This is a genomic window from Hymenobacter mellowenesis (assembly GCF_030581005.1).
Taxonomy (GTDB): domain Bacteria; phylum Bacteroidota; class Bacteroidia; order Cytophagales; family Hymenobacteraceae; genus Hymenobacter; species Hymenobacter mellowenesis.
This window is the reverse complement of sequence record NZ_JAUQSX010000024.1, coordinates 1-43,125: the sequence shown is the minus strand read 5'-3', so window position 1 is coordinate 43,125 and position 43,125 is coordinate 1. Positions and strand designations below refer to the sequence as shown.

The following is a 43,125-nucleotide window of genomic DNA, read 5'->3' as shown; positions in this document are numbered from 1 at the left end:
GTTCATCCTGAGCCAAGATCAAACTCTCCATTGTAAAATGTTCTACACCATTCCGAAGAATGGCTGATGTCGAGTGCTGACCTTGCTCACATATTGACATTATGGTCAAATTCGTTTCGCTTGGTTTGTTTCACTTTGTTTCTTCCGAAGAAGAAGCAGCAAGTGGAACACTTACTATTTTGTCTATTTCCATCATTCAAAGAACGTGTGATGCTTCCATTTGAAGCATCAGTGTGGGTTGGTGATTTAACCCGGGGTTGTCGTTGTCAGCCTTTGTTCGTTTTGGGAGTGCAAAGGTAGAAACTAATTTTGATTTGACAACTTATTTTCGAAAATCTTTCTGGTTTTCGATTCGTTTTCAAATCTGCTGCTTTCGTTTAAAGCGGCTTTTTTATTTGTGAGTCAGTGTTTTAGCACTGGCTTTCGGTTGCCTTTGTTCGTTTTGGGAGTGCAAAGGTAGTTGATTTTTTTGACTTTCAAATTTTTTAGCGAAAAAATTTTAGAATCTTTTCGCTTCGATTTTCAAGCCTAGCTGCTTCCGATTGAAGCGGGTTGCAAAGGTACGGTGGCTTTTTTCGCCGGTGCAAGCTATTCAAGAAATAAATCTTGGCGCTTGCGGCTGGCCGCGGTGGGTAAGACAAGATGCTTTCCGCTGGAGTTCCCAACCTTTCAATTTGGTGCCGGAGCGGGTGCTTTTGGCGTTTCCGTTAGTCCGTTTGACGTTTCGGGACTGCAAAGGTAGGGGGACTTTTTGGGGCGGCAAGGGGGCTTTTACGAAATAGCTAGATTGGGGTTGTAAGTAACTGATTGATGCGGTTAAAAAATTTGTGGGGGTTTGTGGTTTGATGTGGTGGAGCGGTTGGTTTAGGTTGATTTTGGACTTCTGTGAGTGGGTGGCGTGGCTGTGGGAATGCTTGCTAGTTGGTGTTGGAACGGTCTGAAATAGGTGCAGTAGCTTCTCTTGTAGCTTCTGGATAAAGTGACTTGGTCCCTACCCTGCTGTTGAGTTGATGCCGTTTTCAAGTCGGATTATACTCTTCTGGGTTCAATTGAGGTGTGTTCTTTTACGCAAAAGCCCCGCACCTATCTCCAGATTCGGGCTGGAAAGGGGTGCGGGGCTGGATGAAGCGAGTAGAATAGCCGGGTTGGCGGGGTTAGTTGTGCGGTAGAGATGCTTCGAGTTCGCTCAGCATGACGTTGTTCTTATCCCGTGGCGTTCTACTTATTCCGTTCTCTTACCGATGGAGGGTGCTTACTCTGTCGGGGCCGACGCTGACGATGCGGATGGGCACTTGCAGTTCCTTTTCGAGGAAATCGAGGTAGGCGACGAGGTTGGGGGGGAATTGGGCGGCGTCGGTGATGGTGGTGAGGTCGGAGTGCCAGCCGGGGAGGGTGATGTACTCGGGGGTGATGGTGGTGAGTTCGCCGGGGTCGGGGAGCTGGGGGGTGCTGGCGCCGGTGGCGGTGCGGTAATGGGTGCAGGCCTGGATTTCGGTGAAGCCGTCGAGGACGTCGGCTTTCATGAGGTGGAGCTCGGTGACGCCGTTGAGCATGATGGCGTAGCGGAGGGCGGGCAGGTCTATCCAGCCGGTGCGGCGGGGGCGGCCGGTAGTGGAACCAAACTCGCGGCCGGCTTGGCGGATTTGCTCGCCGACTTCGTCGTGGAGTTCGGTGGGGAAGGGGCCGCTGCCGACGCGGGTGCTGTAGGCTTTGATGATGCCGTAGACTTTGTCGATGTGGCGCGGGGCGATGCCGAGGCCGGTGCAGGCGCCGGCGGCGATGGTGCTGGAGGAGGTGACGTAAGGGTAGGAACCGAAGTCGATGTCGAGGAGGGAGCCTTGGGCGCCTTCGGCGAGGATGCGCTTGCCTTGAGTGAGGAGGTCGTTGAGGAGGTATTCGGTGTCGATGAGCTGGAGGGTGCGCAGGAATTCGACGGCGGAGAAGAAGTCGGCTTCGAGGGCTTCGATTTCGAGCTGCTTATTATGGTGGGCGGCAATGGCGGCGTGCTGGGCGACGGCTTCCTGGTAGCGCTGCTGGAAATCGGGCAGGAGGATGTGGCCGACGCGGAGGCCGACGCGGCCGATTTTGTCGGAATAGGTGGGGCCGATGCCTTTGAGGGTGCTGCCGATTTTAGTGTTGCCGCGGGCTTCTTCGCTGATGCGGTCGAGGGCGCGGTGCGAGGGGAGGATGAGCTGGGCTTTTTTGGAGATGTAGAGGTTTTTGGACCAGTCGATTCCTCTGTCGGTGAGCTTTTGGAGCTCCTGGCGGAAGACGATGGGGTCGAGGACGACGCCGTTGCCGACGATGTTGAGGATGTGGGGGTGGAAAATGCCGCTGGGGACCTGGTGCAGGACGTGCTTGACGCCGTCGAAGAAGAGGGTGTGGCCGGCGTTGGGGCCGCCCTGGAAGCGGGCTACGGCGTCGTAGGTGGGTGCGAGAACGTCTACGATTTTGCCTTTGCCTTCATCGCCCCACTGGAGGCCTACTAATACATCTACTGGCATGAGTGTTGGGTTTCGCCCTCCGGGGGCACCTCACCCCCCGGCCCCCTCTCCTTGGGGAGAGGGGGAGCCTGACGGGTTTTGGTGGTTTTGGAAGGGCTGTTATTAAGGTGGTTGGTGTTGAGGATTTAGAGTAGTGCTGTGGCTTTTGCCTGATGCTGTTTCTGCTTGACAAGGTCCTTCGCTACGCTCAGGATGACAGATGAGTACGAGCCAAAAAGGCAAAAAAAAGGCCGCCTAGAGGGCGGCCGGGGTTAGCTGTTGGCGGGCGGTGGCTTCGTCGGCGGCAACGGTGAAGATGTTGTTTAGCTTCGTGATGGCCAGCATTTTCTTGGGGTGGTCAGCGGGGTTGATGAGGACTAGCTCGCCGCCGCGGCTGCGGAATTTGGTGAGGAGCGAGACGAGGACGCCAATGCCGGTGCTATTGATGTAGCGGATTTCGGAGAGGTCGATGGCGCAGTGGGTGAGGTCTTCGCCGAGGTGGTTGTTAACCGTTTGCAGGAGTTGGTCGGTGTCGGGGCTGCCGATGAGGTCGCCGGAAAGACGGATGAGGAGGATGCCGTTTTGGACGGTGCTGGTGGTGGTCATGCGGGAGTGTTCTGGCGGGCGGCGGCTTCGGCTTTGGCGCGGCAGTCGCCGCAGATGCCGTAAAGATTTAAAGAATGGTGCAAGATATGGAAGTTCAGCAGGTCGCCGACCATGGTTTGGATGCCGTGGATGCGGGGGTCGCAGAATTCCACTACTTTATGGCATTCGGTGCAAATGACGTGGTCGTGCTGGCGGTAGCCGTAGCTCTTCTCGTACTGGGCGAGGTTGCGGCCGAACTGGTGCTTGCTGACGAGGCCCTGCTCTACTAACAGGTCAAGCGTATTGTAGACGGTGGCGCGGCTTACCTGCAGGCCGCGTTCCTTCATGCCGGCGTAAAGCTCTTCGACGTCGAAATGGCCGGAGCGGGCGTAAATTTCTTCGAGAATGGCGTAGCGCTCGCCGGTTTTGCGAAGGCCTTTGTTTTCGAGGTGGGCGGTGAAGAGCTTTTTGACTTCTTCGAGCTTATCGGTATTCAGGGGGGCTTCGGAGGCGGGGCTGGGCGTGTGCTTGGCGGCGTAGCCGGTTTCGGAGGAGCCGCCTACCCCCTGCCCTGCTTCAACAGCGAGGTTGGCGGGGACGGTTTGGGATTTACTCACGGTATATATAAGGTGTAAGTCGGCGGGACAAAGGTAAGGGCGGGCAGGTCACCTCACCCCCGGCCCCTCTCCTCTGGGAGAGGGGAGCCACGGAGGCATCAGCTTACTGCTCGAAATAGAAGTGGTAATGGTTGGCGCAGCCGGGGTTGAAGGCGGCCTGGCAGTGGGGGCAGGTACTGTTGCAGCTTAAGTAGCTGGCGATGCTTAAGGTTTGGTGGCAGTTGCCACAGTAGACGGCTTGGGTTTGGAATTCGGTTTTGGGCCAGACCTGGGCGGGGTGGTCAGCGGCTTCGTTGTGGCACTGGATGCAGGCGTAGAACTCGCCGCAGCACTTGTGCTGAATGGCAATGATGTCGCGCTTAGAATGCCAATGGGCGCATTGGGTGCGCTCGTTTACCTCGGTACCGTGAATGGTGATGGGCTCGGTGGAATTCACTTTTACGAATCGAACCGCTCGACCTGGAGCACGCCATCGACTTTTTTGAGGCGCTGGATGAGCTTGGTGAGATGGTCGGTGTCATTCACGAACACCATAATCTGGCCTTCGAAGAAACCGTCATCGGCGGTGATGGTGATGGAACGCATGTTCACCTTGAGGCTGCTGCTGATGACGCGCGTGACGTCGTTGACGAGGCCCACGCGGTCGGAGCCCTTGAGGCGCACGCCGGCGAGGAAGGCCAGTTCGAGCTGGTCGGTCCACTTGGCGCGCACAATGCGGTTGCCGTAGTTCGACATGAGGTCGACGGCACGGGGGCAGCTGGTGCGGTGGATGATGAGGCCCTGGTCGGTTTCGAAGCCAAACACGTCGTCGCCGGGAATGGGGTTGCAGCAGCGGGCGATGCTGTAGTTGAACTTGTCGGTGTGCTCGCCCACGACGAGCATATCCGGTTTCACGCCGCGGATTTTCTGGACTTCGTTGTCGAAGGTTTTGGGTTCGAGCACGGCCGGCAGCGGCTTTTCGGAGGTGAAAAGCGACTCGCGGATGGCGCGGCCGTCAATTTGCCCCACGGCCAAGCGGTAGTAGAACTCCTGGGCGCTGGGTGCGTTGAAGTAGGCCAGCAGGCGGTTGAAGTTGTCCTGCGTGAAAGGCACACCGATAAGCTCCAAGCGCTTTTCGAGGATGTAGCGGCCGTCTTCGGCCTTGGCGCGCTTGTCGTCGCGCAGGAAATCCTTGATTTTCGAGCGGGCCTTGGTCGTGATGACGTAGTTGAGCCACTCGGCGGTGGGGCGCTGCTTGTGGGAGGTCAGGATTTCGACCTGGTCGCCGTTGTGCAGCTGGTAGCTGAGGGGCTCCAGCTTCTGGTTCACCTTGGCGCCGAGGCAGTGGATGCCGATTTGGGAGTGAATGTCGAAGGCGAAATCCAATGCAGTGGCCTTGTCGGGCAGAATCACCAGCTTGCCCTTGGGCGTGAAGGCGTAAACTTCCTTCACGAACAGGTTCTGGCGGAATTCGTCCATGAATTCCAGGGCGCTAGAATTGTTGGATTCTAGCATCTCGCGCACCTTGTTCACCCAGCCTTCGAGCGAGCTTTCGGGCTGGATGCTGCCGGTGTCCTTGTACTTCCAGTGCGCGGCGTAGCCTTTCTCGGCGATGTCATCCATGCGGCGCGAGCGAATCTGCACCTCCACCCACTGGCCGGCCCGCGACATCACGGTGGTGTGCAGGCTCTCGTAGCCGTTGGCTTTGGGCGTGCTCACCCAGTCGCGCAGGCGGTCGGGGTTCGGCTGGTAAAAGTCAGTTACGATGCTATACACCTGCCAGCAGGCGGCTTTTTCCTGCTCCGGCGGCACGTCCAGAATCACCCGAATGGCAAACAGGTCATACACCTCGTCGAAGGTGATGTTTTGCTTCTTAATCTTCTTGAGAATCGAATAGATGCTTTTCGGCCGGCCCTTGATTTCGTACTCAAAGCCTTGCGACTTCAATTCGTCATCAATCGGCTGCACAAACTCCTTAATGAAACGGTTGCGCGCCGCCTGGCTCTGCCGCACTTTGGCCTTAAGCTCAGTATACGTTTCCGTATCGGTGAATTTGAGGTACAAATCCTCCAGCTCACTCTTTATAGTATAGAGCCCGAGCCGGTGGGCCAGCGGCGCGTACAGGTACAGCGTTTCCGACGCAATTTTCAGCTGCTTGTGACGCGGCATCGAATCCAGCGTCCGCATGTTGTGCAGGCGGTCGGCGATTTTAATGAGAATCACCCGCACGTCCTCGCTCAGCGTGAGCAGCATTTTGCGGAAGTTCTCAGCCTGCTCGCTGGTGCCGTACTCGAACACTCCCGAAATCTTGGTCAGCCCATCAATAATGCGGGCCACTTTGGTGCCGAACTCGCGCTCGATGTCGGAAATTTCGGTGGGGGTGTCCTCTACCACGTCGTGCAGCAGCGCGGCCACGATGCTGGTGGTGCCCAGCCCGATTTCCTCCACAGCTATTTGCGCCACCGCCAACGGGTGCAGAATATAGGGTTCGCCCGACTTACGGCGCATTTCCTTATGCGCCTCCAGGCTCTGATTAAAAGCCTTTTTGATGAGCTTGGGGTCGCCATCCTTTAAGTAAGGCTTAGCGGTGCGCAACAGGCGGCGGTAATGGCGCAGGATTTCCTGACGCTCGGCTTCGGGGGAGATAACGGGAGGCATAATGGGTAAAGTAACAACGCCGGGACGGAAAAGGTGACGCGACTTGACTGAGTACGATGGGACATCATGCAGCGCACCGCGAAGCATCTTTACCGTAATAGTATCTAATTGCGTTGCGCAGTAAAGATGCTTCGCGGCGCGCTGCATGATGTTCTATTTTTCTCTTTGCGCCTGCCCTAGTCCAACCTAAAACGCCCGTTGCACACAAACACTTTCCCGAGTACCTTTGCGGGCCCGTAGCAATCGGCGTGCGGCACCATATGCGGATATGGCGAAATTGGTAGACGTGCCAGACTTAGGATCTGGTGCCGCAAGGCGTGTGGGTTCGAGTCCCTCTATCCGCACTTTTATTTGATGCAGGCCTTCAGTCGTATAGGCTGGAGGCTTTTTTTTCAACCTTTCAACCTGGCCAGCAGCAGCTGGTTCCCTGTTTTGAACATCACCCTCGACAAGAACGACGAGCAGCTGACCGGGCTGCTGACCGTACACCTGACCGAAGCCGACTACGCGCCCACCGTCGACAAGCAAATCAAAGAGTACACCAAGCGCGCCCAGGTGAAGGGCTTCCGCCCGGGCATGGTGCCCGTGGGCATGGTGCGCAAGATGTATGGCAAAGGCATTCTGGCCGAGGAAATCAACAAGATGCTGGGCAAGGCCGTGGACTCCTACATTAAGGAGAACAAAATCAACTTGTTGGGCGAGCCCCTGCCCGTGGCCAGCAATGTGGATTTCGACACCGACAAGGATTTTGATTTCTCGTTCGAGCTGGGTTTGCTGCCGGCTTTCGAGCTGCCTGCCGAGCTGAAGGCTGACCTGCACAAGGTGACCATTGACGAAGACACGCTGGCCCAGACCAACGAGCAGATTGCCCGTCAGTACGGCGAGACGACCAACCCCGACGAGTCGGAAGCGGGCGACTACCTGTTTGGCAAGTTCAAGAAGGCCGGCGAGGAAGGCGAAGGCCGCACGGTGCTGCTGCCCATCAGCAAGGTGACCGGCGACCAGGCCCAGTTCATCGGCAAAAAAGGCGGCGACGTAGTGACGTTTGACCTGCAAAAGGCTTTCGGCAACGACGCGGCTTCGATTTCGAACTTCACCGGCCTGAGCAAAAAAGAAGCTGAGGAAGCCACCGGCGACTACGAGTTCAGCGTGGAGAAGGTGAACCGCACGGCGGCGCCTGAGATGAACCAGGAGTTGTTCGACAAGGTGTTCGGCCCCGAGGCAGTTTCTTCACAAGAGGAGTTTGACGCTAAGGTGCGTGAGACGATTCAGTCGAACTACGACCGCGAGAGCGAAGGCGCGCTGAATAACGCCATCGTGAAGCAGCTGGTGGAAAACACCGACATCAAGGTGCCCACGGAGTTCTTCAAGAAGTGGCTGGTGCGCGCCAACGAGGGCAAATTGACGCCCGAGATGGTGGAAGAGCACTACGACGACTACGTGAAGGAGTTGAAGTGGAGCATGATTCGCAATAAGGTGGTGGAAGAAGCCGGCCTGAAGGTGAGCAACGACGAAATCGTGGACCGCACGCTCGACAAAATCATGGGTCAGTTCAACATGCCGAACATGCCCGACGAGATGCGCGAATCGATGCGCAGCTATGCTGACAGCTACCTCAAGCAGGAGAACGGCAAGAACTACGTGAACGAGTACGAGGCCATTCTGGCAGAGAAAGTGCTGGAAAACCTGCGCGGCAAAGTTGTTGTTACGGACAAGCCCGTAACGGCCGAAGAATTCCGGACCCTGCACAGCTAAACCTGCGCAGCCCAGTTTTTGGAAAAGCCCTTACGGAAACGTAGGGGCTTTTTTGTTGGGGTTCCGACAACATTTGCTTTCTTCGCCCGTCTTTCTAACCTCACCTGCGCAAGCGGAAGCGTGCGCGCCATTTTTCCCTCATGAATCCATTACTGAATAGACAAGAGTTTCGCAAGTTCGCGGTGAAAGGACAGGGCCTGAGCGGCCTGGGCGTGGACCAGTACCTGAACCACATGGAAGGCCAGGTGCGCAACGGCATGATGCTGCCCACCAACATGACCCGCTCGGTTATCGAGGAGCGTCCGCAGAACTTCCGCGAAATTGACGTGTTTTCGCGCCTCATCATGGACCGCATCGTGTTCCTGGGCACGGCCGTGGACGACTACATTGCCAACATTCTGACGGCGCAGATGCTGTTCCTGGAGTCGGCCGACGCCAAGAAGGACATCCTGCTCTACATCAACTCGCCCGGCGGCTCGGTGTATGCTGGCCTCGGCATTTATGACACGATGCAGTACGTGAACCCCGATGTGGCCACCATCTGCACCGGCCTGGCGGCTTCGATGGGCGCGGTGCTGCTGGCTGGCGGCGCCCCGAATAAGCGTTCGGCCCTCCCCCACGCCCGGGTGATGATTCACCAGCCCAGCGGCGGCGCGCAGGGCCAGTCTTCGGACATTGAAATCACGGCCCGTGAAATCCTGAAATTGAAGAAGGAGCTGTATGACATTCTGGCGCAGCACACCGGCAAAACCTACCAGGAAATCCACGACAACTCGGACCGTGACTACTGGATGCGGGCCGATGAGGCCAAGGAGTACGGCCTGATTGACGAGGTGCTAGAGAAGAAGAAAGCCTAACCGCAGATTTTCGCGGATTTCGCAGATTTAATACTGATAAAAAAGCCCCTGCTGATACAGCAGGGGCTTTTTTTATTGCTGAGCACGAAGGGTCAGCTTCAAAACTTGTTTTCATTCGCGGCCTATAAAGTTCATACTGCGGCCCCTTGTGAGCCAAAGCAGCTTGTAGAAGGCTGCTCAGGGTTGGTAGACCACGAAGGAGAAGGCGCGATTGGGCTGGCTGAGGTTGCCATTGTTGGCTACCAGCCAGGTATTTACCTGTACAATGCCGCTTGTGGTACCGCTGGCGGTCGTCATCACGACGCCTTGCCCGTTCAGGGCATCGGCGGTGGTGCCCGACGACACGCACACGGTATTGGTGAGGTTGGTGCCGGACGGGGCCGACAGGGTGATTTCGTAGTAACCGGTGCCGGCGAACGGGATGCTGACGCTGAAGTTGCCCGAGCCGCTGAGGATGGTGCCGTTGGCCGCGATGCGCCCGTAGGCCAGCGGCAGCATGTTGGCGGTACCGGTGTTGGTCGAGTTCACCTCCGGGGTGCGGATGGCGCCGCCCGTTACGTCGAGGGCCAGGCCGGTACCGCTCTGGCTGATGACGACGGCGGGGCTGCTGCTGCCGGCGTTGCTCTGGTTAAAATAGGCAGCCCGGCCCGTACCGCTGGCTTGCCCGATGACGCCCGTGGCCGCCCCCGTGGCCGAGCCAATGACGCCGATGCCGTTGGCACTGCCGGCCACGCCAATCACGCCGTAGCCGTTGCTGGCGGTGGCTTCGCCGCGCACGCCGTAGCCGCTGGCGGTGGTGCCCAGCACGCCCACGCCCGAGCTGTTGGCGCTGCTGCCAATCACGCCGGCCACGCCGCCCACGTTGCCGGCTCCGGTGCGCCCGTACACGCCGCTGCCCGTGCCGGAAACCCCGGAAACGCCATACGAGTCCGGCGACTGGCCCGACACACCCATGCCCGTGGTGAGGGCCACGCCCCGCACCCCCCAGCCGTCCTGCGCCAGGCCCAGCACGCCGGCGGCCGTGGTGCCCCCGGTGCTGTTGTTGATGCCCACGATGGCCCCGCTCGTCCCGGGGCTGGCCGTGCCGTACACGGCTGCCACGTTGCCGGCAGATGCCTGAACGCCGTAGCTGCTGGTGCTGCTGCCGTACACGCCGCTGCCGCTGGTGCTGGTGCCCTGCACGCCGTAGCTGCTAGTGCTGCTGCCGTAGGTGCCCACGCCACTGGCACTGGCGCCAATGACGCCGAAACTGTTGGTGGCCGAGCCGCTGACGCCGTAACCGCCGCTGGCCGAGGCAATGCCGCGCACGCCGTAGCCGTTGGTGGTGAGGCCGATGACCCCGCTGCTACCCCCGCTGCCGCTGTGGTCGTTGCCCAGCACGCCGGCTGCGTTGCCGGTGGCGCCGCTCGTTATCACGCCCTCCACCCCGATGCCATCGGTGCTGGCGCTCTGCTTCACGCCCCGGATGGCGGCCTGGGCCGAGGTGGCGGTGTTCACCGCGCGCAGGGCGGGCCGGTCGCCGGCCGTGCTCACGTAGAGGGCCGTCGAGTCGTTGGTGGCGTCGGCACTGGTGAATTGCGCCACCCGGCCTTTGTCGCCGGTAATTTTGGCGCCCTGCACGGCTACGCCCGTGGTGGAATTACCGTACAGGCCCTGGCCGCTGGTGGAGAAGCCGCTCACGCCCCGGCTGTCGGTGGCCCGGCCTTCGATGCCGTAGCCGCCGCTGGCGCTGGCCGTGCCCCGCACGCCGTAGCCGCCGGCGGTGGTGCCCAGCACGCCCGTGGCATTGGTGGCTGAGTTATTGTTGATGCCCTGTACCGCAGCATTGCTGGTCCCGCTGCCCGTGCCGCTGATGGCCACGCCGGTGCCGGTGTTGCTCACGGCGAAGGCGGGGCTGCTGGTGCTGGCCGTGCCGCTGTAAGGCAACGCGAGGCCGCTGGCGGCGGGCTCGATGAACACCCAGCCGCCGGTGCCGGCGTAGTACCAGAAGCCGGTTTGGGTACCGCCCGAGGCCGTGCCGTCGGTCTGGTACACCATCAGGCCCTGCGGCGGGTTGGTGATGCTCGTGCGCTGGGTGGCCGTCAGGCGCGGGATGAGCAAGCCCTTGTCGGTGGCCCGGATGTCGAGGGCTGACTTGGCGTCGGGCGTGGTGGTGCCTACCCCAATCTGAGCGTGGGCGGCGGCCACGGGCAACAAGACTAACAAACCGCAGATATATAGTACTCGCATGGCGTTGGGAATAGTTAGCGGCGGGCGGTTGGAGCAGGCTCGGCCGGCTCGTAGCCGATGCCGCGCGCGGCGGGCTGACCGAAGGAATCGGGACTCAGGTACTTGCCGCGGTTTTCGGGTTCTTTGGGCACGGCGTTGGGAATGCGGTGGGTTTCGGCCCATTTGTCTTGGCGAATGCCCGTTACCTGCCAGCTCACTTTGCCCCCGGCCTGGCCGGCGATGCGGAATTTATTGCCGGTCACTTCAGCCAGCACGTAGGGCGTGAAGGGTGCGCCGATGGGCGTGAGTTGGTAGCGGAAGTCGCGGTTGAGGGCTTCGAAGTAGTCGGGCAGCGTCACGGTGGCCTCGCCGCGGGCGTCGAGCGTGACGTTGCCGTTGTAGACATTCATCATGTCGGGGCTCTCCACGAAGCTGTGGTAGAGGTACTGATTCTCGGGGTCGAGCGGGTGGTCGATTTTGAACGAGCCGCCCGACTTGGAGAGACTGCCGTTGACAGATGTATTGCCGTTGACGTAGAGGTCCCCGGTGACCTGCCACCGGTCATTGAGGATGCCGGATATCTCGGGTTGGCCATTTCGAATAGCCGCGCCGAAAGAGATAGCGCGGTGAAGCAAACCGTCCGTGCACAATCCGAGCAAAGCCAGGCTACCATAGGACTTGCCCGTAAGCGTGCCATTGGTGACCTTGATAAGGGCCGACGGGTTGCTGGCCCCCACGTCCTGAAAGCCGATGGTACCGCCCCCACTAACATCGACAAGCTGGAGCGTGTAGTCGGCGGTGGTGCTGCCGCCGTTGCGCACTAGTTGCAGCACGCTGGCGTCGCTGCTGGTGTTGGTTTGGGCAATGGTGGCCGTGATGCCCAGGCCGGCGTTTTGCACCTTGAGCGCCTCGGTGGTGGCGTTGGTGTTGGTCTTGTTGAGCAGCAGCGTGTTGCCCGTGCCGCTGCTTTGCACTTCCACGGCGTTGGCCGAGCTGCTGCTGTTGCTCTGGGTGAAATACCCGGCGCGGCCGGTGCCGAAGGCTTCGCCGGTGACGCCGTTGGCGGTGCTGCTGGCCTGGCCATACACCCCGCTGAAGGCACTGCCCGAGGCCACGCCCATCACGGCGGTGCCGTTGCCGCTGCTGGCTTCGCCGCGCACGCCGTAGCCGCTGCTGGTGGTACCCAGCACGCCGGTGCCGTTGCCCGAGCCCACGCCCCGCACGCCGGCCACGCCGGTGGCGCCGCCGGCGCTGGTCAGGCCGTACACGCCGCTGCCGCTGGTGCTGCTGCCGCCCACCCCAAAGCCGCTGGTGCTGCTGCCCGCCACGCCGCTGCCACTGGTGCTGATGCCGCGCACGCCGGAGTCGCTGTCGCTGCTGCCGTACACGCCGTTGCCGCTGGCGCTGGTGCCAATGACGCCGTAGCTGTCGGTGGCCGTGCCCTGCACGCCGTAGCCGCCGCTGGCCGTGGCCACGCCCCGCACGCCGTAGCCGCTGGCGGTACTGCCCAGCACACCCACGGAATTGCCGCCCGCGGTGCCCACGCCCACCACGCCGGCGATGGCGTTGCTGTTGGCCCCGGTGCTGCCGTACACGCCGCTGCTGCTGGCGCTGCTGCCTTGCACGCCGTAGCTGCTAGTGCTCTGCCCCTGCACGCCGTAGCCGCTGGTGCTGCTGCCGAAGGTGCCCACGCCGCTGGTACTGGTCCCATTGACGCCGTAGCTGTCGGTACCCAACCCGTACACGCCCCAGCCATTGCTGCCCGTGGCCCTGCCCTGCACACCGAAGCCGGTGGTGGTAAGGCCCACCACGCCGCTGCCAGCGCTGGTGCCGCTCAGGTCGCGGCCCAGCACGCCGGTGGCGTTGCCGCCCCCGCTGGTTACCACGCCCTCCACCCCAATGCCGTTGGTACCAGCGGTTTTCACACCCCGCAGAGCGGCCTGGGCACTGACGTTGCTGTTCACGGCCCGCAGGGCGGGGCGGGGCGCTACGCTGCTCACATATAAAGCCGTGGAGTCGTTGCCGGTGCCGGCCAGGGTCAGTTCGGCGGCGCGGCCGGTCTGGCCGCTGGCTTTGGCGGCTTGCAGTGCCGGGCCGGTGCTGCTGACGCCGCTCAGGCCGGGCCCGGTATTGCCCTGGCCCTGCACCCCGGTCTGGCCATCGCCGATAACGCCGTAGGTGTTGGCGCCAGTGGCTGTGCCATACAGGCCGGCGCTGTTGGCGGCCGTGGCGGCCCCGCGCACGCCGTAGCCGCCGCTGCCGCTGGCCGTGCCATACACGCCCGAGCCGGTGCTGCTGGCGCCGTACACGCCAATGCCCGAGTTGGGCGCCGACCCGCGCAGGGCCACGCCGCCGTTGGTGTGGCTCACATCGAGGGCATTGATGGTGGAGCCGCCGTAGCTACCGCTATAAGGCAGGGTGAGGCCGCTGCTGCCGCTATTAGCCGCGTCGAGGTAGACCCAGCCGCCTGTGCCGGCGTAGTACCAGAAGCCGGTTTGGGTGCCGCCCGAGGCCGTGCCGTCGGTTTGGTACACCATCAGGCCCTGCGGCGGGTTGGTGATGCCCGTGCGCTGGCTGGCCGTTAGGCGCGGGATGAGCAGGCCCTTGTCGGTGGCCCGGATGTCGAGCGCCGACTTGGCGTCGGGCGAGGTGGTACCCACGCCTACCTGGGCCCGGGCGGCGAAACTGGCAGCGGTGCCGGCCAGGCTGAGCAAAAGAGTAGTGAAGCGCATAAAAAGGCCGTGAAATGATGAATAAGGGGCTACCGGGCCGCGGTGGTGGCGGCAGCAGGCACGCTTGCGGGGGTGGTGGAGTGGAGAATGCCTTGCTCGGCGGGCTGGCCGAAGGCTTCGGGGGCCAGGTAGCGGCCCTGGTTTTGCGGTTCCTTCGCTACTTCGACCGGGCTGCGGTGGGCATTGGCAAAGGCATCGTGCCGCACGGCCGTGACCTGCCAGCTCACGGTGCTGCCCGGCGCGCCGCCCGCAATGCCAAACGCGTTGTGCTGCAACGGGCTGGCGATGTAAAGCCCCGGCGCGGCCTGGCCAATGCTGGTGAGCTGGTAGCGGAAGTCGCGGTTGAGCGCCTCAAACCAATCGGGCAGCACCACCTGGCCCCGCCCCTTGGCATCGAGCACAACGTTGCCGCTGTAGAGGTCCAGCATGTCGGGGCTTTCCACGCTGGTGTGGTAGAGGTATTTGTTGGCGGGGTCGAGGGGGTGGTCAATCTTGAAATTCTTGACCTGGGCCGTGGCAAAGCTGGCTGAAATACCCCCCGACACGCCCAGGCTGCCCGTAATGGCGGCGTAGCAGTTGCTGGTGGACGTGCCGCTGTAGGACGGTTCGATGCTCAGGAAATTTCGAATGCTGTTGTTCTGGTCGGAAAAGGCAACGCCGAACTGGGTGCCGCTTCCCGGTCCTGTCCCCGGGTAGCTGCTGCGGCCCGTCAGGTACCACGCCGCGTTGGGAGCATCGGAGGCGGCTCCCACGAATTTCAGGGCCGTGGTGAGCTTGCTGGAATTGGCAATGTTGGGGCCGCTGAGTACTGCCGTGGCAGTGTTCACCAGTTGCAGGGCAGCGGCATCGGTCCCGTTGGCATTGCCCACGAGCAAGCCTACCCCACTACCGTTTTGGTTGATTTCCACAGCGTTGGCGGGGCTGCTGGCGCTGCTCTGGTTGAAGTAGCCGGCGCGGCCCGTGCCGCTGGCCTGCCCAAAGACGCCCGTAGCCGCCCCCGTGGCCGAGCCCAGCACGCCGATGCCGTTGGCGGCCGAGGCCACGCCCGTCACGCCATAGCCGCTGCTGCCGGTGGCCTCGCCGCGCACGCCGTAGCCGCTGCTGGTGGTGCCCAGCACCCCCACGCCCGAGCTGTTAGAGCTATTGCCTTCCACGCCGGCCACGCCGCCGGTGTTGCCGACCGCCGTGGTGCCGTACACGCCCGAGCCGCTGCTGCTGCCCCCATACACCCCGTAGCTGCTGTTGCTGTTGCCGCGCACGCCGGTGTTGCTGGTGCTGGTGCCCTGCGCGCCCACGCCGCTGCTGCTCGTGCCAATGAGGGCGTAGCTGTCGGTGGCCACGCCTTGCACGCCGTAGCCGCCGCTGGCCGAGGCCACGCCGCGCACGCCGTAGCCGTTGGTGGTGAGGCCCAGCACGCCCACGGCGTTGCTGCCGCCGCTGTTGCGGCCCACCACGCCGCCGGTGGTGTTGGCGTTGGCGCTGCTGGTGCCATCCACGCCGGCGCCGGTGGTGCCCGTGCCCAGCACGCCCGTGCCGGGCGCCGAGCCCGATACGCCCACGCCGTTGGTGGCAGAGCTGCTGCCGGCCACGCCGGCCAGGCTGGCGGCCGTGCCGTCGCTGACGCCCACCACGCCCGAGCTTTGGCTGCTGCGGGCGTACACGCCGTAGTCGGCATCGCTCAAGCCCACCACGCCGGCGTCCTCAATGTTGGGGACAGTGGTGCCCTTCACGCCCACCACGCCCTGGCCGGCGCCGGTGCCATTTACGCGGCCTACCACGCCCTGGCCGCTGGCCGAAGCGCCGCGCAGGCCGCTGCCCGCGCCGGAATTGGTGATTTGGAACACGCTGCCCGTGGTACTGGCCGTGCCGGAATAGGGCAACGTCAGCGCGCCGCCGCCGGTGGCCGGGTCCAGATACACCCAGCCGCCGGTGCCGGCGTAGTACCAGAAGCCGGTCTGGGCGCCGCCGCTGGCCGTGCCGTCGGTTTGGTACACGATGAGGCCTTGCGGTGGGGAGGTGATGCCCATGCGCTGGCTGGCCGTGAGGCGCGGAATCAGCAGGCCTTTGTCCGTGGCCCGGATGTCGAGGGCCGATTTGGCGTCGGGCGTCGGCGTGCCCACGCCCACCTGGGCCTGAGCGCCCAAAGCCGCAGCAGCCAGCGAAAAAGTAAAAAATAACGAAGGTACAGTTTTCATAATCAGTCAACTACTGGTTGAATGGCGGCAATGAATCAGCTGAAAAAAGCTGTACTAAGGCGCTACCTGTATTTTGAGGGTGCCGCTGCCGCCCTCCGTGGCGTGGTAGCGCAGCCAGTACACGCCCTCGGCCAGCCCGGCCACGGGCAGCGGGGCGGTGGCCTGCGCCTTGGCCCAGGTGGTAGCCCACACCAGCCGGCCATCGGCGCTGTAGAGCTGAAGCTGCAGGCCCGCCGGTACCGGGCCGCTGGCCTCGATGGTGGCGGTGCCGTGGGCGGGGTTGGGAAACACGCTCAGCGTGAAGGCCGCGCCCGCCGGCAGGCCCGCGATGCTGCGCACCGTGGAATAAGTGGCCGTGCCGTCCTGGTCTACCTGCATGAGGCGGTAGTAGCTCAGGCCCTGGAAGTCGTTGGGGTCAGAAAAGGCGTACTCGTGCGCCGTGCTGGATGTGCCTTGTCCGGCCACGAAGCCCACGCGCCGGAAAGTGGTCTGGCCTTCGTCTTGGCGCTGGATTTCAAAGCCGAGGTTATTTTTCTCGGTGGCCGTGGTCCAGCGCAGCTCGGCGCGGGGCTGGTTGGCCGGGCGGCGGGCTTCAAAACGGGTCAACTCGACGGGCAGCGGCGACTGCTGGTCGCCCACGATGTAGGGGCCGGCCAGCGTGAGGCCGGCCAGCGTGCGGCTGTAAGGGCTGGGATTGGTGACGTTGCTGTAAGGCTCGGCGATGATGTAGGCGCTGCCATTCCAGCGGCCCAGGGCCGACTGGCTGCGCTGAAAGCTGGGCTGTTCGTCGGCCGCCACCCACTCCACGCGCAGGGTGAAGGGCACGGCATCGGGCGGGGCCACGTTCCAGTGCAGGTTCACCACGTCGGTAGCGAGGGGCGCGCCGCTGGTGCCCGCGCTCAGGGCGCCTACGCCTATCCCGGCCGCGTAGGTGCCCGTGCCGCTGCTGCGCGTGAGGGCCACCGGCCGGTAGCTGCCGCCGGCCGGCCCCACCGGAAACTGCACCGCCGTGGTGCCCACCGGCCGCAGCAGCCGCCCCGCGCCGTCGGTGACGACGAAGCGCGTGCTGGTGCCGTTGGTAATGGCGCCGGCCAGCGTGAAATCGAACCCGGCCAGCCGCAACGAGCCGCCGCTCAGGTTGAGGGCGCCGGTGCTGAGGGCCGTGCCCAGGGTGGCGCTGGCGGCGTTGGCCACTTCCAGCGTGCTCATGGTGCCCGTGCCCGACGAGGACAGGGTTTGCAGCGTGGTGCCGTTGAGCTGCCACAGGCCGGTGCCGGTGCCGATGGTACCGGCGTTGCCCAGGTCGCCGGTGAGGCGCACGGTGCCCTGGTTGTCGAGGGTGCCGGTGGCGGAGATATTCACGTTGCCAGTCACCGAAAGTTCGGACGAGGGGCTCACCGTGAGGGTGCCGCCGGCCACCGTGAGCTGGGCGCGGGCCGGCGCCGCGAGGCCGATGAGGAGCGCCGCAGCGCCCGCTTGCAGGAGTAAATTATTCTTCATGGCCAACGGGGATGGAAGTTGAATGGATTGGGGAAGGCTGGCCAACTGCGGCGGGCGCACTGGTTGCCAGGGGCTTGGCGGGGCCGGCCGGCGGGATATCACTGCGCTCCCGGTGGCCGATGCCGCGGCTGGCGGGCTGGCCGTAGGCGGCGGGGTGCAAGTACTTGCCCCGGTTTTCGGGCTCTTTGGGCTGCGCATTGGGGATGCGGTTCTGGTTGGCCCACTTGTCCTGGCGGATGCCGGTGACCTGCCAGCTCACCTCGGCGCCCGGCTGGCCCGCGATGCGGAATTGGTTGCCAGCCACTTTCTCCTTGACATAGGGCGTAAAGGCCGCCCCGACGGGCGTGAGTTGGTAGCGGAAGTCGCGGTTGAGGGCTTCGAAATAGTCGGGCAGCGTCACGGTGGCCTCGCCCCGGGCGTCGAGCACCACGTTGCCGTTGTAGACGTTCAGCATGTCGGGGCTCTCCACGAAGCTGTGGTAGAGGTATTGGTTTTCGGGGTCGAGCGGGTGGTCGATTTTGAACGAGCCGCCGCCTTTGGAGAGGGTGCCGTAAACCTCAACGTCGCCGCGAAATATCCCCGCTTTACTTCCAGAAGCCTGATTTTGCGTTTCTATTGTAGCGGCTGTGTTACCATTACTCAACGCGTAGATGGTGCCGGTGGCACTAAGAAAAATGCCGGTATTCTGCGGATTATTTCCCACCGAAATAGCACCGCTGTTAACGAAAGCATAATTCGTGCTGGCCGACTTTATCACATACAGTCCATTCCCGTTAGCCGCCGCCGCTTGCGTAATCTGGAGCCCATTGCCGGTACCGTTCTGCATGATTTCTACCGCATTGGCTCCTCCCGAGGCATTGGTTTGGTTAAAGTAAGCGGCCCGGCCGGTGCCGGTGGCCTGGCCGATGATGGCCGTGGCCGCCCCGCTGGCCGAGCCAAACACCCCGTAGCCGTTGGTGCTGCCGGCCACCCCAATGACGCCATAGCCGTTGCTGCCGCTGGCCTCGCCGCGCACGCCGTAGCCGCTGGCGGTGGTGCCCAGCACGCCCACGCCCGAGCTGTTGGTACTGGTGCCCACCACCCCGGCCACGCCGCCCACGTTGCCGGCCGCCGTGGTGCCGTACACGCCGCTGCCGCTGGTACTGGTGCCCTGCACGCCGTAGCTGCTGGTGCTGCTGCCGTAGGTGCCCACCCCGCTGCTGCTGGCGCCGATGACGCCGAAACTGTTGGTGGCCGAGCCGCTGACGCCGTAGCCGCCGTTGGCCGAGGCGATGCCGCGCACGCCGTAGCCGCTGGTGGTGAGGCCGATGACGCCGCTGCCGCCGCCGCTGCCGCTGCGGTCGTTGCCCAGCACGCCGGCCGCGTTGCCGGTGGCCCCGCTCGTTATCACGCCCTCCACCCCAATTCCGTCGGTGCTGGCGCTCTGCTTCACGCCCCGAATGGCGGCCTGGGCCGAGGGGGCCGTGTTCACCGCGCGCAGGGCGGGCCGGTCGCCGGCCGTGCTCACGTAGAGGGCCGTCGAGTCGTTGGCCGCGTCGGCACTGGTGAATTGCGCCGCGCGGCCTTTGTCGCCGGTAATTTTGGCGCCCTGCACGGATACGCCCGTGGTGGAATTACCGTACAGGCCCTGGCCGCTGGCGGAGAAGCCGCTCACGCCCCGGCTGTCGGTGGCCCGGCCCTCTACCCCGTAGCCGCCGCTGGCGCTGGCGGTGCCCCGCACACCGTAGCCGCCGAGCGTGGTGCCCAGCACGCCCGTTGCCGAACTGCCGGCGTTGGTGTTAATGCCCTGCACGGTGGCCGCGGCCCCGCTGCCCGTGCCGCTCAGGGCTGCGCCGGTGCCGGTGTTGCTCACGGCGAAGACGGTGCCGGAGCTGCTGGCCGAGCCGCTGTAGGGCAGCGTGAGGCCGCTGGCGGCGGCCGTAGTTTGCTTGGTGCCGTCGGGGAAAATGAGGCCGTCGGTGCCGGCCGTGCCCGTGAGCTTCACGTTGCCCACCACTTCCAGCTTTTGGGCGGGGGTGTTGGTGCCGATGCCCACGTTGGCGTTGTTGCCCAGCACCACAGTGTTGTTTTGGACCAGGGCCACGTTGGCGCCCAGGGCCGTGGCGTTGGTGAGCGGGCCACTGCCGTTGGCCGGGCCGCTGCCGTAGCCCAGGGCGGTCAGCAGGGTTCCGCTGGCATCGAAAAATCCGCTGCTGCTACCCAGCAGCACGTTGTAGCTGCCCGTGCTCGTCTGCCCACTGTTGTGGCCCAGGTACACGTTGTCGTGGCCGGTCTGGCTGGTGTAGCCCGTGTTGTAGCCGTTGTAGAGGTTGTTGTAGCCGCTCAGGTTGTTGTAGCCACTGAACGAGCCGCTGAACAGGTTGTTGCTGCCGCCCAGGTTGCTATAGCCGCTCTTGTAGCCGCTGAACAGGTTTTCGCTGCCCGTGGTGGTGGCCGTGCCGCTCTGGTAGCCGTTGAATTGGTTGTGGTAGCCGCTGGTGATGGCCTGCCCCGCCTGGTAGCCCACAGCTAGGTTGCCGTTGGTGTTCTGGCCCAGGTTGAGGCCGCCGTCGGCGCGCACACCGAGGCCCACGGCGCTGCCCACGTCGGCGCCGGTGCCGGTGAGGGCGTTGCCTTGCAGATTCAGGTTTTGGGTGGCCGTATGGTTGCCCAGGTTGTCGGCGCCAGCGGCCGGGTTCAAAAACACCCACTGCGCCGGCGCGCCGGCGTAGTACCAAAAGCCGGTTTGGGTGCCCCCGCTGGCCGTGCCGTCGGTTTGGTACACCATCAGGCCCTGGGGCGGGGCGGTGATGGCCAGGCGCTGGGCGGCGGTGAGGCGCGGGATGAGCAGGCCCTTATCGGTGGCCCGGATGTCGAGCGCCGACTTGGCGTCGGGTGTGGTCGTGCCCACGCCCACCTGGGCCCGCGCGGCGCCGCCCACTAAGAGCAGAAGCAGCGTCAGAAATTGATAAAAGTGTTTCATGACTTGAACGTTAGGATTGAAAATGATGCAGCAGAACTCCCGGGCGGTTCCTTGTCAAAACCTGGCAAAGCCGCCGCCCTTAACTGTATTCAATTGATTAGCTAAGCCTTACCGGGCAGCCTGCGCCACCGGAGCGGGTGCCACCGAACGGCCCGCTGCCTCCAGGGCCGCCAGGCGGGCGTCGAGGGTGCTTTGCGTGTGCTGGAGGGCCTGGAGCTGCTGGCGCAGCTGCTGGTTCTCGGTTTTCAGGGCGTCATTTTGCCTGGCCAGCTCCTGCACGCCCGCCAGGGCCACGCCGGCGGGGTCGATGGTGCTGATGCTGGTGTCGTTGAGGCCCAAGTGGAAAAGGCGGTAGAAATCCTGGGCCATGGGGCCGAGGTGGGTTTCGCCATTAGTGCCCTTGTAGGCCCAGCGGCTCAGCGGGAGCTGGCGAATGAGGCCCAGCACCTGGGCGCCTTCCACGGGCTGGATGTTCTCCTTGAGGTTCACGTCCGAGGCGTTGGTCCAGGTGCCGCCGTTGGTGAGGTAGGCGCCGTTGCCGTTGAAGTTGTTGGCCACGCCCACCTGCAGGCAGATGCCCAGATTGTCGGTGCTGCTGCGGCCGAAGGACCAGTAGTTGACGTCGGTGCTGCCGAAGGCCATGGCGTATTGCCGGCTCACCCGCGCCCCGTAGCCGATGGCGGTGGCTTCGTCGAGGCTGCCGCTGGTCACGTCGGCCTTCGAGCCGATGAGGGTGTTGTGGTTGCCGGTGGTCACGTTGAAGCCCGCGAAGTAGCCGAACGCCGCGTTGTTGGGCCCGAACCGCGCCTGGCTGCCGGCGTAGGCCCCCACGAAGGTGCTTTCGTTGGCGTTGTTGTTGCCCTGCCCGGCCGCGCGGCCCACAAACACGTTGTCGTCGCCGAACTGGGTGAGGCCGCCCGCGCCGCTGCCGATGAACGTGTTGCCGTTGCTGCTGTAGCTCACGTCGCCGGCCTGGTAGCCGAGGTAGGTGTTGTCGTCGCCGTCTTCGTTGGCCGCCCCGGCCTTACTGCCCTCAAAGGTGTTGCGGCTGCCGGTGGTGTTGCTCAGGCCGGCCTGGTAGCCCACGAAGTGGTTGTCGGAGGTCGAGGTGTTGTCGCGGCCGGCCTGGTAGCCGATAATGAGGTTGCGGCTGCTGGAAGTCGTGTTCACGCCGGCCTGGTAGCCCAGCAGGGTGTTCTGGGCGCCGGTATTTTTCGAGCCGGCCTGGAAGCCCACGGCCACCAGCCCGTCGGCGGTATTGAGGCGGCCGGCCTGGCTGCCCACCAGGGTCACCTCGTCGGCGCCCACGGCGGTGCCGCTGGTGTTGCCCAGGCCGGCGTCGTTGCCGAAGGCGGCGTTGTCGCTGCCGCGCAGGGCGAAGCCGGCGTTGGCCCCGGCGTAGGCGTTGCGCGAGCCGGTGGTGTTGGTTTTCCCGGCCAGATACCCGCTGAAGTAGTTCAGCGAGCCCGTGGTGCTGGCGCGGCCGGCCTGGTAGCCGTCGAAGTGGTTGGTGGTGCCGCTGGTGTTGGTGAAGCCCGCCTCGTAGCCCACAAAATGGTTGTTCGAGGCCGTGGTGGCGTTACGGCCGGCCCGCAGGCCAACGAATAAGTTGCGGCTGCCCGTGGTATTGGCCCGGCCGGCCGCGTAGCCTTCAAACAGGTTATCGGTGCCGGTGGTGGTGAACTGGCCGGCCAGGTTGCCCACGAAGTGGTTGTCGCCGGCGGTGCTTTCCTTGCCGGCCTGGTAGCCGACGAACAGGTTGTCCTCGCCGGTTTCGTTGCTGTTGCCCGCCCCGTTGCCGATGGCCGTGTTGCGCTGGCCGGTGGTGCCCGCGCGGCCCGCGCCGTTGCCCACGTAGAAGTTGTTGTTGGCCGTGGTGTTGGAGTAGCCGGCTTCGTTGCCCTCGAAGTGGTTGCTGCCGCCGGTGGTGTTGGCCGCGCCCGCCGAATAGCCCGAGAAATAGTTGTCGAACGCGGTGGTGTTGGCCGCGCCGGCCCGGTAGCCCATGAAGTAGTTGTAGCGGCCGGTGGTGTTGGCCACGCCCGCGAGGTAGCCCACAAACAGGTTGCTTTCGCCGGTAGAGTTGGCGCGCCCGGCTTGGTAGCCCACAAACAGGTTGTTGCCGCCGGTAGTGGTGTTGTACCCCGCCTCGTAGCCCTCAAACTGGTTGCTGCTGCCCGTGGTGGTGCGCGCACCGGCTTGGTAGCCAATGAAATGGTTGTTGCTACCCGTGGCGTCGTGCCCGGCAATGAAGCCGATGAACAGGTTGTTGTTGCCCGTGCGGTTCAGCAGCCCGCTCTGGTAGCCGCTGAACTGGTTGTTGCCGCCCGAAGTGGTGTATAGTCCGCTCTGGAAGCCCTCAAACTGGTTGCCGCTCCCGATGGTGGTGCTCACCCCCGCCTGGTAGCCCACGTACTGGTTGAGAATGCCCCCATTGGCCGCCAGCTTCCGGCCGGCCTGGTAGCCCACCAGCACGTTTTTGGCCGCATTGGGGTCGCCCAGCCACAGGGCGCCGTCCACGTGCAGGCGAGCCTGCTCCTGGCCTGCAATGCCGAAGCGCAGGGGCTTGAGGTCGGTGGTGCCGAGGTAGTTGGTGGTCGAGTCGGTGGCGGCGTTGCCGGTCAGGCTCCAGCCGGCCCCGGCCGGCGCGGTGCCGGTGTTCAGCCGGGTCCAGGCGGGCGCGGCGACGGTGCCGGCATTGTAGTAGAAGCCCGTGCCGCCAGCCAGACCGGCGTTGGTGTTGAATACCAGCAGGGCCGTCACGGGGTTGGGCACGGTGGCGGCGTCGGTCAGGCTCGTCAAACTCACCTGCGGAAACAGCACGCCCTTGTTCGCCGCCCGCACTTCCAGCGCCGCCGAGGCCGGCGGCGTCACGGTGCCCGCGCCAATGCCCACGCTCTGGGCCCGGCCCACTGCCGGCAGCAGCGCCACCAGCAGGGCCGCCACCGGCCGCCAGGCGAAGTCCATTCTGAAAATTGAGAAGTAATTGTTTTTCATAAGGCCAGCAAGTCAAAAGGGTACAGCAGAAAAAATCAGGGTTTCGGAAAGACAGTTGCCGGCCGCAGGAAGCCCCAGTTGGTCAGGGGGCCGTTGGGCCCCTCGCCCACCGGGCAATGCCCCGCCAGCTCAAAGCCCAGGCTTTGGTAGTAGGCCAAGTGGCTCGGCACCTGCCCGTTGAAGTAGCACGGCAGCGGCGACTGCCGCAGCGCCAGCGTCGACGCCAGCAGGCGGCGCCCCTCGCCCCGGCCCCGCACCGCCGGGTGCACCGCCACGCCCAGCAGCAGGTGGTGCGGGCCGGCCAGGCTTTGGCGGCGCAGCCAGGCCATGGTGCCCACCAGCCGGTGCAGCCGCCGGCTGCCGGCCCAGCCCAGGTGCCACAGCGCCGGAAGCGCCAAGCGCGGCTGCCACAGCGGCTGCGTGGGCCCAAGCCACAGCACCACCGCCGTGCCCGACCCATTGGCGTAGGCCGCCCCGTGGCGCAGCACATAAGTCAGCAACTGGGCCAGCAGCCACTGCCGCTGCCGGGGCATTACCAGCGGCCGACACACATATTCCAGGGCCGGGTGCTCCGCCAGGGCCTGGCCCAGCAGCTCCGTCGCCCACGCCAGGTCGGCGGGTTTGAGGCGACGCACGACGGCGGGCCGCACCGGAGGAAAGACGGTCAATGAATGGGTTTGCATAAGCAGCAGGCCGCCCATAAAACGGCGCGGCTCTGATGCTGGCAAAGGAATGGAAAGACCCCGCGCAGGGCCTTCCGCGCATGTTCCGAATGCTTGCGCAGGCATTCCCGGGCTTTCGGATGCGTTGCGGGAACGTTGGGTTCCGCGCACTCAACTGATTTTAACGCAGTATCAGCCTTGTTTTTTCAATAGAAATAGCCTGTCAGTGCCGCTTGGCATGCGGGCAACGGGTTTGTAAGGGTGCGCAGTCAGAACAATGTATGGGCGGGGCTTGCCCCCGCCCGGTCATTGAGCGGAGTCTCTGGCACAGCGCCAACGACCGGGCGGGGGCAAGCCCCGCCCCTACATCCACTGCCCCCGAACCCGTTCTTAATCTTTACTTCCTCCCCCTCCTTACTCCTTGCCTACCGTGCTGGGCGCGTAGCCGAACTGCCGCGAAAACGCCGTGCTGAAATGCGCGGGGCTGCCGTAGCCCACCTGGTAAGCCACTTCGGCCACGGTGCCCACTTTGGCTTGCAGCAGCGCCAGCGCCCGCAGCAGGCGCGTGTTGCGCAGGTACTCGCCGGGGGCCTGGCCGGTGAGGGCCTTCAGCTTGCGGTGCAGCTGGGTGCGGCTCAGGCCCAGCTCCTGCCCCAGCTGGTCGACGCCGTACGATTCATCGCCCAGATGAGCCAGCACCACCGCGTCGAACTTTTCCAAAAACGCCTGGTCGAGGGAAGGCAGCGCGGCCACGGCCGCCGCGTGCACGGCCAGTTGGTTGGGCAGGGGCGCCATCAACTTGCCCGCGGGAGCGGGCGCCGGGGCATTGTCGGCCGAGGCCAGCGCGGCGAAGCGGGCGCGGTTCTGCTGGCTCAGGCTGAGCAGGCTGCGTAGCTGCGCCTGCAGCTCGCGCGGCCGAAAAGGCTTGGGCAGGTAGGCGTTGGCGCCGGTTTCGAGGCCCTCCAGCCGGTCGTCGGCCGAAGAGCGGGCGGTGAGCAGCACCACCGGAATGTGGCTGGTGGCGGGGTCGTTTTTGAGGGCGGCGCACACCTGGTAGCCGCTCAGACCGGGCATCATCACGTCGCTTACCACCAGGTCCGGCACTTCCGCCCGCGCCAGCTCCAGCCCCGCCGCTCCGTCCGCCGCCAGCAGCAGCCGGTAGCCCATTGGCGCCAGCGTTTCGGCAATGAAAGCCCGCACCTCATCGCTGTCTTCGATGATGAGTACCAGCGCCGCTTCGGGGGCAGGATTCGACGCTGGCAAAGGCGCGGCCCAGCGGCCATCAGGCAGTTCTAAGGCCGGCGGAAAGGCCGTTTCTACTGCTGGAGCCGGCAACGGCGCGGGCGGCGCGGCCGCCCCAGCGGCCAGCACGCCGCGCGGCAGCCGCACCACAAAGCAAGCCCCCTGGTTGGGCTGGCTGCTCACCTCCACGGTGCCGCCGTGCAGGGCCACCAGCTCGCGCACCAGCGCCAGACCGATGCCCGTGCCCTGCCGCTCCTCACTAGCCACCGCCTGCTCGGGCGCGCCGGCCTGGTAAAAGCGGTCGAACAGGTGCAGCAGGTGCTCCGACGCAATGCCGGGGCCGGTGTCCTGCACGGCCAGTTCCACTACGCCGGCGGGCGCGGCCGCCGTGGGCGGGCCATCCACGAGGCGCAGCGTGACCTGCCCGCCGGCCGGCGTAAAGCGCAAGGCGTTGGCCAGCAGATTGGTCAGCACCTCGTCCAGCTTCTCGGCATCAAACACCAGCGGCACAAATCCGATGGGCGCTTCCAGGCGCAGGGCAATGCCCCGGCGGGCCGCCAGGTCCTCAAAGCCGGCCAACAGGTGCCGCACCAGCTGGCCCACGTCGCCGGCGGTGGGGTGCAGGCGCAGCGCGCCAGCATCGAGCTTGCTCAGGTCAAGCAGCTGGTTGATAAGCGACAAGAGCTTGCGGGCCTGCCCCAACACCAGGCTGCCGCGCTGGCGGCTGGTGGGGTCGGGCGCTTCCTGGGCCAGCAGCTCGGCCGGTCCCAGAATGAGGGTGAGCGGCGTGCGAAGCTCGTGGCTGATGTTGGTAAAGAAGTCGGTTTTCACCCGGTCCATTTCCTGCAAATGGCCCAGCGCCTGGCGCTCCAGGTCGCGGTCGGCGCGCTCCCGCTCCTGCTGCCGGGTGCGCCGACGCACGCCGTACAGGGCCAGCACCAACGCGCTGGCGTAGAGGCACCACGCCCACCAGCGGCGCCACCACGGCGCTTCAATGCTGAAGCCAAACGCCGCCGGCGCACTCCAGCCGCCCTCGCCGCTGCTGGCCCGCACCTCAAAGGTGTATGGCCCCGGCGGCAGGTTAGCAAAGGTGGCGGCCGTGCCCTCGCCGGGGCTCGTCCAGGCATCGCCGAGGCCGCGCAGCCGGTACTGGTAGCGCACGCTGCCGGGCCGGGCCAGGCTCACGCCCCGGAAATCAAAGCTCAGACCGTTAAGATGATATGGCAGCGTGAGGCCGGCGCGCAGGGCCGTATCGCGCAGGTTCACGCGCAGGTTGGTGAGGTTGATGAGCGGGGGCACGCCCGCGCGGCGCACATGGTGGGGGTCATAGCCCATGAGGCCGCCCACGGTGCCCATCCATATCTGGCCGCCGGGGCTTAGCAGCACGGCATTTTCGTCGGTTTCGCCCCCCAGAAAGCCGTCGGCCGGCGCGTAGGAGCGCACGGTCTTTTTGTGGGTATCCAGCACATCGATGCCCAGATGGGTGCCCACCCACACCTGGTCGGCGCTGTCGCAGAGCACGAAATAGGGGTTGATGGATTGCAGGCCCAGGCCCAGGCCGTAAGTATGCAGGCGGCCGGTGGCGGGCTCGTAGCGCATCAGCGGCTGGCCCACGGGCCCCAGCCAGAGGTGCCCCCGCCGGTCTTCGCTGATGGAGCCTATGGACAGCCGCCCCTCCTGCCCATCTACCCGCCGAAAAGTGTCGTGGTCGGTATCGACGCTGACGAGGCCGGCGTCGTCGGAGGCCAGCCAGAGGCGGCCGGCCCGGTCGGGGTACACCTGCCAGAAGTTGTCGCTCGGCAGCCCCCGCTGCCCGCTGCGAAAAGTGCGAAAAGTCTGGTTGCTGGGGTCGTACACTGTCACGCCGCGGCGGTGCGTCACGAGCCACACGCGGCCGCGGCGGTCTTCGGCCATGCTCGCCACGTACTGGCCGGCCAGGCCTTCCACGTTGGCATCGTAGGTTTCCCAGTGGCCGGTTTGCAGGTCGTAGCGGCGGGCGCCTTCGCCCAGCGTGCCCACCCACAGGCCGCCCCGGTGGTCGGGCAGCAGGCTGAGCACGTAGTGGCCGCGGCCGGTGCGGGCGGGCACCAGCAGCTTGCGCGCCGGGGGCTGCGGGCCGGTGGCCGTGAGCGGCAGCCGCCCGATGTCGTGCTGGGTACCCACCCACAACTCGTCGGGGCGGGCCTGCGCCAGGGCCGTCACGACGTTGGACGGCAGGCCGTCGGCGGTGGTGTACTGGGCAAACCGCTCGTCGGTGAGGTACTGGTTCACGCCCTCGTCGGTGGCGGCCCACAGGCTGCCTTCGCGGTCCACCAGCACGTCGCAGCCCCGGTCGTTGTCGAAGGTACTCCGCCGGGCAATGAGCTGGAAACGCAGGCCGCCGGGCTGCGGCAGCCCCCGGCACAGGCCGGCCACCGTGCTGGCCCACACCCGGCCCAGGCCGTCCTGCACCACCCGCAGCACCTCGCCGGGCGGCAGCCCGTTGGGCTGGGCAAAGCGGCGCAAGCGCCACCCACGCGGCGTGCTGCTCACGCGCAGCAGTCCGTCGGCCGCGGCCACCCAGGCCACCGAATCGTTGACTTGGTAGCAGCCGTGCACGCGCCGCTGCAGGGCCGCCGGCAGGGCCTCCCGCTCGGCCGGCAGGGGCTGGCCGGTGCGCCGGTCGAACAGCAGCAGGCCCCGCGGGGTGGCAGCCCACAGGCGATTGCGCAGGCCCGGGCCAATCCATTCCACGGTGTCGGCGGGTAAGCCGTAGGCGGTGGACCAATGCTGCACCACAGTATCGCGGCGGCCGGCGCCAAAGCGCAACCGCCAAACACCCTGGGCTTTGGAGCCCACCCACAAATCATTCGGCCCGGCCCACAGCCCGGCAATGCGCCCGGCCCCGCGCAGCCCGGGCAGTGCCACCGGCCGAATGCGCCCGCTCGGGCCCAGCGCGGCCAGGCCCGCGTACTTCTGCCCCAGCCACACGGTTTGCCCGTCGGGGTCTAGGGCCACGGCTTGCACGTGGGAATCGGGCAAGCCGTCGTGGCCGCCGTAGTTACGAAATTCCTTGCCATCAAAAACGCACACCCCGCCCTGCGTGCCCACCCACAGGCGCCCCTGCACATCCTGCCCCAAGCAATACACGCTGGATTGTACCAGGCCATTGGCGGTGGTGTAGGCGCGCACGGCCAGCGTTTGGGCCGTGGCCGGCACCAGCCGCAGGGCGAGGCTGCTCACCAAGCCGAGCCAGTAGAGGAGCGTTCGGCGCTTTGCAAGGAGTGGTGAAACCATGGAAGGGCCCGGGGCGCCGCCCGCGAAGGGTAGGAAGGCGCGGCGGTTGTTTGGGAAAGGCGAAAGGAAATGGGCTTGACTGGGTGGCCCGTGCCGTAGGGCGGTAAGGTTGTATCTGGCGAAATGCCCGGCTATTAGCGCCAAGGCTAGGCATCATTGGCAAGCAAAATAATCTATCTAAAAACTCACAAAGTCAATCACAGCATCATGACGGGCGAGGGCTTTTTAAGCGACTCCAAAGCTATTCGCTGACAGTAGCATGTAAAATAGGTAAAATTACCCATAGACAGGTTGTATTTTCGAGCCGGGCTTACGCGTGTTATCGGCTGGCCTCCTGACTTATGATTTCGCTCACTCTTCAGCATGCCCAACGGCTCAGCGCCGCGCTGGTGCCGCTCTACGCTGCCCCCCGGCCGGAAGACTTGCTGGCCCAACTATCCGACGCGGTAAATGGGGTGATGGGCGCCGAGATGACCTGTTTCGACACGTTCGACGAGGCCGGGCGCATGCTGAACCTGGGCGGCAACGCGCCTTCGCTCTTCACGCCGGAGGCCCTGCGCTGGCTGGCCGAGCATGTGCACACGCACCCGCTGTTCGGGCCCGTGTTCCAGGCGCGGGTGCCCACGCCCGTCAAAATCACGGATTTTTGCGCCGACCGGCAGTTCACCCGGACCGATATTTTCAACGATTTCTACCGTCCCATCACTGTCACGCACCAGCTCATTGTGGGCTTTCAGGTGCCGGGGATGGGGTTTGCAACCTGCGCCCTGTCGCGCAGCCGCGCCGATTTCACCGAGACTGAGCGGGCTTTGCTGGCCTTCGTGCAGCCCCACCTGGTGGCCCTGCTCCAGCTCGCGCACGCGGAACCGGCCAGTCGCCCGGCGCTGGACGCGGCCCTGGGCCTGACCCGGCGCGAGGCCGACGTACTATACCAGCTCACGCTGGGCCGGGCCGACAAGGAAATTGCCCACCATTGCCGCATCAGCCCGCGCACGGTGCACCAGCATTTGCGCAGCATCTACGCCAAGCTGGGCGTTGATAACCGCACGGCGGCCTGCCTGCGGGCCGTGGCCGGGCACTGAACCTCGGCCCGCAGGCCCCTCAGAACTTGCCGGCGAGGCCGATTTTGAGGTAGGTCTGGTCGTAGCCCAGTTCGGCAAAGGCGCCGATGCCGGGTGTGAAATAGTAGCGCCCGCCCACGAACAAGCCCAAGGCCACATCGTTGGAGCTGGCCGCGCCTACATTATAAAACGAGTTGCCCTCGAATGAAACCCCGGCGTGCCGCAAACCCAGGCCCACGCCGCCGTAGGTATCGAGCTTGGGCAGCACCGGGTAATGAAAGGCGCCGCGCAGCATCACCACAATGTCGGTGAATTTCCATTTGTCGCCGCTGCCAAAGTTGTACGTGGCCCCCTGATAGCCCACAAATAAGCCTGCACCCAGCACGCCCGGCCCCAGGGGCAACAGGCCACGCTCATAAGACACACTCAGGGCGGGCGATACCGAGCTGGAGCCTCCAAAAAACGCCGTGCCGTAGCCGTAGCGGTTGCCGAACCCAATACCCACGTTCACCACGTTGTCGCCCACATCGAAGGGCTGCGTGTCGACCGTCGCGGATGCGGGCGGGGGTGGGGGCGGCGGAGCCGTGGCGGGCGCCGGCGCTGGGGCCGGAGCGGCGGCGCGAGCCGGCGGGGCTGGCTTGGGCGCTGGTTTTGGGGCGGGCCGAGTGCCTGGTTTTGCCGCAGGCTTTGGGGCGGGCTTGGCGGCAGGCTTGGCCACGGCTTTGCGCACAGGCTGGGACTGGGCCTGGGCGGCGGCCAGTGGCAGCACTGCCAAGCCAGCGGCAACGAACAAGGTCTGGTAAAATGTTGACATAGATAGATGGGAAATGAGGGAGTAAGAGAAATGAAAAAACGAGCGTGCAATCAGGCCCCAACCACGGCCAGGCGTATGCGGGCCGGGGCTGCATTGGCGGGGACCGGGCGTGGCAGCGGAGCCGGCGTGGCCGTGAATGCCCACCCCGTGACCCAGGCCGGGCTGACGGTGGAGGCGAGGAATACCAATTGCAGATGCGTAGTGTGAGTGTCCATGATATTGAACAAAAGGAAGTTGAGAGAGAGTGACGGTTTATAAGAACGGCTTGAAAGAACAGTGGCAATGATGAATGGTCAGGCCTGGGCTTCGCGTAGCAGGCCCCAGTTGGTAGGAGCATCGGCGGCGCGGCCAGTGGCACACTGGCCCGTGGCCCGGAAGCCCAGACGCTGAAAGAAAGCCAGTTGCGCGGGCTGCTGGGTATCGAGGTAGCAGGCCGAGTGGCCGGCCTGCATAGCGGCCAGCGTCACGCGAAGCAGGCTTCGGCCCAGGCCTTGGCCCCGGTTGGCGGGGTGCACGGCCAGGGCCAGCAGGTAGAAATGGCTGGAGCCCGCGAGGCTGTGGCGCCGCAGCCACGTGGTGGCCACCAAAAAGTGCCGCAACCGCTGGAACCCCGCCCAATTGAGGCGCCACAGCGCAGCCGGCAGCAGGCCCGTGCGCAGTAGGCGGCGCAGCGTGGCCGCCGAGTGCTCGGGACCAAGCCAGACGGCCAGCGCGTTGCCTTCGGCGTTGGTGTACACGCGGCCGTAGCGCAGGCCAAAGCGCAACAGTTGCTCCAGCAGCCACAGGCGTTGCTCGTCGGCCTTCGGCCCGCGGCAGCAATAGCTGAGCATGGGGTGGTCGGCGCAGGCCACCTCCAGAAAGGCGGCGGCCCAGCTCAAATCGGCAGGCTCCAGGCGGCGGGCAGGCAGGTTGGTGGTCATGAGCGGCAACGGGCGAGGGTGGCGCGGGCAGGCATCGGGCGGCGGTTCGGAGCTCCTGGCTAGTAGCACTATTGCCGGCCACAGGATGAGCTAGCGCCGCACCATTTCGATGATGCCAAAGCAACGGCCGCCTTCTCCTCGGCACATTCGTGGGCGTTGCCAATGCGTTGGCGCTGGTTGCGCGGCTTTCGTCAGCGTTGCAGATGCTTATGTATTTGTAGCACGGCCCTTGTTTATCAGCGCACAACCCGCCCAGCGCCCGCCGGCCGGGCCGGTTTGGGGAACTGAGCGGGTTGTATTTCTTCCCTATTATCAGCAGACGCGGCGGCGCTAGATTTCGCTCTTATCGACTTCGGCGTGGCGCACCGCCGCGCTGGGTGGGTAGCCAAACTGCCGCGAAAAGGCCGTGGAAAAAGCTGCCGGACTTCCAAATCCCACCTGGTACGACACCTCCGCCACCGTGCCCACCTGCGCCCGCAGCAGCGCCAGCGCCCGGTGCAGGCGCATGCCCCGGATGTACTCGCCCGGCGACTGCCCAGTGAGAGCCTTGAGCTTGCGGTGCACCTGGGTGCGGCTCATGCCAATGTCATTGCCCAGCTGGTCGACGCCGAAGTCCTCATCGGCCAGGTGCCGGAGCACGGCTTCGCTGGTGCGGCGCAGAAATTCCTGGTCGAGCGAAGGCCGGCCAGCCACGGCGGCCAGGTGGGCGGCCAACGGGTCGGCTTTGGCCAGCGGGGGTGCGATGACCTCCCTCCCACCCTCCGCAGCATTGGTGGCGGCCTGCTCGGCGGCGAAGCGAGCCTGCACCCGCCGGCGCAGGGCCAGCAGGTTGCGCACCTGGGCCAGCAGCTCGCGCGGGCTGAAGGGCTTGGCCAGAAAGCTGTCGGCGCCGGTTTCGAGGCCTTCCAGCTTGGCATCGGGGCTCGATTTGGCGGTGAGCAGCACCACTGGGATGTGGCTGGTGGCGGGGTCGGTTTTGAGCTGCTGGCAGGCCTGGTAGCCGTCCAGGCCGGGCATCATCACGTCGCTCAGCACCAAATCGGGCACTTCGGCCCGGGCCGTGGCCACGCCGGCCAGGCCGTCGGCCGCCAGCAGTAGGCGGTAGCCAGCCGGCGCCAGCGTAGCCCGGATAAACTCGCGCACCTCGTCGTTGTCCTCAATAATCAGCACGGTTTCGCGGTCCAGGTCAGGCGAAGGTGCGGCATCGGTTGTTTCGCCAGCTGCCGGCGTTGCCGGCGGAATGGCTTCGCTTTTGGCGGCAGCAAGCGGCGCCCCCCCTGCCGCGCCCACGCTGGCCACCGCCCGCAGGCCGCGCGGGATTTCCACCGTGAAAGTGGCGCCGACGCCGGGCGCGCTCGCCACGGTCACGGAGCCGCCGTGCAGGGCCGCCAGCTCACGCACGAGCGCCAGGCCGATGCCGGTGCCGGTGCGCTGCTGGTCGGCTTGATTATTGGCTTGGTAGAACCGGTCGAACAAATGCGGCAAATCCTCGGCGGCAATGCCGGGGCCGGTGTCGCGCACGGCCACGGCCACGCTGCCGGCCGGCGCAGCCATGGTGGCCAGCCGCTCCGTTACCGACACCGTGACACTCCCGCCCATAGGCGCGAACCGTAAAGCATTGGATAGCAAGTTAGTAATTATTTCCTCCAGCTTGCCAGCGTCAAATACCAGCGGCACAGGCCCGGCGGGGGTTTCGCAGTGCAGCGTAATCCGGCGGCTTTCGGCCAGGGACATGAACGAGGCCACCAGCTGGCGCACTTCGGCCGCGGCATCGCCGGAGGTGGGCAGCAGGCGCAGCGCCCCGGCTTCGAGCTTGCTCAGGTCGAGAAGTTGGTTGATGAGGGTGAGCAGGCGGCGGGCGTTGCGCAGCACCACGCCGCCCTGCTGCCGCACGGCGGGGTCGGCGGGGGCGGTGGCCAGCAGCTCGGCCGGGCCTAGAATGAGGGTGAGCGGCGTGCGCAGCTCGTGGCTGACGTTGGTGAAAAAATCGGTTTTTACCCGGTCCAGCTCTTTCAAATAGGTCAGGGCTTGGTGTTCGAGCTGGCGGTCAGCGCGGTCGCGCTCCCGGGCTTTAGTGTAGGCGCGCACGGCGTAAAGTAGCCAGCCAAAGCCACTCGCGTACAGCAGATAAGCCCACCACGTGCGCCACCACGGCGGCCGGATACTGAACGAGTAAGCCATGGGCCGGGGGCTCCACGCGCCCGATTCATTGGCGGCCCGTAGCTCGAAGCGGTAGCTACCGGGCGGCAGGTTGGTGTAGGTGGCCGAGCGGGCTACCAGCGGCCCGTTCCACCGGCTCTCGAACCCGGCCAGCCGGTACTGGTAGCGCACGCGGCCGGGGTTGGTGAGGCTGACGGCGCCGTAGTCGAAGGTGAGGTGGTTGAGTTGGTGCGGCAGCACGGCCCCGGGCCGCAGGGCCGTGTCGCGCATGAACATGCGCAGGCCCGTCAGGTGCGGATGGGGCGGCACGCGGTTGGGCCGGACACCGGTGGGCAGGTAGCGCATCAGGCCCGCCACGGTGCCGGCCCAGAGGGTGCCATTCGGCTCGGCCAGTACGGCATTAATGCCGGTTTCTTGGCCAATAAAGCCTTCTTCGTACCCAAAAAACTCCTGCTGTCCGTTGGTGGGTTGGTAGCGCACCAGGCCGCGGGTGGTACCCAGCCACACGGCCCCCGCCGCATCGCACTGCACAAAATACGGGTTATTGATGTGCACGCCCGGCGCATCGCGCAGCGGCACCGGGCGCAGGCCAGCGGCCGGCTGGGCGGGGTCGTAGGTGAAAATACCTTCGCCAAAACTGCTCAGCCACAGCCGGCCACGCCCGTCTTCGCTCATCGAAAAAATGGACAACGGCTCGGCCGAAGTCGGGCGCGGAGCCACGGCCTTGAAACGCAAGCCCGGGGCCGCGCCGGCGCGGGTTGGCGCCACTTCTTCGGCCCGCACCAGCCCGGCGCCCTCGGTGCCCAGCCAGATGGTGCCCGCGCGGCTGCGCAGCAGCTTCATCACGCGCCGGGCGCCGGCCAGGGCGGGCCCCACGTACTGCTCGAAGCGGGCCGTGGCGGGGTCGTACACCACCAAGCCATTGGTTTCGGTGGCCAGCCAGATGCGGCCGTACCGGTCTTCCAGCATATTGGCCACCGTGGTTTCGGCCAAGGGCGGAATTTCAGTACTGAGCAGGCGCCAGCGTTTTCGGCCCGCCTCCCACACCCCCGAGCCGCCCTGCGTGGTGCCCACCCACACGTCGCCGTTGGGGCGGGGCAGCACGGCCCGAACCACGTTGTAGGTATCGGGCTCACGTCGGGGCAGTGCCAGGCAGCGCGCCGCGGCCGTGGGCGCGCCGGGCCGCAGCAAGGCCAGGCCATTGTTGGTGCCCACCCAGTAGGCCCCGGCCTCGCCGATGGCGGGCGCCAGCGCATACACTTTGGTGCCGGGCAGCCCATCGGCGGCATCAAAGAGCACGAACCGGCTATCGGGCAGGTACTGCGTGAGGCCGTTGGCCGAAGTGGCCCACAGGTTGCCCTCGCGGTCGAGCAGCAAGTCGCCACGGCGGTAGCTGTGCGTCACGAGGCCGGTGCCGGGCAGGCAGCGCGCCAGGGAGGCCGTGGCGGTGGGCAGATAGCATAGGCCTTTGCCGGTGAGCACCCACACCCGGCCCGCGGGGCCCACCTCGGCGGTGGCCCGCAGCACGCGGTCGGAGCACAGGCCTTGCGCGGTGGTGTATTGCCGGGCCTGGTAGCGTCCCGCAGCAGTGGGGTCGAGTACGAACAGGCCGGCGGTGGGCGTGCTGCACCACAGGCGGCCATCGGGGGCGGCGCTCAGGCCCAGCACGGCGCCGGTGCGCAGTTCGGCGGGCAGGCCGGCGGGGAGGGGACGCGGCCGGCCGGTGGCTTCGTCCAGCAGGCGCAGGCCGGCATCAGAACCCACCCACAGGCCACCCGCCGGGCCGGGGGCCAGGGCATTCACCGCCATGGGAAGCGCCTCGTGGGCGGCGGGCGCCTGCACGGGCAGCACCGTGGGCGCGGCCAGGCTGTCGCCGGAGGCAGAAGCCTGAGGCCAGCGCAGGCAGTAGAGGGCCCCGCCGGCCGTGCCCACCCACAGGCGCCGCTGCACCCCGCGGCCCTGCGGCAGCAGGGTGAGCACCTGGGCGAAACGCTCGGTCGAGCGCGGCGTGATGCGGCGCGCCCGGCCGGTGGCGGGGTCAAAATAGCACAGCGAGCCGTCGCGCAAGCCCAGCCACATGCCCGCTTGCGGCCCGGCCGCGGCGGCCAGGGTGGTGACGCGGGTGTTGGGCAGGCCCGAACTGGTGGTGAGGGAATGAAAGGCGTGGCCGTCGTACCAGGCCGCGCCCACTTCCGACACCACCCAGAGCCGGCCCTGGCCGTCCTGGGCCAGGTCACTCACGCTGGTTTCGGGCAGGCCCTGGCTCAGGCCGAAGCTGCGGTAGGGCAGCGTTTGGGCTTGGGCCCGGGGCAGCCCGGGGCCGAACAATAACAGACCAACCCAAATTATGCAAAGCAGCCCGCGCCACCTTTGGCCAACGACCGGAGTCCTTAATCGTCTGTTAAACATAGCGGACCAGGTTTCAACCAGTGAATAATTGCCTGCAGCGCACCCGGCCTGCCCCGGCGCCGGAACTTTTAAAGCTACGCAATATCTGCCCAGCGCAGTATCTTAGTCTTTGCGACGGGGCACCATTTTTCTCGCCGAAGGCGTTGGGCATGTCGTACCTTTGAGCCCGCTTGTCCAAAAACCAGCCCTCCATCCCTCTCTATTCCCTATTCCGTGGCCGAAATATCCTGTTCCTTTTGCAATAAGAGCAAGCGCGAAGTCGCCGTCATGATTTCGGGCATCAACGCCCACATCTGCGAGAAGTGCGTGGGCCAGGCTCAGCACATTCTCGACGAAGAAGCCAAAGCCCAGGATGCCAGCAAGCAGCCGAAATTCAACCTCATCAAGCCCAAAGCCATCAAGGAGCACCTCGACCAGTACGTGGTGGGCCAGGACGAAGCCAAGCGCGTGATGTCGGTGGCAGTGTACAACCACTACAAGCGCCTGATGCAGAAGCCCTCGGAGGATGAGGTGCAGATTGAGAAGTCGAACATCATCATGGTGGGCGAAACCGGCACCGGCAAGACCTTCCTGGCACGCATGCTGGCCAAAATCCTGCAAGTGCCCTTCTGCATTGCCGATGCCACGGTGCTGACCGAGGCCGGCTACGTGGGCGAAGACGTGGAAAGCATCCTCACCCGCTTGCTGCAAGCCGCTGACTATAACCTCGAATCCGCCGAGCGCGGCATCGTGTACATCGACGAAATTGACAAGATTGCCCGCAAGAGCGACAACCCCAGCATCACGCGCGACGTGAGCGGCGAGGGCGTGCAGCAGGCCTTACTCAAGCTGCTCGAAGGCACCAACATCAACGTGCCGCCCCAGGGCGGGCGCAAGCACCCCGAGCAGAAGATGATTTCGGTGAACACCGAGAACATCCTCTTCATTTGCGGCGGCGCCTTCTCGGGCCTCGACCGCATCATCAAGAGCCGCCTGAACACCAAGCCGATGGGCTTCGCCAAAACCAACCTTGATGAGCAGGTGGACACCCAGAATTTCCTGCGCTACGTGTCGGCCCAGGACATCAAAAGTTTCGGCCTGATTCCCGAGCTCATCGGCCGCCTGCCGGTGCTCACCCACCTCAACCCGCTGGACCGCACCACGCTGCGCATGATTCTGACCGAACCTAAGAACTCGCTCGTGCGCCAGTACAAGCGCCTGTTCGGCATGGAAAACATTGCGCTCGACTTCACCGAGGACGCCCTGGAATACATCGTGGAAAAAGCCGACGAGTACCGCCTCGGCGCGCGCGGCCTGCGCTCCATCTGCGAGAGCATCATGACCGATGCCATGTTCGAAATGCCCTCCGAGGCAGACGCCGACAAGCTGCTCATCAACCTGAGCTACTGCCGCAGCAAGTTCGAGAAATCGCCGCTGCGCCACATGCGCGCGGCGTAAGGTCGGTTAAGAGTTGAAGGTTAAGAGGCCTGTCTGGATTACCAGACAGGCCTTTTTGTACCATGTCTGTGGGGCCGCCGCTACCTTCGTCATTCACTTTTTGGCTGGCCGCTTCTTTCCATGTCCTCCTTTGTCTGGCTTCAGCGGTTGCTGCTGGTTATGAGCACAGTAGTTGCCGCGTGCCAGCATAAGCCTGAGAAACCGCTGCGACTAAGCATCGTGGGCGACGTGCTGCTGGACCGCGGTGTGCCCGCCGCCTTGGCCCGCGACAGCACCGTCCTGGCCCAGCGCACCCGTAGCTGGTGGGCCGGCAGCCGCTACGTCATCGGCAACCTGGAATGCCCGCTGACGACGCACGAGCAGCCAGCCGCCAAGCAATTTACGTTTCGGGGGGTGCCGCGGTGGACCGGCTGGCTGCGCCGGCTGGGCCTGACCCACGTTTCGCTGGCCAACAACCACACCCTCGACCAGCACCTGCCGGGGCTGCGCGCCACCGCCCGGGCGGCGCGTATGGCCCGGCTGGGCCCGCTGGGCTACCAGCCCGATTCAACTACCGGCTGCCTCCCCACCCTGCTGGGCCCGGACAGCAGCGTGGCCGTGCTGGCGTATTCCGGGTTTCGGGTGGGGGTGCCGGGCGAGGGTTGCGTGTGCGGGCGCGATTTCGCGGCGCTGTGCGAGCGGCTGGCCGCCTACAAAACTCTGTTTCCGCAACGGGCGGTGCTGGTGTACCTGCACTGGGGCACCGAGTACGCCGGCCGCCCCACCGAGCAGCAGCGGCAACAGGCCCGCACCCTCGTCGACTGCGGGGCGGCGGCCGTGGTGGGCGCCCACCCGCACGTGGTGCAAACCGTGGAATACTACCGCGGCCGGCCCATTCTCTACAGCCTCGGCAATTTCCTGTTCGACCAGCGCGGCGCAGCCACCAGCCTCGCGGTGCAGGCCGATTTTGACCTGCGCGCCGGGCGCGTGGCCGCCACCTATCTGCGGCCGTTGCAGCTGGTGGGGGCCGTGCCCCGCGCCGCCACGGTCCGGGCGCAGGCGGCCCTGGCGGCCCGCATCCGGCGCTACTCGCCCGATGTGCGGCTGCTGCCGGTGTCGGCGGGCGGCTGGCAGCTGCAACCCACCGGCCCGGGCGCGGCCCCCGATTCGGTGCCGGGCTTTTTTAGCCGGCAAGCAGCCATCACGGGGCCGGCCGGGCCCGCCACGGCCCGGCTGCGCCGACTGGCCCACGCCCGCCAAACCCAGATTTGGCTGCCCACCCGCAACGGCGGCGCTTCCGTGGTCGATTTTCGGTTTCCGATTTATGCCTTTGGCGCGGGCGACGTAGACAACGACGGCTACCTCGACTTGCTCATCGGACCCATCAAGCCTACCCGGTTCGACAACGTCCGGCACCGGCGGCTGTTTGTGTACGCGCTCGACTCGGCGGGGCGGCTGCAGCCGCGCTGGCGCGGCTCGCGGCTGACGTACCGCCTGCTCTACTTCCGAACGGAGCGGGCGCCGGGCGGCCGGACCGATGTTCGCACTCTGGAGCAGGCGCCCGACGGCCGCTACTGCGTCGGGCGCTATCATTGGCAGGGCTTTGGGCTGGCGCTCGATGGCCTTGGGGCCCGGCGGCAGTCGCTGGACGCGGCTTACCAAGCTTTCTTTTTATAAACCTTACTCTTTCCTATCTGCATGAACCGCAAGCTTTTACTCTCTGTTATCGGCCTGGCCGTTTTGCTGGCGCTGGCCGCGGGCTACCTGCTCTGGGAGCGCCACACGGCGGCGGCTCCGGCGGCGGGGCCGGTAGCGCCCGTCGGCAGTGCCCTGCACGACAACGGCTTTGGCGAACAGGTGCCCGTGGTGCTCACCGAAGACAAGAGCGCGCTGGCCAAAGTGTACGCCCGGCCCTACATCAGAGAGTATTTCGAGCCCGCGCCCGAGTACGCTTCTGAGAGCCCTGCGAAGCGCAAGCCGCTGCCGGCTTTCGACTACGCCCAGAGCCTGGCCGGCAAGTCCTACCTCGACCTGGTGCTGCTGCGCAATACGCTCTACGCCCGCAACGGCTACTGCTTTATGAATGCCACGTTGCGGCGCTATTTCGATAAAACCAACTGGTACAAGCCGGTGTGGAGCGAGGAAATGGACTCGACCGGCAAAGAGCTGCCCAAGGAAATGCTCCCCGTGCCGCTCAACCGGCAGGAAGCCGCCTTCGAGCAGAAAGTGAAGGCCCTCGAAGCCAAGCTGTTGGTCGGCCGCGTGGCCCCGCAGGGCGGCTACCCCATGATTGGCCCCGATTTCATCACCAACCAGCGCGAGTTCATGCTGCCGCCGGCCCTGCGCACGGTGCTGGCCCGCCACAACTTCGCCCTGGTGCCCACTAAGGAGGAGCAGCTTTTCTATCTGTACGACAAGGGCGAATACGCCTTCACGCCAGCCTTCGTCACCACCGATTTGTTTTTGCAGCTGCTGCACAAGTACCTGAACAGCATTCTGGAAGATGTGGAAGAGCAACGGCTGCTGCCCGTGGTGGCCACCATGCTGCGTCAGGGCAATGCCCAGGCCCGCACCCTGGCCGCCCAGGCCCGGCAGCCCGACGCCCGCGACGCCGCCGAGTGGGCCGCCGCCTACTACGCCGTGGGCCAGAGCCTGCTCACCGGGCAGTCGGGCCAAGTGCCGCCAACCTACGCCGCCGACGCCCTGCTGGAAATTGCCAACGCCACCCAGGCCGATGGCAAGGGTTCGCTGCTGCTCAAAGACTCGCTCTACCAGTACCAGGCGCTGAAGCCGCGCGGCATCTACACCCGCAACGACACCACGAAGCGCTATTTCCGCACAGTGAAGTGGCTGAACACGGCCCCGGTTTTCCTGGACACCGACGCGGGCCTGCTGCGGGCCGTGGCGCTGGCCAAAGCTCTGGCCGGCAACCCGGCCGCCACGCAGGGTTTCCAGACTTTTACCCATGTGCTCGACGTGCTAGTGGGCGACGAGGACAACCGCTCGCTCACCCACCTACTCAGGCTGCTGGCTCGCCCCGAATACGCCGGCAAAACGCTGGACGAGCTGGCCGCCCCCGCCGTGCTGGCCCGTCTGCGCTCGGCCCTGGTGGCCGTCGGCACCGACCGCGTGCACGCCAAAGGCATCACGGCCCACGCCCAGGAGGCCCTCGACCGGCCCTTTCTGCAGTTCACGGCCGGCCGCTACACCTTCGATGCGGAAATTCTCTCGCGCCTGACCGAGGTGCGCAACGGCAAGCGCAAGTTCCCCAAGGGGCTCGATGTGTTTGCCACCTTCGGCACCCGGGCCGCCCAGGATGTGCTGCTGAACCACTACCGCGAAGCCGCGCAGTGGCCCGCTTTCCCCGATACACTGAAGCGGCTGCAGCAGCAGTTCGGCGCCGCCCCGGCCTGGGACCGCAACCTCTACACCAAAACCCTGCAAACCTTGCTCAGTCTCAACAAGCCCGCACCGCCGGCCCCGGGCACGCCGCTGTTTGCGGCCACGCCGGCCTGGCAAAAGCGCAACCTGAGCACGGCCCTCGGCGGCTGGGCCGAGCTGAAGCACGACCTGCTGCTGTACTCCGAGCAGCCGCAGGCGGCCGAAATGGGCGGTGGCGGCGAGGGCGGCCCGCCCCCGCCCATCATCCTGGCCTACGTGGAGCCCAACCTGCCGTTCTGGGACGCGGCCCTGAGCTTGCTGGCTTTTCAGGAGCAGTCCCTCACCCGCCTGAAGGCCAACACCCCGCACCTGAGCGGCCTGAACAAGGAGCTGCGCGATAAAATCAGCACCATGCGCCGTATTACCCAGCAGGAGCTGCGTCGCGAAAAGGTGAGCGAAAGCGACATGGTGGACCTGTCGCAAATCGGTGGCTGGGCCGAGTTCCTGACCTTCGACATCCTCAAAACCGACCACCTGCCCGAGCGGGAACGCCACCTGGGCGTGACCGCCGACGTGTACGCCTACAACAGCCTGGTGCTGGAGGAAGCAGTGGGCGCCGTGGATGCCCTCTACACCGTGGTCGAAATCAACGGCACCACGGTGGTGGCCGTGGGCCCGGTGTTCAGCTACTACGAATTCCAAAACGCCGGCCCCCTCAACGACGAAGAGTGGCAGGCCAAGCTGAAAACCGCGCCGCCGGCCCGGCCTAGCTGGCTGCGCGAGCTCATCGTACCCATTCCCAAAGTCAACACCAAAGAGGTCGACGGCCTGTATTAGGCTTTGCGAGAGCGAGGCCGATGCCCGCCGCTAAACACAAAAAAGGCCCGCCAAACCGGCGGGCCTTTTTTATATCCGAAGCCCAAAGGCCTCAATTAATACCCCAACTTACTCCACTACCACGCGCTGGATGCTGGGCGCACGGCCCGGCGTCTGCACGCTCAGCAGGTAGGTGCCAGCGGCCAGACCGGCCATCGGCAACTCAGTGCCGCTGCCGCCGAAGCTGCGGGTGCTCACAACCTGGCCCAGCACATTGTAAAGGGTCAGGGATGCCGAAGCCGCGGGCACAGCCAGCGTTACGTGCAGGGCACCTTTGCCGGCCACGGGGTTGGGCCACACGCTGAACTCGCTCCGGGCGGCGTTGGCGGTGGACGAAATCAGCGTCACGGTGAAGGAGCTACCGGCGCTGGCACCGGCAGGCGACGTCAACACCACGTTGCCGGTGGTGGCACCGGTGGGCACCGTAAAGGTGATGGTTGTACCGTTCACCACCGTGAAGGTGGTGACAGTCACGCCGTTGAGCGTCACACCCGTTACACCGGCCAAGCCAGTACCCGTCAGGGTCACGATAGTACCAACCGGGCCGCTGGCCGGGCTCATCGACGTAATGGTGGCGGGCAGCACCGTGAACAGGACGCCGTTGCTGGCGCCGCCGGCCGTGGTCACCACCACGTTGCCCGTGGCAGCGTTGGTGGGCACGGTGAAGGTGATGGTCGTGGCATTCACCACGTTGATATTGGTCACGTTCTGGCCGTTAAGCGTAACCGCCGTGGCGCCCGTGAAGTCGGTGCCCGTCAGGGTCACCGTGGTGCCTACCTGGCCGGAAACCGGGCTCAGGCTGGTGATGACCGGAGCCGGCGGCACGCAGTTCACGTTCAGGGCAAACGTGCCGTTGGCCGTGCCGTAGCCGCTTACCATGATGTAGTAAGTGGTGCCAAGGGTCGAGTTGAACGTGACGCCTGACGCATACTGGCGGGCGGCGCAGGTAATGTCGTCGTTGGCAGCCACGCAGATGAAGGCCCCACAGCCGCCGCGGTACACGAAGAGCTTGGTGTCGAAGCTGGTAGCGGCAGCGCAGGTAGATACCGTGATGGCACGGCCCGTGCCCACAACGCTGTAGAACACCCCACCGCCGTCGATGGTGATGGTGGAGCAGGTGCCCGTGGGGTCGCCGGCCGTGGTAGCGCCCACCGTCGTGCCGTTCACGGTCTGGCCGCAAGTCAGGGCAATGGCGTCGGTGCACAGGTCATTTATCAGCACGGGAATCGTGAAGACAGTCGTCGAAGTGCCGGTACCGCCCGCGGTGGTCACGCCAATCAGGCCGGTGGTGGCGCCCGTGGGCACCGTCACCGTAATCTGGGTGGCCGAGTTGACGGTGAACGTCGGGGCCACCGTGCCGTTGAACGTCACCTGCGTGGC

General features: G+C 65.3%; 24 protein-coding genes and 1 tRNA gene. 7 read left to right on the top strand and 18 right to left on the bottom strand.

Annotated features, from left to right (window positions below; genetic code table 11):
- Nucleotides 1–1,235: 1,235 nt before the first annotated feature.
- The 5 genes from Q5H92_RS26335 to Q5H92_RS26315 form a co-directional block, all read right to left on the bottom strand.
- Nucleotides 1,236–2,504: an adenylosuccinate synthase gene (locus tag Q5H92_RS26335; protein ID WP_305014562.1), complete on the bottom strand. Its 1,269-nt coding sequence runs from the start codon at nt 2,502–2,504 to the stop codon at nt 1,236–1,238.
- 234 nt (nt 2,505–2,738) lie between these two features.
- Nucleotides 2,739–3,089 carry an STAS domain-containing protein gene (locus Q5H92_RS26330; RefSeq protein WP_305014561.1) on the bottom strand — a complete coding sequence of 117 codons (351 nt, stop codon included), beginning with the start codon at nt 3,087–3,089 and terminating at the stop codon, nt 2,739–2,741.
- Entirely contained in the window at nt 3,086–3,565 is a 480-nt protein-coding gene (locus Q5H92_RS26325) for a Fur family transcriptional regulator (RefSeq protein WP_305014563.1), read from the bottom strand. Before Q5H92_RS26325 ends, Q5H92_RS26330 begins: the two co-directional genes overlap by 4 nt.
- Before the next feature lie 223 nt (nt 3,566–3,788).
- Nucleotides 3,789–4,121, bottom strand: a complete 333-nt coding sequence (locus tag Q5H92_RS26320) for a CHY zinc finger protein (protein ID WP_305014560.1) — start codon at nt 4,119–4,121, stop codon at nt 3,789–3,791.
- 2 nt (nt 4,122–4,123) lie between these two features.
- A complete protein-coding gene (locus tag Q5H92_RS26315; protein WP_305014559.1) occupies nt 4,124–6,322 on the bottom strand; it encodes a RelA/SpoT family protein in 2,199 nt (732 codons plus the stop codon).
- A 262-nt stretch (nt 6,323–6,584) separates the two neighbouring features.
- Here Q5H92_RS26315 and Q5H92_RS26310 point away from each other — a divergent pair.
- The 3 genes from Q5H92_RS26310 (at nt 6,585) to Q5H92_RS26300 (ending at nt 8,934) form a co-directional block, all read left to right on the top strand.
- Nucleotides 6,585–6,666: transfer RNA gene (locus Q5H92_RS26310), tRNA-Leu, on the top strand.
- Nucleotides 6,667–6,754: 88 nt separating this feature from the next.
- Nucleotides 6,755–8,077 (top strand): trigger factor, encoded by a 1,323-nt coding sequence (tig, locus tag Q5H92_RS26305; RefSeq protein WP_305014558.1) that lies wholly within the window; start codon nt 6,755–6,757, stop codon nt 8,075–8,077.
- A 140-nt stretch (nt 8,078–8,217) separates the two neighbouring features.
- Entirely contained in the window at nt 8,218–8,934 is a 717-nt protein-coding gene (locus Q5H92_RS26300) for a ClpP family protease (RefSeq protein WP_168674339.1), read from the top strand.
- A 177-nt stretch (nt 8,935–9,111) separates the two neighbouring features.
- Here Q5H92_RS26300 and Q5H92_RS26295 read toward each other — a convergent pair whose 3' ends face one another.
- The 8 genes from Q5H92_RS26295 to Q5H92_RS26260 all read right to left on the bottom strand — a co-directional run bounded on the left by Q5H92_RS26295 (nt 9,112) and on the right by Q5H92_RS26260 (nt 28,708).
- Nucleotides 9,112–11,139 (bottom strand): beta strand repeat-containing protein, encoded by a 2,028-nt coding sequence (locus Q5H92_RS26295; protein WP_305014557.1) that lies wholly within the window; start codon nt 11,137–11,139, stop codon nt 9,112–9,114.
- Nucleotides 11,140–11,177: 38 nt separating this feature from the next.
- Entirely contained in the window at nt 11,178–13,874 is a 2,697-nt protein-coding gene (locus tag Q5H92_RS26290) for a beta strand repeat-containing protein (RefSeq protein WP_305014556.1), read from the bottom strand.
- Between the two features lie 29 nt (nt 13,875–13,903).
- Nucleotides 13,904–16,069 carry a beta strand repeat-containing protein gene (locus Q5H92_RS26285; RefSeq protein WP_305014555.1) on the bottom strand — a complete coding sequence of 722 codons (2,166 nt, stop codon included), beginning with the start codon at nt 16,067–16,069 and terminating at the stop codon, nt 13,904–13,906.
- A 54-nt stretch (nt 16,070–16,123) separates the two neighbouring features.
- Complete coding sequence (locus tag Q5H92_RS26280; protein ID WP_305014554.1) at nt 16,124–17,569, bottom strand: T9SS type A sorting domain-containing protein; 1,446 nt, start codon at nt 17,567–17,569, stop codon at nt 16,124–16,126.
- Nucleotides 17,559–20,531, bottom strand: coding sequence for a beta strand repeat-containing protein (locus tag Q5H92_RS26275; protein WP_305014553.1), 2,973 nt, complete (start codon nt 20,529–20,531; stop codon nt 17,559–17,561). The genes Q5H92_RS26280 and Q5H92_RS26275 overlap by 11 nt, the downstream gene beginning before the upstream one ends.
- A 108-nt stretch (nt 20,532–20,639) precedes the next feature.
- Entirely contained in the window at nt 20,640–23,498 is a 2,859-nt protein-coding gene (locus Q5H92_RS26270; protein WP_305014552.1) for a tail fiber domain-containing protein, read from the bottom strand.
- A gap of 65 nt (nt 23,499–23,563) precedes the next feature.
- Nucleotides 23,564–24,196: a GNAT family N-acetyltransferase gene (locus tag Q5H92_RS26265; protein ID WP_305014551.1), complete on the bottom strand. Its 633-nt coding sequence runs from the start codon at nt 24,194–24,196 to the stop codon at nt 23,564–23,566.
- A gap of 408 nt (nt 24,197–24,604) precedes the next feature.
- On the bottom strand, nt 24,605–28,708 hold the full coding sequence (locus Q5H92_RS26260; protein WP_305014550.1) for a two-component regulator propeller domain-containing protein: 4,104 nt from the start codon (nt 28,706–28,708) through the stop codon (nt 24,605–24,607).
- Nucleotides 28,709–29,049: 341 nt separating this feature from the next.
- Here Q5H92_RS26260 and Q5H92_RS26255 point away from each other — a divergent pair, with 341 nt between their 5' ends.
- Nucleotides 29,050–29,790, top strand: a complete 741-nt coding sequence (locus tag Q5H92_RS26255) for a helix-turn-helix transcriptional regulator (protein WP_305014549.1) — start codon at nt 29,050–29,052, stop codon at nt 29,788–29,790.
- Nucleotides 29,791–29,809: 19 nt separating this feature from the next.
- Here Q5H92_RS26255 and Q5H92_RS26250 read toward each other — a convergent pair whose 3' ends face one another.
- The 4 genes from Q5H92_RS26250 to Q5H92_RS26235 all read right to left on the bottom strand — a co-directional run bounded on the left by Q5H92_RS26250 (nt 29,810) and on the right by Q5H92_RS26235 (nt 35,991).
- A complete protein-coding gene (locus tag Q5H92_RS26250) occupies nt 29,810–30,583 on the bottom strand; it encodes a hypothetical protein (RefSeq protein ID WP_305014548.1) in 774 nt (257 codons plus the stop codon).
- Between the two features lie 50 nt (nt 30,584–30,633).
- Nucleotides 30,634–30,798: a hypothetical protein gene (locus Q5H92_RS26245; RefSeq protein WP_305014547.1), complete on the bottom strand. Its 165-nt coding sequence runs from the start codon at nt 30,796–30,798 to the stop codon at nt 30,634–30,636.
- A 78-nt stretch (nt 30,799–30,876) separates the two neighbouring features.
- A complete protein-coding gene (locus Q5H92_RS26240; protein WP_305014546.1) occupies nt 30,877–31,503 on the bottom strand; it encodes a GNAT family N-acetyltransferase in 627 nt (208 codons plus the stop codon).
- A gap of 330 nt (nt 31,504–31,833) precedes the next feature.
- Nucleotides 31,834–35,991 carry a hybrid sensor histidine kinase/response regulator transcription factor gene (locus Q5H92_RS26235; protein ID WP_305014545.1) on the bottom strand — a complete coding sequence of 1,386 codons (4,158 nt, stop codon included), beginning with the start codon at nt 35,989–35,991 and terminating at the stop codon, nt 31,834–31,836.
- 294 nt (nt 35,992–36,285) lie between these two features.
- Here Q5H92_RS26235 and clpX point away from each other — a divergent pair, with 294 nt between their 5' ends.
- The 3 genes from clpX (at nt 36,286) to Q5H92_RS26220 (ending at nt 41,706) form a co-directional block, all read left to right on the top strand.
- Nucleotides 36,286–37,509 (top strand): ATP-dependent Clp protease ATP-binding subunit ClpX, encoded by a 1,224-nt coding sequence (gene clpX / locus Q5H92_RS26230; RefSeq protein WP_305014544.1) that lies wholly within the window; start codon nt 36,286–36,288, stop codon nt 37,507–37,509.
- A gap of 159 nt (nt 37,510–37,668) precedes the next feature.
- Nucleotides 37,669–39,165, top strand: coding sequence for a CapA family protein (locus Q5H92_RS26225; protein ID WP_305014543.1), 1,497 nt, complete (start codon nt 37,669–37,671; stop codon nt 39,163–39,165).
- A gap of 21 nt (nt 39,166–39,186) precedes the next feature.
- Nucleotides 39,187–41,706, top strand: coding sequence for a DUF3160 domain-containing protein (locus Q5H92_RS26220; RefSeq protein ID WP_305014542.1), 2,520 nt, complete (start codon nt 39,187–39,189; stop codon nt 41,704–41,706).
- A 108-nt stretch (nt 41,707–41,814) separates the two neighbouring features.
- Here Q5H92_RS26220 and Q5H92_RS26215 read toward each other — a convergent pair.
- Nucleotides 41,815–43,125 (bottom strand): T9SS type A sorting domain-containing protein (locus Q5H92_RS26215; protein WP_305014541.1); only part of this gene is annotated, 1,311 nt, incomplete at its 5' end.

What these genes read in the sequence shown, in the direction of transcription:
- Q5H92_RS26255 (WP_305014549.1), top strand. Translation starts at nt 29,050, where the DNA reads ATGATTTCGCTCACTCTTCAGCATGCCCAACGGCTCAGCGCCGCGCTG.
- Q5H92_RS26315 (WP_305014559.1), bottom strand. Translation starts at nt 6,322, where the DNA reads ATGCCTCCCGTTATCTCCCCCGAAGCCGAGCGTCAGGAAATCCTGCGC.
- Q5H92_RS26330 (WP_305014561.1), bottom strand. Translation starts at nt 3,089, where the DNA reads ATGACCACCACCAGCACCGTCCAAAACGGCATCCTCCTCATCCGTCTT.
- Q5H92_RS26250 (WP_305014548.1), bottom strand. Translation starts at nt 30,583, where the DNA reads ATGTCAACATTTTACCAGACCTTGTTCGTTGCCGCTGGCTTGGCAGTG.
- Q5H92_RS26270 (WP_305014552.1), bottom strand. Translation starts at nt 23,498, where the DNA reads ATGGACTTCGCCTGGCGGCCGGTGGCGGCCCTGCTGGTGGCGCTGCTG.
- Q5H92_RS26280 (WP_305014554.1), bottom strand. Translation starts at nt 17,569, where the DNA reads ATGAAGAATAATTTACTCCTGCAAGCGGGCGCTGCGGCGCTCCTCATC.
- Q5H92_RS26240 (WP_305014546.1), bottom strand. Translation starts at nt 31,503, where the DNA reads ATGACCACCAACCTGCCTGCCCGCCGCCTGGAGCCTGCCGATTTGAGC.
- Q5H92_RS26275 (WP_305014553.1), bottom strand. Translation starts at nt 20,531, where the DNA reads ATGAAACACTTTTATCAATTTCTGACGCTGCTTCTGCTCTTAGTGGGC.
- Q5H92_RS26220 (WP_305014542.1), top strand. Translation starts at nt 39,187, where the DNA reads ATGAACCGCAAGCTTTTACTCTCTGTTATCGGCCTGGCCGTTTTGCTG.
- Q5H92_RS26225 (WP_305014543.1), top strand. Translation starts at nt 37,669, where the DNA reads ATGAGCACAGTAGTTGCCGCGTGCCAGCATAAGCCTGAGAAACCGCTG.
- Q5H92_RS26260 (WP_305014550.1), bottom strand. Translation starts at nt 28,708, where the DNA reads ATGGTTTCACCACTCCTTGCAAAGCGCCGAACGCTCCTCTACTGGCTC.
- Q5H92_RS26300 (WP_168674339.1), top strand. Translation starts at nt 8,218, where the DNA reads ATGAATCCATTACTGAATAGACAAGAGTTTCGCAAGTTCGCGGTGAAA.
- Q5H92_RS26245 (WP_305014547.1), bottom strand. Translation starts at nt 30,798, where the DNA reads ATGGACACTCACACTACGCATCTGCAATTGGTATTCCTCGCCTCCACC.
- Q5H92_RS26285 (WP_305014555.1), bottom strand. Translation starts at nt 16,069, where the DNA reads ATGAAAACTGTACCTTCGTTATTTTTTACTTTTTCGCTGGCTGCTGCG.
- Q5H92_RS26290 (WP_305014556.1), bottom strand. Translation starts at nt 13,874, where the DNA reads ATGCGCTTCACTACTCTTTTGCTCAGCCTGGCCGGCACCGCTGCCAGT.
- Q5H92_RS26335 (WP_305014562.1), bottom strand. Translation starts at nt 2,504, where the DNA reads ATGCCAGTAGATGTATTAGTAGGCCTCCAGTGGGGCGATGAAGGCAAA.